Below are 57671 nucleotides of genomic sequence, written 5' to 3' on the forward strand. Positions count from 1 at the left end.
CCTAATTTCATTTTTATGTATATTGTTGTGAATCATAAAATTAATGAAATTTCTATTTATCAAAAGAAGCGTAACTAATGTTTTGAAATAAAATGTATTGAGTATATTATAAAAATAAATCAGAGCTTAAATAACGATCACCGCGATCACAGATGATTGCAACAAGAACTCCGCTATCTATAGTTTCTGCTAATTTTAAAGCCGCGGTAACAGATCCACCGCTGCTCATACCAGAAAACACGCCTTCTTCTTTTGCTAATCTCTTAGCCATTTCTGTAGCTTCTTCTTGACTAACTTCTATAACTTGATCCACTTTCGAAGGATTAAATATTTTTGGTAAATATTCTTTAGGCCATTTTCTTATTCCAGGAATTCTTGATTCATCTGTGGGTTGTACACCTACAATCTTAACTTCTTGAGATTGTTCTTTTAAATAGGTAGATGTTCCCATAATGGTTCCTGTAGTTCCCATAGAAGAAACAAAATGTGTAATCTTTCCATCAGTATCTTTCCAAATTTCGGGACCAGTAGTTTTGTAATGTGCTTTCCAGTTGTCATCATTAGCAAATTGATTTAGCATAACGTATCCGTCGTTGTTTACTTTTGATTCTGCGTAATCACGTGCTCCTTCAATACCAACATCCGCAGAAGTCAATGTCACTTTTGCACCATAAGCTCGCATGGTTTGAACACGTTCTTTGGTTGAATTTTCTGGCATCACAAGTTCAATATCTAAATCAAAAATACCTGCAATCATTGCCAGAGCAATACCAGTGTTTCCGCTTGTAGCTTCTATTAATTTTGTGTTTTTACCAATATCTTCACGATCTAACGCAGACTTTATCATATTATAAGCTGCACGATCTTTTACACTTCCTCCAGGATTATGTCCTTCTAGTTTTAAGTATAATGTTATGTTTGGATTATTAATTAGGGAAGTAGCTTTTACTAAAGGCGTATTTCCAATGAGATCTAAAATGCTATGAGACATTAAATTACTTTTTTTATCTTGATTTCTGATGTGTTTGATATAATCGAATTCTCTGGGACCGAAGAAGTTATCCAAGCATTACCTCCGATAGTGCTGTTTGCACCAATAACAGTAGTACCACCAAGTATTGTTGCATTTGCATAAATAGTAACATTATCTTCTACCGTAGGATGTCTTTTTACATTACGAAGCTTTCTATCTACATATAAACCACCAAGAGTTACCCCTTGGTATATTTTTACATTATTCTTAATAATTGCAGTTTCTCCAATGACAATTCCTGTAGCGTGATCAATAAAAAATGATTCTCCAATTTCTGCTCCAGGATTAATGTCTGTGCCAGTTAATCTATGAGAATACTCTGTCATAAGTCTAGGAATAAGAGGCAATCCAAATTTTAATAGCTCATGGCTTAATCTATAGATCGCAATAGCATAAAATCCAGGGTACGCGAGATAAACTTCTTCTATCGAATTAGCTGCAGGATCACTTTTTATAAAAGAATCTGCATCCTTATTAAGTTTTTGCAATATCTCAGGGAGCTTTTCTAAATAAGATTGCCATATTTTAGAACAAGGTCTTTCAGTTTCCCAACAGGCAAGATCTACCAACTCTTCAAAGGTTTGTTCCAGTATAGCGATGTTTTTTTCTACTTCTGTATCAGAATCGAATAAAGTATAAAAAAGAAGATTAGTGAAATACTCTGTTCTCTCCTTAAGTTTTAGCTTTAGATTAGGATTCTTTTTCTGTTTTTCAATCTTAGCTATAATTTGTTCTCTTTCTTTAGTCATAGTGCCTATTTTGAAAAGTCTAGTAAATATATAGAATAAAGAAATAGAGAAGTCTTATTTAAATACAAATACTTACATTTTTACAATAATAATAACAAAGAATGGTCAGAATTGATAGTAATACATAAAATTTGGTTAAAAAGATAAGACGGTTTGGTATTCTTTTAAGATGAATTACCTTTATAAGGTTTACAAAGAACTCGATCTATACTTATTGTTTTTTATAGATATAGTTAGTGATAAGATTAGCACAGGAAAAAAAACTTAATTTATCAAATAATAATAGCATAAATTATGAAAAAACTCAAAAAGGAAGATATTAAACAAGAGGTGTTTAACTTATATGATGAGTATGCACATAGTAAGATTCAGAGAAGAGAGTTTATTGAGAAGTTGGGGATCTATGCTGTAGGAGGAATTACAGTTCCTTCTTTGATGAGTTTTTTAATGCCTAATTACGCGGATAACTTGATAGTTGATAAAAATGACACTCAATTAGATTCTAATTACATTACATATAATTCGGAAAAAGGGGGAGGAGAAATAAAAGCATTGTTTTCTAAGCCTAAAGATATAAAACAAAAATTAGGTGGAATTGTAGTTGTGCACGAAAATAGAGGGTTAAACCCTTATATAGAAGATACAGCAAGGAGAGCGGCGTTGGGAGGTTTTATTACTATTGCGCCTGATGCGCTATCCCCATTAGGAGGATATCCAGGTAATGATGACGAGGGAAGAAAATTGCAAAGAAAACGAGATCGAAATGAAATGCTAGAAGATTTTATAGCAGCATATAAATATCTAAAACAGCATGAAGAATGTAACGGTAAAATTGGTGTGGTAGGGTTTTGTTTCGGAGGATGGGTTTCTAATATGATGGCAGTAAAAATAGCAGATCTAGCTGCTGCTGTTCCTTTTTATGGAAGTCAACCTAAAGAGGATATTGATAAAATAGAAGCTCCATTGATGCTTCAATTTGCTGGTCTCGACAAGCGTGTTAATGAAGGTTGGCCTGAATATGAAAAAGCTCTTAAAAAAGAAAATAAAGAATATGAGGCTTTTACATATCCGGAAGTAAATCATGGTTTTCACAATACAAGTACGCCAAGATATGACAAAGAAGCTGCAGAGTTGGCTTGGAGTCGCACGATACAATTTTTTAAGGAAAAGTTAGTATAGCGTATCTCAATACAATAAAAATATAATCATTAAATCAAAATATATGGAGATTAGAATTCCTGAATTGGCATTCGAGTTTTTAAAAGATCTAAAAAAGAACAATCATAGGGATTGGATGCAAGAACATAAAAAACGTTATCAATCTAATGAGAAGGATTTGAAAGCATTTTATGCCTCAGTGACGGAAAGGTTAAATGAAGAAGATGAGATAGAGAAAACTAAGGTGTTTAGAATTAATAGGGATGTGCGTTTTAGTAAAGATAAAACTCCATATAATGTGCATAGAAGCGTTAGCTTTAGTCGGGCAGGAGCACATCGAAGAGGAGGATATTATTTAAGATTAGAACCTGGTAATTCTCGCATGGCTGGTGGTTTTTTTAGTCCAGAACCTAAAGATTTATTGCGTATTCGAAAAGAGTTTGAAATGGATGATCAAGAAATTAGAGATATTTTAGATCATTCAGATTTTAAAAAAGCATTTGGAGGTTTTAATACGGCTTATCAAGTAAAAACTGCGCCCAAAGGATTTAGTAAAGATCACCCATCAATTGATTTGATTAAAAACAAATCATTTTTTGTAGAACACAAATTTACCGACAAAGAGGTATTTGCCGAAGATTTCTTGGAAAAACTGATATATCATTATAGGTTATTAAGACCATATTTTGATTACATGAGCGATGTGTTAACAACGGATTTAAATGGAGTTTCTTTAATAGATGGATAATGTAATTTTAGTTGGGTTTATGCGACTACTATCCTATAATTTTAACCACATTTTAATACCAACAAAAAATAAGATATGAAAAGAATAGCAATAAATGGATTCGGAAGAATCGGGAGAGCTGCACTTAAAGTAATTATGGAGGAGCCAGGCTTAGAAGTTGTAGCAGTTAATGATTTAATGTCAATTGATAATGCTCAGTATTTACTAAAATATGATAGTGTATATGGAATTTTTGATAAAGAAGTGAGTATACAGGATGATCATTTACTTGTAGATGGTCAGAAGATATTATACTTCAATCATAGAGACCCTGAACAACTTCCTTGGAAAGAAAATAATATTGATGTCGTAATAGAAAGTACGGGTTTCTTTACAAATAGAGAAGATGCAGAAAAACATATTAATGCTGGTGCTACTAATGTTGTGATTTCTGGACCAACAAAAAGTAAGGATACACCAACAGTAGTCCATGGAGTTAATACAGAAGATGGAAAAACAGCTATATTTTCTTGTGCTAGCTGTACTACGAATAATATTAGTCCTGTTGTAGAAATCTTAGGGAGAACTATTGGAATTAAAAAAGCAATATTAAATACTATCCACGCGTATACAGCTTCGCAAACTTTGGTTGATGCACCATCAAAGAAAAATCCTAGAATGGGTAGAGCAGGAGCAGTTAATCTTACACCAACTTCGACAGGAGCAGCAATTGCAACAACAAAAGCGTTGCCACAATTCGAAGGTAAATTCGATGGTATAGCTGTTAGAACTCCTGTACCTGTTGGTTCCGTAAGCGATGTGACGTTTATAGCCGAAAGAAACACTACTGCTGAAGAAATTAATGAAATACTTTTAAAAGAAGCTAAAACCGATAGATATCTTAAAGTTTTGGATGTTACCTATGAACCTATCGTTTCTTCTGATATACAAATGAATCCTTTTGCTTCTACTGTGGATGCATCTATGACAAGAGTAGTAGATGGTGATTTGGTTAAAATTATGATCTGGTATGATAATGAGTGGGGTTTTACGAATCAAATGATTAGACAAATTTTAGAACTATAATACGTTATGGAACAAAGTATATCCAAAATCTTATGGTTTTGTTTGTAATAATTTTAACATAAACTAAGCTTTCGTATTATATTTTTGAGAATTCAATATCAAAAACTACTGATTATTAAGAATAAACACGAAGCTTTAGCATGAGATTTTGGATTACTGTACTTTTATTTAGTTTAGGACATCAAGTTCTTTCCCAAAAAAATACTGCCGAAAAAAGGTCTTTTATTGTTGGTACCACTTCAGAAAGCATAACAATTGATGGTCAGTTAGATGAAGCTATCTGGACAAAGTTAGAACCTGCTAAAAATTTCACACAGTATTTCCCAAATGATTCTTTACCAGCTGCTGCGCAAACAGAAATATACATGTGTACAGACAAGAAAAATTTGTACATAGGAATTAAATGTTATGCTGCAGGAAATGATTGGGTAATAGAATCCTTGCGTAGGGACTATCGTGCAGGAGGAAATGATAATATCACTTTACTATTCGATACTTTTGATGATCAAACCAATGCATTCTATTTTGGAATTAATCCAGAAGGTGTTCTAAGAGAAGGAACTATAAGTAATGGAGGAAATGTTTTTCAGGATTTTTCTACTTCTTGGGACAATAAGTGGAGAGGTAATGCTAAAAAATACGATGGTTATTATACCGCAGAACTAGAAATTCCTTTTAGCACTTTTAGATATCCAACACCTTCTAAGAAATGGGGGTTTACTTCGTATCGATTTGATACACAGTCTAATGAGATAAGTACATACCCAGGAACACCGCGAAATCAAGTTGTTTTCACGTTAGCATATCCCGCAGAGATGATCTGGGAAGAAGATTTGACCACTAAGAGTAGTGCGGTTTCTTTGATTCCATTTGTTTCTACAGGGATCAATAAGGACTATGAGGATAATCTACCAACGGATCAAATTTTTGAAGTAGGAGGTGATGCTAAAATTGCATTAACACCTGGTTTAAATTTAGATTTAACCGTAAATCCCGATTTTTCTCAGGTCGAAGTCGATGAACAAATAACCAACCTAGATCGTTTTGAGATCTTTTTTCCAGAGCGAAGACAATTCTTTTTAGAAAATGCAGATCTTTTTGGACAGTTCGGTTTTTCTAATATTAACCCATTTTTTTCTAGACGTATTGGGGTGGGAGAAGATGTAGTAACTGAGGAATTGGTACAAAATAGGATTTATGGAGGTTTACGAATAAGTGGAAAGTTAAATCCGAAGACCAGAGTTGGTATATTAAACATGCAAACAGCTTCTAGTAAATCGCAAGGAATTCCCGCAACTAATTTTGGTGTTGGAGTTATACAAAGAAAGATAGGTGTACGTTCTAATATTGGAATTATTGGTGTAAATAAACAAGCCGTAAATTTTGATGAAAATCTAGATACTTTAGATATAAATCGGTATAATAGAATGATAGGACTAGACTATAACTATTCTACTAAGAGTAATACTTGGTTTGGAAAAAGTTTTATTCACTCAACTTTCTCTCCTGATACCGATATGGCGATAGCACAAGGTACAACTGTGAATTATAATACTAGGAAATTTGGAGCATTATGGAAGCATGAATATGTTCATGAAGATTATAATGCAGAAGTTGGATTTACGCCCAGAACTAATTATGTAAGAATTAGTCCCACTGCAGAACTTAGGTATTATCCTCAAAATGATTTTCTTAACAATTATAGTTATGGCGCGGAGGCGGATGTTTTTTGGAGACCCGAATTTGGGAAAACGGATCATTTTTTCTCAGTTGGATTAGGAGGGGAGTTGTCCCAAAGATCAAATTTTGGTTTTAATCTAAATCATAGTTATGTATATCTTTTTGATCCTTTTGATCCTACAGGTACTGATTCAATAGAGTTGGCTGCAGATCAAGATTTTTCTTGGATAAGTTTTACTGGAAACTATCGTAGTGATCGACGAAAAGTATTTAGTTGGAATCTAAGTCCATACGTCGGAGAATATTTTAATGGTTGGAGATACGGTACTAGAGGAGGCTTTAACCTACGTTTTCAGCCCAAAGGTTTTTTCTCTCTAAATTACGCAGTTAATGTTTTTGATTTACCTCACTTAGATGGCACAAGAGAGACTTATTTAATTAGCCCCAGGATAGATTATACGTTTTCTAAAAGTTTGTTTACGTCTGTTTTTGTACAGTATAATTCACAAAATGATAATACCAACATTAATGCACGAATCCAATGGAGGTTTGCTCCAGTATCAGATTTAATACTCGTATATACAGATAATTATCTAACAGGAAATGTAGATGATCCAATGAATCGATTTGCTTTTGATGTAAGAACTCGTTCCATAGTCTTAAAAATCACGTATTGGTTAAACTTGTGAAATAGTTGATCAGATATCGTTTAGTTTTTAGTATTCTATAGGTATTCTCATAATAGTTTCTACACCATTGTTATTTTTTAGATTTCTGAATGTGAAGTCAAAATTCTTATTATAAAGAGTAAATAACCTGTCTTTTATATTTTTAATGCCCATTCCCGAAGATTCTACATCTTTTATGATCTCTCCATTATTGGTAATGTTAATTAATAATTTATTATTCTTTTTTGAGATACTTAGCTTGACATTAAGGTTTTCTACAGTATAAGAATATCCATGTTTAAAGGAATTTTCAATAATAGGTTGAATAATCATACTTGGAATTAAAGTATCTTCTATATCTTCTTCTATTTGAATATCCATGGTTAAATGATCAGAAAATCGTATTCTCATAATATCGATATATTTATTTAATAATGATATCTCTTGATGTAAAGGAATTAAATTCTCATTTTTAATGATTAAAACTTCTCTTAATAAATCTCCTAAAAAAACAATCATATCCTGAGCTTTTTTTTGATCTTCTATGATTAAAGCAGAAATACTGTTAAGGGTGTTAAAAAGAAAATGAGGGTTTAGTTGAGATTTTAACGCTTCCATTTTAACATTAATAAGCTGTTCTGATAATTGTGCTTTTTGTACCTCCATTTTACTGGTTCTATTAATGTAATAATAAGAATAGATGATGCTTACAAAACCTACATACCCCAGAAAATCACGACCCGAAGAATGCACTAACTCAGATATGATTTCGCTTTTAGATAAGGAAATAGTACTATCTTCGGTAATTATTAAATAAATGACTCCTGATAAAGTAACAAGTAATCCATAAATCCATGATAATACGAAGTGGATGGGAATGATATATACCCATTTATAGTTTCGATTGATCATAATTTTTGTTACTATAAGAATAATGAAAACTATAGGAGTAATGATAATTGTTGTAGGGATTATTTGTTGAATGATTATGCGAAACCATTCGGTGTTTTCAATAGCTCTATCTTCAAGATAATTTAAAAAAAATTCTTGCAGTATCGTCACTGTTTTGTATCCACTGACGTACCCCATAAGGATTAAGAATAGTTTTTTATCTATTAATTTTCTCAATTACACTCCCATTTTGGTTAAAAACGTTTTTTTGTAACTCTTACTAATCCTAAATTGATTACTGTCTTTCATTTTTACATGAATCGCTCCATAGCCTGAGTTTATAAGTTCCTTTATGAAATCAATATTAATAATTGTGGATCGATGGATTCTTATAAAATGATCTGGATTTAACATATCAAGTAGGTTTTGTAGAGATTCCCTAAGGAGGTACTTTTTGTTTTCTGTATATATTTCTGCATAGTAGTTAGAAGCAGTTATATATGTAATTTCATTTAGAGGGATAAATATAGTTCTGTTTCTTAATGGGATAGGAAGTTTTTTGATGGGATTTTTATCCGCAACACGAACATGATTCATTAGGTTGTTTACCTTTTTTTGAAGCAGAGAAGTGTCTTTTTTATGAAAAGCCTCAATTGCTTTATTAACAGATATATAAAACCGACTTTCATTAAAGGGTTTTAATAAATAATCAAAAGCAAAAAAATTAAATGCTTTTAATGCATAAGCGTCAAAAGCCGTTACAAATATTATCATAGGAGCTTTTACTGAAATTTTCTCTAGAATATCAAAACCGGTCATGTCTTTTAGTTTTATATCTAAAAAAATAAGATTGGGTTTTAATGTGTCGATCATTAAAATAGCTTCCTTTCCAGTTTTGCATATACCAATGACATTAATCATGGGCTCCGTTCTAAGTAAGTTATTAATTAAGTTCCTTGCTAAAGGTTCATCATCAATAATTAATGCTGAAATTTTCATGTCCCCTATATATCTACATTTTTATTATGCGTTTATGGAACAATTTAGACAAAAAATGTATGTCAATCATTTATTAATTGCATTCACATCAAAATATGATGTATTCACTTCAAAAAAAAGGTGATCTACTTCAAAGTGGTGTAGAGATATTACAAAAACAAATAATTTTAAATTGAAATAACGAAAACACATCATCTATTTATTATTTAATTTAAAAGAACAAAAAAATGAGAAAACTTTATGTTTTAATACTAGTTATAGTATCATCGGTAGCTTATTGTCAAGAGGTAACTACAGTTTTAGATTCTCCTGATGCGATTGTAGATGATGCTTTGGCTATAGATTTCAGAGGTAATTTATATGGATCTAATTTTTTTGGAGATTCAGTCTATAAAATTGCACGATCAGGAGAGGTAAGTGTATTTGTATCCGGATTGGCTAATCCTAATGGATTAGCTTTTGATCGTCAGGGTAATCTTTTTATAGCAGAATTTAGTGCCTCCGTTATCCACAAATATGATAAGGAGGGGAATTTGTTAAAAAGTTTTCCTGTAGATGGAATACCTTCTGGAGTGATTCAGTCAAGGCATAGAAATTCGATTATTTTTACTGATGTACGTAATAATGGAATCAAAGAATTATTATCGGATGGAACAGTTAGGGTGTTGTATACTGGAGAACCGCTTAATGCCCCAGTGGGTTTAGCTTTTGATAGAAGAGGCATGCTATACATTGGAAACTTTAATGATCGAAAAATATATAAATTAAATACCAGAAGTGAAGAATTAGAATATATTGCTACAGTTCCTGATTCCGGTACAGATTTTCCTTTCTTAGGATTTATCACTTATGCAAATGGTTCACTTTTTGGTACCAATTATGGAGAACATAAAATTTATGAAATCAATCCTGAAAGAATTGATGACGTTTCCATTTTCGCAGGAAGTGTTAACGGGGCTATGGATGGAGATATTACCGAAGCTACCTTTTCTTATCCTGCAGGAATTACAGCTAATAGAACAGGAACTGCATTATATGTTTCTGAACTTAGTGGATTAGGGAATATAAGAAAGATATCAAGCAGACCCTATTTTCCTCGAGGTAATTTTAGTGTAGAAATATTACAAAATCCTGTAAAAGATATACTTGACCTTAAATTTAATTCAAAAAACGAAGGAATTATAAATATTCGAATTTATAGTCTGTTAAAAGGTGATTTGATTTTGGAAAGCCAGCAATTTATGGAAAAAGAAGTGTTTAAAACTCAGATTAATATAGAAGATTTTAGAAGAGGGGGATATATTTTAAGGGCAGAAAAGAACGGGAATATTAGAAGTAAAATTTTCATAAAAAATTAAAAATAAGACGAGTAGTTTATAAAATTGAAATAGGAATATGTCATAAAATAAAACATATTCCTATTTTTAATTTCAATATTCTAAATCTGACTTAACCCTCCATCAACTTCTAATTCTACACCGTTAATGTAAGAAGCATCGTCAGAAGCTAAAAATAGTGCAGACTTGGCAATTTCATCAGAGCTTCCGAAACGTCCTAAAGGAACTTGTTCAGCGAATCCTTTTCCCATTTCTTCTACAACATCTTCTGGTAATCCCATCTTGCCATAAAGAGGTGTTTCAATAGGTCCAGGAGCTATTGCATTTACTCTAATACCTCTTGATTTCACTTCGGATGTTAAAACTCTCTGATATGCACGTAATGCACCTTTTGATGCTGAATATATGCCTAATCCATCAAACCCTTTTTGATGAACAACAGAATTTGTAAATAGAATTGTCCCTCCATCATTGATATGAGGTAAAGCTTCTTTAGTAGCGATGATCGGACCTTTTACGTTTATATCAAAAATGTTGTTATAATGTTCTTCTGTAACATCAGTGGTTGGAGTAGGAGTTGCAATTCCAGCATTTAAAAATAATATATCAATTTTTCCATATTTGTTGGTTGCTTCTTCTATAAGCCTTTTATTATCTGCAGCGATACTAACATCCGCTTTGACCGTTATAAAGTCTCCTTTTAGTTCTTTCGCTACTTCGTCAAGAGCTTCTTGTCTTCTTCCAGAGACTACTACCTTGGCACCTTCTTGAAGATATAATTTAGCAGTAGCTAAACCAATTCCGCTATTAGCTCCTGTAATTACTGCTACTTTGTTGTTTAATTTACTCATGTTGTATGTGTTTTATTTGAAACAATCGTTTCAAATTAAGTTAAAAAAAATATTAATATAGTATTGTAAGTACCATTTTGATTAAATTTCTAAGCTCATTTTCATTCGAATTTAGGATTCCAGTCATTCTTAAGCCTTGGATGGATGAATATAAATATAAAGCATATTGTCCAGCAGTTTGTTTTTCGTTAAAAACTTTTTCCATTTGACCATTATGTACAACATCTTCTAAAAGTGCAATCATTTGTTCCTGATTTTGCTCCATAAAAGATTGTATTAAGGGTTCTTGATTGGACATTTCGGATTTACAATTCACGATTAAACAACCTTTGTGATCTTCGTCTTCCAATATATCTTTTAAATACCATTCGAAAATTGAGAGTATTGTATCAGAAGCGTTATGTGTATTTACTATTTCTTTACTCATATTCTTGTTACCTGCATTTTGGTAAAAAGAAAGTACTTGCATAAACATTCCTAATTTACTTCCAAAAGAATTATAGATACTTGATCGATTAAGATTGGTAGCATCCACCAAATCTTGCATAGAAGTTCCATTGTATCCCTTTTTATGGAATATTTCAGTTGCTTTTTGCAATACATTGGTTCTATCGAAAGTTTCTACTTTTGGCATACTTTAATGAAATGATCGTTTCAAAATTAATTATAACTTCATTATAATACTGTTATAAAAATACTAAATTTTAAAATTATTTATAAAACGAGTTTCATCATTATGTCCGTTTGCTTGTCGGTACCTAGCATAAAACTATGTTTGTCAAAGGTTTTGAACCCATTTCGCTCATAAAACCTTATAGCATCTGTGTTTTCGTCCCAAACTCCCAACCATATAAAATCTTTCTTCTGATGTTTTGCAATTAGGATAATAGTATCAAGCAATTGTTGTCCAATACCTTTACCTTGATACTCCTTTATAACATAAATACGTTCTATTTCTATTGATTCCCGTTTTATAAGTTCTGTTTGAGCTTTTCCTGTGTTCAATTTAAAATAACCAATAATTTCATCTTTGTATAATGTAAAGAAGAATTGAGATTCTGGATTAAGAACCTCACTTGTGATTTTTTCTAAAGTAAAACTTTGATTTAAGTAATAATCTATGTTTTCGGGAGTATTATGCGGAGGGCCAAAGGCATCATAAAAGGTTTGGCGACCAATTTCTAGAAGTTTACGACTATCCTTAGGGAGAACATTAATTATTTTTAGTTCTATAGGTGTCATTATTATAGATTTTAAACTATTCTTTTAATAACTCTTAATTTATGAGTGTATAATCTTTTTTCTCCATTAAAAATCCCAGTGTGATCTATACGATCCACGCGCACTTTACCGTGTGCGTGGATAATATAGTTATCTTTCATAATAATACCTACATGAGTAATTGCTCCTTCTTCATTATCAAAAAAGGCCAAATCACCAGGCTCACTTTCTTCTATAAAGCTTAAAGGATCTCCTTGTGTTGCTTGCAAAGAAGCATCACGTAATAATTTGTATCCATTTAATTTATAGACCATTTGTGTAAAACCACTACAGTCAATACCAAAATTGGTCTTACCACCCCATAGATAAGGAGCGTTTAGAAATAGGTAAGCAGTTTCTATCAGTTTTTCTTTAGATTGTATTTCTGTAATCCTATTACCATCATATTGATGTTTAAAAAAATCTAGTGCTCCTAAAGAGGATCCCAAAGCAATTGGCATTAATTGATTGTCTTCACAACTAACAAAGTCAATTAAGTCTGCACTGACATCTAACGATTTGGTGTTAAACTGTTTGTATTGATTCTCAGTGACTTCTATATATTGTTTATTATCGACCCACCCTTCATATGTATCAAATGCTAAACGGATTCGACTCCATTTTTTTCGTTTTTCTAAAACTTTAAAGTGTTCACCATACAGAACTTGTGATACCATTTCACTTGGATCATTAGGTTCAAAACGTAATGGCACAATACTAAGATTGCAAATACCGTAGAGCATGAATATTTATAGCTACTATATATTAAACATTTAATAAATTCGGATTGCTAATCCTTTTAATTTGTGTTATACACGTTCGATTACCATTGCAGAAGCTCCACCGCCTCCGTTGCAGATAGCTGCAGCTCCAGTTTTTGCATTATTTTGCTCTAGCACATTCATCAAAGTAATCAAGATACGAACACCTGAGCATCCTAGGGGATGTCCTAAGGACACAGCACCACCGTTGACATTTGTATTAGAATCATTTAATCCAAGAATTTTCATATTTGCTAGCCCAACTACAGAAAATGCTTCATTGAACTCAAAAAAGTCTACATCATCTAAAGAAATACCTGCTTTATCAATTGCTTTTGGTAAAGCTTTTGCTGGTGCTGTGGTAAACCATTTTGGTTCCTGCGCAGCATCTGCATAACTTTTAATTTTCACCAATGGTTTTAATCCTAGTTCAGCTGCTTTTTCTGCGCTCATTACTACGACAGCACCAGCACCATCATTTATAGTAGAAGCATTCGCTGCTGTCACTGTTCCTTCTTTTGTAAAAGCAGGACGCAATGCAGGAATTTTTTCCATTTTTACATTCTTGTATTCTTCATCTTCAGTAATCATAATAGGCTCACCTCGACGCTGAGGAACAGGTACTGGAACTATTTCATTCTCAAATTTACCTTCTGACCAAGCTTTAGCAGAACGTTCATAAGATTGAATGGCAAAGGCATCTTGATCTTCTCTACTAAAGTTATGTTCAGTAGCACATAAATCTGCACAAACCCCCATAGCATTTTGATCATATACATCAACTAAACCATCTCTTTGCATTCCATCTTCTAATGTTTGTGAACCAAATTTATGACCAGATCTAAGTCTTACATAGTGCGGAATTAAACTCATATTTTCCATTCCACCAGCAACTACAATATCTGCATCTCCCAATGCAATAGTTTGTGCGGCGTGCATTACAGCTTTCATTCCACTAGCACATACTTTATTAACAGTTGTACAAGGAACAGTATCATTAAGTCCAGCACCTAAAGCAGCTTGTCTTGCCGGAGCTTGTCCATTTCCTGCTTGTACTACATTTCCCATAAATACTTCTTGAACCAATGAAGGATCTAAGTTAATTTTATCTAATGCACCTTTAATTGCGATTGATCCCAATTGAGTAGCAGGAACAGTAGATAAACTACCTAAAAAACTACCTATTGGTGTACGTGCTGCTGATACTATTACAACGTCTTTGCTCATTATACTATATTTAATATGTGTGTTTGTTATTCTGCGAATTTAAGGATTTTTAGAGGATATACATAGCTAAGTTTTTGATTGAATTATTGATTATTAAATAGTATTGAAGTAGTATTTTTTAGACTTCTTCATACTGACTTATTTTTTAGTACTTTTGAGTTATATATACGAATATCCTTGTGAAGAATTTTTTAAATAATTTTTATAAAAATCAATCCTTTTTATATAAGGTTTTTCTTTTTGTAATTACATTAATACTTATCGTTTACTTATTTCCTAAAGGAGGTGTTTTTAAGTATGAATTTACTAAAGGTAAACCTTGGCAATATGAAAATTTATATGCTCCTTTTGATTTTGCTATAGCAAAGACGGAAGACGAAATTATTGCGGAGAAAAAAAGAATTGAGGATAATATCATTCCTTATTTTGAGTATGATACTATCGTATCAAACTTGGCTAAAGATAGATATGAAGCAGCTTTTAAAAGTAATCTAGAAGTATTAGATCAAAGTAGTTCTGGAAAGCAAGCAAAACTTTTTGGTAGAATTATTCTTAATGATATTTATCGATATGGTGTATTACAAGAGGCATATAGTTATGAAAATAAACGACAAATATTTCTTAATAAAGGTAACAAAGCAGAAGCTATTACTTTTGGACAAATATTAACTCCAAATCAAGTAACAACGCTTATTAACTCAAGAATAGATAAGAGTGAGTATACTAAGTTTAAAAGTGGTTTTGTTGCATTGTTTTATGATCTAATTAAGCCAAACGTTACCCTTAATCAAAAATTAACTGAGAGTACCCTCGAAAATGAATTGTCGCAAGTTCTCACAACAAGAGGTAGTGTTTCTAAAGGTAGTAGAATTATAGCAAAAGGAGAAGTTGTAGAAGGCAATCGATTACAAATATTAACATCGCTAAAAGCTGAATATGAATCTCAGGTTTGGAGTGACAAGAATTTTTATTGGATTGTTTTTGGATATGGTATTTTAGTGGCTTTGGCGCTCTTAATGTTATTACTTTTTATTAGAAAATATCGAAGAGATATCTATGATAATAATACCCAGGTAACATTTATAGCGTTCAATGTTTTATTAATGGTATTGATAACTACATTGGTAGTAAAATATAAATCGGATTATATTTATATAGTACCATTATGTATTTTGCCATTAATTCTAAAAGCATTTTTTGACTCGAGACTTGGGTTATTTACACATGTTGTAACTGTATTGATTTTAGGTTTTGTTGTACCCAATAGTTATGAGTATACTTTTTTGCAGATTATTGCTGGAATCGTTACTATACTAACTATTTCGGAGTCTTATAAAAGGGCAAATTTGTTTATTACCGTTGGACAAATTACCGCTATTTATATTGTAGCATATATCGCCTTTCATATTATTCATGAAGGGAGTATTAGTGATATTGATTGGACAACTATAGGATTGTTTGTTATAAGTGGTTTTGCAACGTTAATTGTACATCCATTAATTTACGCTTATGAGAAAATGTTTGGTTTGATCTCTGATGTTTCTCTTTTAGAACTGAGTGATACCAATTCATCTCTATTAAAAGAATTATCGGATAAAGCTCCTGGAACATTTCATCATTCGCTTAATGTTGCAAATATTGCCGAGGCTGCTGCTAATGAGATAGGAGCAAATGTAATGCTTGTTAGGGTAGGAGCTCTTTATCACGATATAGGTAAAATGGCCAATCCTACTTTTTTTACGGAAAACCAAACAGCATCAGGAAATGCACACGACGTTTTATCTCCTAAAGAAAGTGCTAAGATTATTATAAATCATGTAATTCGTGGTATCGAAATAGCAAAGAAAAACAAGCTTCCTGATCGAGTGATTGATTTTATAAGAACACATCACGGAACAAGTACTGTTTACTATTTTTATATGAAAGCTAAGGAGATTAATGAAAATGTTAATATAGAAGATTTTCAATATCCTGGTCCAAAACCATTTTCTAAAGAAACGGCTATTTTAATGATGAGCGATAGTGTTGAAGCAGCTTCTAAAAGTTTAAAAAACCCTACCAGTAGTTTAATAGATTCTTTTGTAGAAAAAATCGTTAATAAGCAAATGGAAGATGGGCAATTTCTTAATGCAAATATTACTTTTAAAGAAATTCAACAGGTAAAAAAAGTATTCAAACGTAAGCTTACTAATATTTATCATCTCCGAATCGAATATCCCGAATAATATTTTAAGATTGGTATGTTATTTGATAAGATAGCTAGTAACATAAACCATCTTAAAAATTTACTATGAAATCTTTCAGAAACTTTGTCATTCTAGTATGTTTACTACTAGGTCTTAAATCACATGGTCAAGTTAGGATAGGAGGAGATGTTTCTATTGACATAAGTATAAATATTCCAGTTCCTGATATTGTAATAGAACAAAGAAAAAATACAAGAGTTGATACAAAACCCTCTGCTCCTGTTATACATAATTGTGATCACTTATGTACGCATAATGAAAATGTAAGTTATGGAGAAATTCAAAATCAAAATGGTCCTTTTGGTCGTCAAATATATCAAGTAACTCGTGCAAGATTAGAATCTAATCCTGTTGGTTCAGAAAGTGTTATTTATTTTTTAGATTCTGGAGATGTATTAGAATTAATAATTGTAGCTGCTAATCTTCAAGATTTCAATTACCATACCTATGAAGATAATTGTGATTGTTCACAGCAAAATAGAATATTGGAAGTACTATTAAATAATCAACAAATACAGTTAAGAGATGGAAGTTTATCATTACAACCAAAAAGAAATGGTTTTCACTCTGTTATAAATTTGCATACTGAATTTGAAGGAGATTTTAACGGAACAGTTAATTTTTAGACTAGTATTTTTCATCCATCCAGAAAGTTATAAGGAGTAGTGCTAAAAGAAATATTGGCTTTTATTATTTTTAACAAAATATATAGTAACATACTTTAAAGTTTTGATATTAATTATAGAGGAGCGCAAAATTTTGCACTTATACAAGGGTAGAAGTTATTGTGCTATTAATATTTTTAAAACCTAAAATTTTATTATTATGTTACACAAATTTTTGAAATTAGATTTTGCTGAAAAGATTTCTAAGAACGAACAAAAAGCTATTAATGGAGGAATGCGTACATTAACCAGTATATGTTTTGGTACAGGAACTGGAGGAGGCTCTAGTGTAGGGTTTTCTCAAGCCTGTGTTGGTAGAACAGAAGATACTGATTGTATTATTAACGGATATCAGGCTTCTTGTGCAGGCAATGGAAGTGGAGATTTTTGGTATTTGTAAACAATATCAAATGTAAGTGTAAGAGTTTTTCAGTGATGAAAAGCTCTTTTTTTATTAAAAGCGTTTTACTTCTTTGATAAATATTTACCATCCATCCAGAAAGTACCAAAAGGAATTATAGAACATAAGAGTACAATTGCCAAAGTCTTAATATTCCATTTTCTTTCTGCTTTAATTAAAAAAGCAAAAACGATATAAATCAAAAACAGAAAACCATGAGCCATACCGATTACCTTATTTGGTTCTGGAGACGCAAATAAATATTTTAAAGGCATTGTAATAAATAAGATGAGTAGATATGAAATTCCTTCTAAGTAACTGATTATTCTGAAAGCACCAACCATATGTATTATTTAAAATTGAATGCAAATTTAACGCTCAAAAGGCATTAAATCTTACTTATTATCTATTTTTTATGATTAAAATCTAATTCGAATATTTCTAAATCAAAATAGGAGATAGTAGATAGTAAGTGATCAAAAATATCTGCCACTATTTTTTCATAGTTTTTCCAGATTTTATCATTACTAAATGCATAGATTTCTAAAGGAATACCTTGCGAAGTAGGAGCTAGTTGTCTACTCATTATGGTCATATTACTATTTACATAAGGGTGATTTTCTAGATATGATTCTACATAACGTCTAAAAACCCCCATATTAGATAGATTTCTACCGTTTACTAGAACTTCTTTATTTATTTGATTATCTGTGTTATAAAATTCTATCTTGTTTTGTGAATCTTCTAAGTAATCTGTAATAAGTTCTATTTTTTTTAAGCGATCTATGTCATTTTTAGATAGAAACTTAATACTCGAAGCTTTTATAAGAAGTGCTCTTTTAATTCTTCTTCCTCCCGAATCCATCATTCCTCTCCAATTTCTAAATGATTCAGAAGTTAGGTGGTATGTTGGTATTGTAGTGATCGTTTTATCAAAATTTTGAACCTTAACAGAAGATAAATTAATTTCTACTACATCTCCATCGGCACCGTATTTATCCATAGTAATCCAGTCTCCAATTCTTACGGTATCATTAACTGCGACCTGTATACTAGCTACAAAACCTAAAATTGTGTCTTTAAAAATTAATAGAATTACTGCTGACATCGCACCAAGAGCAGTAAGAAAAGTCCAGATAGATTTTCCTGTGACTGACGAAAAGATAAAAATTCCACCGATAGCCCAAACTATGATCATAAATACTTGAACATAACTATCTATGGGTTTATCCTTAAAGGATTCTAAAGATTTTAAAAAATCTCTAAAGGTTCTAAGTACACTTCTTACAATCCATATAGTTAGAGCAATGACTAAAATATCAAAAAGAATCTCTAAGTAACCTTCTGTAGTAGGAAAAGCGATAAATAATTGTGGAAATATCCAAATACTTATGGATAACGGTACTATATGAGATAAATAATCAAAAGTCTTATTCTTTACTAAATAATCATCAAAAGTGTTTCGTGATTTAGAAGCATAACTTTTAAAAAGATTAAGTATTACTTTTCTTATAATTCGATCGATAAGAAAAAGTACGATGAGTAAAATAAATGTTCCTATAAGAACATTTAAATATTCTGCTATGTTTTCTGAAATACCATATGAAACTAATAGTTTATAAAAGTATCGGATTAATTCTTCCATAAAAGAGAATTACAAAATGGTTTTTGATGATTGTTTTAATCGATAATAATATTTACTCGATAAAGTGTTATACCAGATTAAAAATTGCAGCTGCATATAAATAAAATCTAACAAACCTTAACAACCCAAATAGTAAATAGCTAGTAAAGGAATATCTAATCATTCCTGCAGCAATACTTGTTATAGAAAAGGGTATTGGTAATAATGCACCTACTACAATTAAAAAACCTCCCCATTTTCGAGTATTTTTTATGTGTTTTGCCATTTTTACTTCTAGATATTCGTGAACCGAAGGGATCTTAGTTATTGATTTTCCTATAAAATATGAAATAACACCTCCTAGATATGACAATAGAGCTAATATGGATAAATACAATATGGGACTACTCGCTTTATCACTCCAAGCGATAAAAATTTCTGGAGGTATAAGACCTAAAAGAGATTCTGAAGCGAAAAACACACTAAAAACTATATAGTCAGAGTAGTTTTTCGTTACATATAATAAAAGATCGTTAATGTTTATAACAAAGTAATTAACGATTAATAATCCAGCAATAAACAATAGAATGGGAGGTAGTGCCTTTTTAAGACTGGTACCTAAAAACTTATAAAAACCAGTATAACTGTAATACTGATGCAATAACTGCAATCTTGTTTTCTTAACAGATCGGGGATTCATTTTCATAACAATTTTTCCTCAAGGGGACAAAAGTAATATTTAATTGATTTTTTGACGTTTATAAAATCATAAAATTTGTCGATAAAATGTTATTATCATTACAACTTTTTATTTTTTGTCTAAATGATTGGTTGTTAACGAAAAAAGTATTTAGTTTAGTATATGTTTTTGAATAAAAAAGACCTTGATTTTTCAAGGTCTTTTTTTATTTATATATAAGATACTTTAATGGATATCTATTTTAGGCATTTAAGGCATCTCTATAATCAGCCAAATCCATTACATTCATTTTGTTTTTCAGATCTTTCAATAATGAAATAAGATACATAAGACTTTCTACTGGATTTACGTCTTTATCTGTTTCTACTGGAGTTTCATTTTCTTCAATAGGCTCATCATCAGGAATTGGGATTAAGAAACTATCATTTTCTTCTATATGTTCGTAGGTAAGTCTTAAAACCTTAACCACTAAAGGTACTTGTTGTTCTAAAGCAAAAGTTCTTAGGGTTTTAAGATCTTCAATTAGTGTGTCTGTGTTGATACCAGATTGTCCTAGATCAGTCAGAATTTTGTCTATTAATTTGAGTGCCTTTTTATTTTCCAAGGATGATAAAATTAGTATGGTTTAAAAAAATGATTCTGGCAAATTTAACCCTTTATATAAATCTTTAAAATCTTTTAAAACAAATAAATTTATTTTTTAGTGTTAAAAAATAAATCTCTAATTATTATAATAAAAAAAAGAGAGGAATATTCCCCTTAATGTATTGATAGGTAACTGTTTATTCTTTAGAAAACCTTTGTATGCTTGTATTCCGGCTAAAGTTTGAGGTTTAACCGTAACCAAAATTCCTTAATCCTCTTTATCTTTGAAAAGTATTCCAATTACAATTTTTCCCTTACTTTTTTTGTTTTCCCCAACACTTACCTCCTTGAATACAGGAGGTAAGTTCTTCTTGGGGTATTTCGTAATTAAAACAGTGTTACAATTTTATTTTTATCTTCTTTTTTTATCGTTATTAATAATTTTCTTTTTCCAAGCTTATTCACCTTATATACTTTAGTTCCAGTTGTCCAATTTTCTTTTCTTATTGCTTGCGGCATCATGGGAAATCCATAACTAAATTTAGATCCATCAGGTTTCGGTCCTATTACTAAAAAATGATTTCTGCTTAGAGAGTTGTTTTTTATTTTGAATTTAATGTATTCGGTAAGATTGTTTTTTGTTTTATTATTTCTATTTCTATTTTTTTTGGCGTCACCTTTGATTTTTTTTGGCGTATTTAAGATATCTAGTTTTGCATTTTTAGATAGTTTGGCATCAATTTCATTGAGTACCCGAACATTTGCTGATCCCCAACTCCATATATCTATTCTAGCATTTTCTGCAGTTAAATTTGACGCATCTATCGAAGCAACTTCTGCTGCAATACGTAATTCCTTTGTTTTTCCTTCTAAAACTATTTTACCTATAGGTGCGACAACCTGAATATAATCATTATCTAGGTTAATAATTTTTGTAGAATCGTGAGTTCCACTTTCTACTTTTTTTATGTTAGGTGCTCCAATGATAATCTTTACATTTTTAGAGGGTTGTATCCATTCTTTTTGATCTAAGTATAAGGTTCCACCTACTACTTCTTTATCAATGTATTCGAAAAGGTTCGTATCGGTGGTGATAATAAGGGTCTCTTTTTTAGAATTGTCTATGATTACTTGTGCGTAAAAATTAATTTTTACAGACTCTATATTTTTTACATTAAAGGTTTTGGTTTCTATTTTTTTGCTTCCTTTTATTTGTCCAATCGTTGTTAAACTGAATAATAATAGTATAGTATTTATAAATGCTTTCATGGTTTTGTGTTTTAAATTGATTTTGGAATTACATTTTCGTTTGATATTAAATGTTTCGTTTTTGATAATAAATAATCAATTCCGAACCTTCCTGAACCTAGTAGTAGATTATAGATGGAAATCCATAAGAAACCCATCGCTGGTAACATACCCCAAATCCCATTATCCCATTTTTGAAAAAATATTGCGACCAACATTGTGCACATTATAAATAAAGAAGCAATTCTAGTTTTTAAACCCAATGTAAGAAATACTCCACCAATGGCTTCGCTAGCTGCTCCCATCCAAGCAAAGAAAACTGGAAACAAAGCAAAAACGCCTCCGTATTCTGCAATATCTTGGGGGAACCAATCTACTACTTCTAGAAAACCTAAATCTGGTGAACCTTTAGGACTCCAGGGTACTCCAAATTTACTCCCACCAAAATTTACTGCAAGAAAGTATCCACATAATATTCTCGGAAGAGCAAATACTAAATCAAAAAACCAATACGCCATTGTTATTGGAGTTATTATCATTTTAATTACATTTTTCATGATTGAATTTGTTTTAGATGTTTGATAATCCAAATGTCTAATTTCAATACGATTCTGGCGCCCCAAAACGAAATAGGACGGCTCAAATCATAATTTGAGCCGTCCTATTTAACGTGAGTCGATATGTAATTTCGATTATTTTTTCGCCTCTAGTAATACAATTTCATAATCAGATTTTATGGTAACATTTCCATCTTTTACAGTAGCTTCTATTCCTGAATACGTATCCGTTAAAGCTGTACCATCTTTAAAAATTGAATTAACTTTTATTGTTTTTGTTCCTTTTCGTTGATTTAATCCTATTACAACTCCATCAACGTTGCCATCTTTAGTATATTTTCTCGAAAAAACATAAGGCGTTTCTTGTATCATTTTATGTTTTCCTGCACCAATAGACGGATGATCTTTTCTGAACTTACCAAGTTTTTGCCAGTGTAGTAATAATGATTTTGTTTCTTCTTTTTCCAAATCTTCCCAATTCATATTTGATCTTAAAGTAGCATCACCCTCGGTTCCTTCTATGATTAAAGATCTACCAGTTTCATCACCGTAGTAAACTTGAGAGATTCCTGGAGTTAATAATAACTTAGTAGCAGATTCAAAAGTTTTCTTTCTTTCTTTATCAAATGGGTCTCCGTCATCGTGAGAACTGATATAGTTCATAACACTTTTTCCTATAAGACCTGTTTGTAGTGCAGTACTATATTTACTATACAGTTTCTCATAATTTAGTCGTTTAGCATCGTATTTAAATTGAAAATTGATAAGATTATCAAACCCATTTGCAAAATAATCTACTTTACGATCTCCGAAATCATAAAATCGTTTTCCATCGATACCATACCCATATAATTCTCCTAAAACATAAAATTCATTATTGTCAAGTACTTTACCAGGATGATTTTTCTTCCATTCTGCAAATGCTATTTTGGCTTGTTCTGCTAGTACTCCCCAAACACCTTCTTCTACATGTTTAACTGTATCTACGCGATATCCGTCAATTCCAAGTTCCCTAACATAATCAGTTAACCATTTAATGATATAGTTTTTGGGAGATTTTTTTAAACCAGTTTTTGCAAAAAAGATTTCTAATTCATCCATTTCTGCTTCTAATCTTCCTTCTTCTTTCCATTTGTTAATTAACGCTTCGGGTAGTTTTACCTCATCATTATTTTCGGTTTTTACATCAGGAAGATTTTTTACCAATGTACATTTTACTGCTGTTTCATAATCTTTATAGGAACATTGCGGTCCTGTACGAACCCAATCATCTGACCATTTAGGGTCTTTATCTGTTACAGGACCTGTATGGTTTATAACCACATCCATCAAGATTCTAATTCCATTTTGATGTGCTACATCTACTAATTTCTTAAGATCATCATAAGTCCCAAAATTTGGATCTATAGAGGTCCAATCTTTTGCCCAGTATCCATGAAAAGCATAAGTGTTACCTGTTCCTTCATCTACACTGTCATGAATTTGCTCTACTAAAGGGTTTACCCAAAGAGCATTAATTCCAAGTTTTTCGAAGTAGCCGTCTTCAATTTTCTGAATTATTCCTTTTATATCACCACCTTCAAAACCACGAAGAACACCTGTTTCTTTTGATCGATCTAAAACCTTGTCATTAGAAACATCTCCATTTTTAAACCTGTCCGCTAATAAAAAATATACATTGGCGCCTTCCCAAACAAAGGGTATATTATCCGCTGTAACTGTTGTTGCTGTTTTCGATTCTAAATTTGCTTTTTCTTCTGAATTTGGTTTAGTTTCATTTTTGCAAGAGATAAGAATGCTAAATAAAAGTAAAATGCTAGTTGTTAATAAATGTTTCATGCGTTTGTTTTTGTGCTTCAAAACAATAATTTTCTCAATAAAGAGTACTAATTAAGTATCGAAACGGTAATAAATACTGGTTGAAGTTGCTAATCTATAAAATTGTGTATAAAAAATACAGTTTGATTAATTGTGAAATTCATAAAAATGATATAGTTACGCTTTATTTTGGGAAGCAGAATATTGTGAAGGAGATGTATTTGTCAATTTCTTGAATACTCTATTAAAGGTTGCTTTGCTATTAAACCCGCACTCATAAGCGATTCCTAACAACGATAATTGTTGTTGCTTACCTTCTTTAAGCATTTTTTGTACTTCTTTTACTCGGTATGAATTTACAAAATCATTAAAGTTTTTATCAAAACCAGAATTAATAGTCTCAGAAATAACAGATGCTGGTATTTTGAGCATCTGTGATAGTTGAGTAAGGTTAAGATCTGGGTTAAGAAACGGTTTTTCCTCTGCCATAAATTCCTTTATTTTTTTCTTATTTCTAATAACATCACTACTTAATTCAGTTGATAACGTAGAAGTTGTTTCTTTTACCGATACAGAAAAATTTAAATTATTCAACTTACTAGTATCTGTAAAATATCCTTTTATACCAATATATATAATTGCTACAGCTGTAAAAAAATGATACCACCAACGTTGCGTCCAATGAAGTTCAGTAATAACGGATCCGATAACTCCCTGAAATAAACTATATAAAAAAAGAAAGGAGTAAATAAAAAGAAAGTTCCTAATCCAGTTCAATTCTAGACTATACGTGTTAGAAAAAAAATGTTGAATTTTTTTTCGGTATACATAATATAACTGAATAGTAAATGCTAGATACAGAAGCATCTGAAGGTTTTCTACAACCCCAATAAGGGGTCCAACATATTTTTCGTCCAAAAAAACTTTGAGATAACCATTCTGTGTATCCTCAAAACCTGGTTGCGCAGCATCATAAATGAAAATAGATATTTTGTATACTATATATAAACAAACAGGAATGAAATGTAAGAAGTCTTTTTTTCTAAATTTGAAATTAGAAGTGGTAATTGATTTTATGTAAAAGTATAGTAAAGGACCAATTGCCAATGATAATGCTATGAGCCAATAATTAATCTTGGTATTTCGAAATGTGTCATACCAGTCCATAAAACCAATAGTATAAGAAGTTCTATGATAGCCAGTAATAAAAATTAATAAAGAAAGTATTAAAGCGGATATATGTTTTTTTTTGAAATATCTTACCAATAAAAGAAAAGCAAAAATAAATGCTTGCAGAACCAATAGTAGCAAAGGTGTACTATATAGATTAAATGAAGGGAATTCTAACGGCAACGGAATTGACATAATGCTAATTTAAATAATTCACAGAATTATTTTTTATTTTTTATTTAATTAAAATACTGTTCCTTTGACTATCAATTAAGATTATAATGACCAAATTTAAAGCTTGGATCTCTGCCGCAAGGCTTCGTACATTACCATTGTCAGTATCAGGAATTATAGTTGGATCAGCATTAGCTGGTGGTTTTGGGGTTTCTATTATTTTTTGGTTAGCGATTGCGACCACCTTAGGATTACAAGTCCTTTCTAATTTTGCAAATGATTATGGTGATGGTGTAAAAGGTACTGATAACGAGGATAGAGTAGGACCTCAGCGAGCGCTACAAAGTGGAGCTATATCAGATAAAGAAATGTTTGTAGGTATCGTTCTTACTTCGATTATAACCTTATTTCTAGCTATATTTCTTATTTACGTGTCCTTTGGAAAGGAATATTTCTTTTATTCGATATTCTTTTTTCTTTTAGGCATTGCAGCTATAGCGGCAGCAATAAAATATACCATGGGTAATTCTGCATATGGATATCGCGGATTGGGGGATGTTTTTGTATTTATTTTTTTTGGATTGGTTAGTGTTGTAGGGTGTTATTTCTTATTTACAAAAGACTTAAATGGATTAATTTTTCTTCCAGCTACCGCAATCGGATTATTAAGTTCAGCAGTGCTAAATCTCAATAATATGAGAGATCATGATAGTGATAAAAAATCTAAAAAGAATACTCTAGTGGTTAAATTAGGTATTGCCAAAGCTAAAATGTATCATTACTTTTTAATTCTGGGAGCGATTTTCAGTATGTTAGTTTATCTTATTTATACCTATAAGAATTATTTTAACTTACTGTTTCTAATAGTTTTGATACCCTTATTAATTCATTTGAATAAAGTTATAAAAACAAAGGATACCAAAAACTTAGATCCAGAATTAAAAAAAGTGGCACTATCCACATTTTTTCTGGCTATATTATTTAGTTTAGGGCAGATTTTATAACTTTCCATTACCATTTTAAAACCTTACACAATGAAAATTACTTTTTTTGGGCAGAATACGTTATTGCTGGAAATCAATGAAGTTAAAGTTTTAGTTGACCCCTTTATTTCTGGTAATCCTATGGCTAAAGACAAAATAAAAATTACAGATTTTAAAGTTGATTATATATTACTAACACATGCACATCAAGATCATACATTAGATGCAGAAGCCATTGCAAAGCATAGTAATGCGATTATAGTATCTAATTATGAAATTGCAATGTATTATCAGGATAAAGGTATAGAAGTACATCCGATGAATCACGGAGGTAACTGGGAATTTAGTTTTGGAAAAGTAAAATATGTAAATGCAATACATACGAGTAGTTTTCCTGATGGAACTTATGGTGGTCAACCTGGAGGTTTTGTAATACAAGCAGAGTCTGCGAATGTTTACATCGCTGGAGATACTGCTTTAACCATGGATATGAAGTTAATTCCGCTAACAACAAAATTAGATTTAGCTATTTTACCTATAGGTGATAATTTTACTATGGGAATTGATGATGCTATTATTGCTAGTGATTTTGTGGAATGTGATAAGGTTCTTGGAGTTCATTATGATACTTTTGGATATATAGAAATTGATCATGAGGATGCTAAAAGAAAGTTTAGAGCCAAAGACAAGGATCTTATTTTATTAGATGTAGGGCAGCGTATAGAATTATAATGAAAGCAATCTATCATAAGCATATTTTAGAATTTAAAAGACCAAGTGGAACTTCCAGAGGAGTTCTTAAGACTAAAGAAACTTGGTATATCGTAATTACTTCTAATGGTAAACAAGGTATTGGTGAGTGTGGTATTCTAAGAACGTTAAGTATTGATGATCGACCTGATTATGAAGAAAAACTTAAATGGACTTGTAATAATATTCATTTAGGTGTTGAGCAACTTTGGGAAGAACTCAAAGAATTTCCTAGTATTCAATTTGGTGTAGAAATGGCTTTTAAATCTTTACATAGTGAGTCACCATTTTTGTTATTTCCATCAGAATTTACGGAAGGAATAGATTCGATCCCAATTAATGGATTGATATGGATGGGAGAGAAGGAGTTTATGAAAAATCAGATAATAGATAAGCTAAATCAAGGTTTTGATTGTATTAAAATGAAGATAGGTGCTATTGATTTTGAAGCAGAATTAGAATTGTTATCATATATAAGATCCCAGTTTTCTGAAGAAATAATTGAGTTAAGAGTTGATGCTAATGGAGCGTTTAGCCCAAATGAAGCTTTAGATAAGTTAATAAAGTTGCATAGTTTTGGATTGCACAGTATAGAGCAACCGATAAGGCAAGGGCAATTCGATTATATGATGAATTTGTGCAAAAGATCACCTTTGCCCATAGCTCTAGATGAAGAATTAATTGGTGTTTTTAGTGTAACGGAAAAGAGAAAATTACTACTAACAATAAGACCTCAATACATTATTTTAAAACCAAGTTTAATAGGAGGTTTTAAAGGAACCCAGGAGTGGATCGATATTGCCGAAGAATTAGGAATAAGATGGTGGATTACGAGTGCTTTGGAAAGTAATATAGGATTAAGTGCTATAGCACAATATACCTATACATTACAAAGTAAGATGCCGCAGGGATTAGGAACAGGAAGTTTGTATACCAATAATATAGAAGCTCCCTTGTTAGTAGATACAGGTAGTTTAAAATATCAACAAAATAAGAAATGGGTAGTTTCTTATTTAAATTAAATAATTTATAGATGTATATAGAGCAAGGAAGAAAAGGGAAATTAGGAATGTGGAAATATTTGCCTGTTCCAATCGGTTTTCTCGGTTTAATTCTTTTTAATTTGATGTTTACTCAGGGAGTTGATATTGATCCACTTATGGCTGAGCAGATAGAAACTTTAGGGAAACCACTATTTTTTCTTATTTCTGTAGGACCTTTTGTTATTTTTTTAGCGGGATTACTTTTTTGGGTAAAGGTAGTGCATCAACAAAGTATAACGTCTTTAACTACATCTAGAAAAAAGATAGATTGGAAACGAGTTCTTTTTATGTTTACACTCATAACACTCTATATTTTAATTACTACTGGAGTTTTATATTATTTATATCCAGAAGATTTTCAGCTTAATTTTGAATTAGATGCTTTTATTACTTTGGCTATAATGGCAATTATTATTATTCCGATGCAAACGAGTTTCGAAGAATATTTGTTTAGAGGTCATATGATGCAGGGATTAGGTTTAGCTACAAAAACTAGATGGATTCCACTGATTGTTACCTCTGTAATATTTGGTGCAATGCATTTTGGTAATCCAGAAGTAGCTAAGATTGGTCCTCATATTATGGTTTACTATATAGGGACAGGTCTATTTTTAGGTATTATTACTTTAATGGATGAAGGTTTAGAGCTAGCATTAGGTTTTCATGCAGCGAATAATTTAATAACGGCACTTTTAGTAACATCTTCTTGGACAGCTTTTCAAACAGATTCTATTTTATTGTATACAGGAGAACCCGAGACAGGATTGGAAATATTGATTCCGGTTTTCGTAGTGTTTCCAATTTATATTTTAATTCTTTGGAAAAAATATAAATGGTCAGGATGGAGAGATAAACTATTTGGAAAAGTTAAACCAGAAATTCAAATGGAAAAATAACAAATTATTAATATATAATTTACGTAATCATAACCAACGAATATGTAATAAAATTGAAATTTGGGTATGCAAACAGAAGATACATTTTCTACACCTAAAATACATGACAATTTTAGTATTAATAAGCGATCTTTAGATAATTCTGGTCTGCAACGTATCGCCTATAGTTTTAAAAAAGACGGAGAGTTTTATGAACAAGAAGTGGGTAACTTTCTTCTGGATTGGTTAAATGATAAAGATTATATTGTAGTCAAAACTTCAGGTTCTACCGGAAAACCAAAGAAAATTAAAATTTACAAGCAGCATATGATAAATAGTGCCTTAGCTACGGGTGCTTTTTTTAAGGTAAAAGAAGATACAACTGCCTTGTTATGTTTACCGGCTACCTATATTGCTGGAAAAATGATGTTGGTTCGCGCTATGGTTTTGGGATGGAAAATTGATTTGGTTCCACCTAAAACAAATCCCTTGGATACTGTATATAAACAATATGATTTTTGTGCTATGGTTCCATTGCAATTAGATAATTCTATTAATAGATTACATCTGATAAAAAAATTAATTGTTGGTGGAGGAACCGTACCGGAAAATCTTAAAGAATTAGTGCAAGGGGTCAAAACTAAAATTTTCGAAACTTATGGAATGACCGAAACCATCACTCATGTTGCTGCAAGAAGAATTAACCCAAAAAAGAAAGATAAAAAAGATGCTAAATACTTTAAAGCATTACCAAATATAACACTTAGTACAGACGAAAGAAATTGTTTGATAATCAAAGCACCCCAGTTAAATGATAAAACAATCATCACAAATGATGTTGTAGAGCTTAAAACATACAAGAAGTTTAATTGGAAGGGACGTTATGATAATGTAATAAATAGTGGAGGAGTTAAATTATATCCAGAAGAGATAGAAACTAAACTTCAGTTATTAATTGGGCATCGATTTTTTATAGCAGCTGTTCCAGATGATGCTTTGGGTGATAAAGCAATTTTGATAGTGGAAAGGGATTATGATATTGTGGTAAAAGAAAATTTAGAAGATGCGATATCTAATTTAAAAGTTTTAAGTAAATATGAAGTCCCTAAAGAGATTCATTTCTTAGCTCAATTTATAGAAACGGATAATGGTAAAGTACAACGAACTAAGACGTTGGAACTTGTTCATAATAATCTATCCTAAATATATTACCAATTTCCCTAAGCTAAATCACCTTTTTACTCAATGTAGATTTTAATTAAGAATCTGTAGGAGTAGTTTTATTTCATAATTAAAACAATAATTATTATGAAACAACTACACTATTTTATGCTTTTGTTATTTACCGTTGGAATAACAATCGGCCAAGAACTAACAATTACAGGAACTGTTACGGATGCCAGCAATAATGATCCAATTCCTGGAGTAAATATAACTATTAAAGGAACGAATAAAGGAGCTCAAACTGATTTTGACGGGAGGTATTCAATTCAAACAAATATTGGAAATATTTTAACTTTTTCTTTTATCGGCTATGAAACTGAAGAAGTAAAAATAAAACAAGATAGTTCTATTGTCAATGTAGCTATGAGTATATCTCCCGCACAGCTAGAAGAAGTTGTAGTAACTGCACAAGGAATACAAAGAAAACGAAGTGTTTTAGGGTATGCAGTCTCTGCTGTTAGTAGTGAATCTATTAGTATGTCTAGAGCAGATAGAAGGAAAGCTAGAAGAGCAAGAAAACAATCAAAAGCTAATAAGTTAAATGGGAGAGTTTCTGGATTATCAATAACTAATAATGCGGGAAATACGAACTCTAATAATTCTATAAGAATAAGAGGAGCTAACAGTATTTCTAATACAAATCAACCTTTATATATTGTAGATGGTATACCTATAGATAAAAAAAATATAGGAAAGATTCAGAGTATAGATCCTAAAAACATTTCTAATGTAGAAGTTTTGAAAGATAAAACTGCAGCTTCATTATACGGTATAAGAGCAACTCATGGATGTGTTATAATTACTACGCACAAAGGGAATTATAAAATAGATAATAATGAATCATATGAAGAAATAGTAGAAAATAGTTTTGAAAAGGTAAATATGTCTCCGTTATCTACATTTTCTATAGATGTTGACAAAGCATCATACAGTAACGTTCGAAGAATGATTAATAGTGGTCAACAAATACCTGTAGATGCTGTTAAGATCGAAGAGATGATTAATTATTTTGAATATGACTATAAACAACCAACCAATGATCATCCATTCGCAATTCATACAGAATATGATAAAACTCCTTGGAATACCAAAACTCAATTGGTAAAAATAGGATTAAAAGGAAAAGAAATTCCGCAAGATGAAATTCCAGCCTCGAACTTGGTTTTTCTGCTTGATGTATCTGGTTCTATGAATCAAGCTAATAAATTACCATTACTAAAGAGAGCTTTTAAATTATTAGTAAATCAATTAAGAGAGAAAGATAAAGTGTCGATAGTGGTTTATGCTGGAGCCGCTGGAATGGTATTGAAACCGACATCTGGAGCTCATAAAAACGAAATCAATCGAGCATTAGATAATTTGAGTGCGGGAGGTTCTACAGCTGGAGGAGCAGGTATAGAACTTGCGTATAAAATTGCACAAGAAAATTTCATGAAGAATGGAAACAATCGCGTGATTCTTGCAACCGATGGAGATTTTAATGTAGGAATGAGTAGCGATGCGGATATGAAATCATTGATTGAAGAAAAGCGTAAATCTGGTGTATTCTTAACCTGTTTAGGTTTTGGGATGCACAATTATAAAGATAGTAAGTTAGAAACTCTGGCGGATAAAGGTAACGGGAACCATGCATATATTGATACTATGCAAGAAGCTCAAAGAGTATTAGGTAAAGAATTTGGAGGAACATTATATACCATTGCCAAAGATGTAAAGATACAAGTAGAGTTTAACCCTGGAAAAGTACAAGCATACCGCTTAATAGGTTACGAAAATAGATTATTAGCTGATGAAGATTTTGTGGATGATACAAAAGATGCAGGAGAATTAGGCAGTGGTCATACAGTTACTGCGCTATATGAAATCATACCAACAGGAGTTAAGAGTAACTATATTAAACATACACCAGATTTAAAGTATACAGATACTAAAATCACTAAAAATTATGGAGATGAGTTGTTAACCGTAAAATTTAGATATAAAAAACCACAAGGAAACAAAAGTATTGAAATGGTTCACGTGTTAAAAACAAATAAAAAGCAAGTTTCTAAAGATTTCAATTTTGCAGCATCTGTTGCTTGGTTTGGTATGAAAATTAGAAAGTCAAGATATATAACTAATAAAAATATCAATGATATTATAACAATTGCAGAAGAAAACAGATCTTTAGATCGTCAAGGTTACAGAGCAGAGTTTATTAGATTAATGAATAGTTATCAGACGCTTTAAAATTAGTTTTATTGTAATAGAAAAAGAGACATCCACAAAGCATTGCAGGTGTCTCTTTTTTGTAATACTTTTATTCGATATTAATGAACCCACACAAATGAAAAGATTTTTTATACTCCTATTACTAATTTTTACTACGATTTCTCAAGCACAAATTCTTCCAGAAAGAGATAGAGCAGAGGTAATTGATCAAATATTAGCAGATCGTTTTAATAAACTATTACCACAGTTAATGGATCAAACTGATTTTGATATGTGGATATTGATTTCGCGTGAGTATAATGAGGATCCAGTATTAAAGACCATGTTACCAGCAAAATGGCTTAATGCAAGAAGAAGAACTATATTGGTTTTTTATAGGGATAAAGAAAAAAACACAATTGAACACCTTGCTGTAGCTAGATATAATGTTGGTAAGTATATTGATTCTGCTTGGGATAAGGAAAAACAACCGGATCAGTGGAAGGCCCTTACAGATATTATTGCAAAAAGGGATCCCAAAAAGATTGGAATTAATTATTCTGAACATTTTGGAATTGTAGATGGTATAGTTAAAACAGATTATGAAGAATTTATAAAAGAGTTACCAGATACTTACAAGTCTAGAGTAACATCTGCAGAGAAATTAGCTATAGCATGGATAGAAACTAGGACTGAACAAGAAATGGAAATCTATAAAGAGTTAGTACAAATCACACATGATATTATCGGTGAAGCATTTAGTACTAAGGTTGTGAAACCAGGTAGCACAACAACCGATGACGTGGTTTGGTGGTTAAGACAAAAAGTAACAGATATGGGACTTAAAACGTGGTTTCATCCAACTGTAGATATCCAACGGGATAATGAAAAGTTAGAAGATCACATAGTTTCGTTCTCCAATAGACCAAATGATAAAATTATCAAACAAGGGGATCTGATTCATTGTGATTTTGGAATTACATATTTAAGGTTAAATACAGATTGTCAGCAACATGCATATATATTAAAAAATGGAGAAATGGCTCCACCTGAATTCTTGATTAAAGCATTTGCGGATGGTAATAGAGTTCAGGATATTTTTACTTCAAATTTTGAGACAGGGAAAACCGGAAATGAGATACTATTAAAATCTTTAGAAGAAGGTAGAGCAGAAGGATTAAAACCTGCCATTTATACACATCCTTTAGGATTGTATGGACATTCATCGGGTACAACTATTGGAATGTGGGATTCACAAGGCGGTGTTCCTTTTACTGGAGATTATCAGTTACACGAAAATACGGTATATGCTATAGAACTTAATACTACAGTAACATTATCGGAATGGAATAAAGATATTAGAATTATGTTAGAAGAAGCTGGCTTTTGGGGTAAAAATGGATTTAGGTATGTCAATAAAAGACAAGAAGAATTGATTACTATTCCGAAAAGGAAATAAAAAAAGGGAGTTCCATTATGAACTCCCTTTTCTTTTTATTTTGATTTATATTCTATAATTCAATCTCTTCAGTAGTTCCATCAGGATAGGTTACAAATGCTTTGTCGTCGCAAGTTCCATCTCCATAATTAATAGAAGCGATCAACGAATTTTTAGTCATTATTAGAGTACCTGTGGTAATATATCCACAACTAAAAGTACCTTCTAATGTAGGATCCGTTACTAGTGAATAGCTGTCAGGACCTAAGGTTACTATCCAACTACCACCAATAGAATAACTAGCATTTGCTGTCCCAAGACCACTGATTGTATACGTTTTTGTTCCTTGTTCAGAAGCTGTAGTTCCATCAGCCAATGTAATAGATAGGTCAGAGGTAACACTATATACAAAGTTACCACCATTAGTATCTAAGGAATAGGTAGTACTTTTGCTGCCATTAACAGAGTTTCCTGCAAAGGTTAAATTATCAAAAGTAATCGTTGTAGTAACGGTATTGTTTTCTATTACTACCATTACATTAATTGCTCCACTAATTGTTTCTCCATCCTCTGTAGTACAGTCGGCAAATGTCAGCGTGTATCCAGTATCAGTAATACTGAAATCTGCACATCCAGGTCTACTGAATTTTGAAGATAACTGCGCATTGGATCTATTCGTTGAGATATTATCCAAAGTCATGTTATCAATAAAGTTGGATATTTTTTCAACTTCTAAACTCTTCGTTACATCTTCTTGGGTAATATCAATAGATGCGGTGCTACTGTTGTCATCATCACTACAACTTATGATAAATAAACTGGCAAGTATAGCGATACTTAATACTTTAATTTTTAAAAATGATTTGTTCATTATTTTTGCTTTTGTTTATAAATATTCAACTTAATAATATAGGTTTTAGTATATCCTAAACAATATTTTAAGTATGATATAAACCTTATGTTAGCAAAATCAGATCTTAATTAAGGTGTCAAAATTTAGTTTATCGGATATTTAAAAGGCGATACCATTTGGTATCGCCTTAAGAATTTCTAAACAGAAAAAATTATGCTATTTGACACATACCCCAAAAACAAAAGAATTCTTCATGTTCAAATCCAGGAATAGAATTTAAAACATTACAATCAGCGCTGCTATAACAGCGCATTCCTGTATTTCCTCCGTTTACAGATTTTTGTTCTTGTTTGTTTAAAATTTGGGCGCCTTTTAGTTGCATTATTTTTTTCATCTTTTTATAATTTATTGATTTGTGTTTCAGTAAACGTTTTAAGACAGTTACTGTTTCTGTCCGTTACTTTTTATAAGCTTATAAATCTTTCCTGCTTAAGTATTATAAGTTCAAAAATGAATGTTATTATCTAAGAAAATGAACAGATAGCAAGCGTTATGGTATTTCCATTGATTATTTTTTCTACTCCACATTTTCCGGAACAACAATCACTATCATCGATGCATCTTCTAGCTACATTTTGACATTCATGAGTACCTCCTTTAATTGATATTTGATCTTCCTTTTTAATTGGAATGACTCCGTTTAGGTTTAAAATTTTATGAATCATGATGTAGTATTTAAAATTTGAATACGTTTAGAAAACATTTCCTTAATAAGAAACCTCTTAGTAATTGTAATTAGTCTAATTGCCCAAAATAACGTTCGAAAGAACAACTTACCCTTCATTTTATTTACCTATTCTTTCGATGGCTTTTTGGTTTTCGCTTCGATAAATCGATTATATAAATTGTATTAATTACAATTTATGGGCAATTTGGATTGCAAGGTGGATCTATTGGGTTTCCGTCTCCACTAGTATATGGTCTACGAACAGTTCTGCCATCAGCCCATTTTCCAGGATCTGGATTTACTACCCAAATACGTAATCCGTTACTGGCAAATTGACTTCGTTCATAAGCGGATGATAAACGCAGTGTAATGACTTGTTGTCCTTGAGCATTTGTTGTTAGTGTGCGGTTAGAACCTCTATAAGTTCCTATAATAGTAGAGCCTGTAGTAGTTCTAATATCTACATAAGAATTGTTATCAAAATTGGAACCCTTAATCCAAATACAATAATTATCATTACAACCAGCTCCTGCACTAATTATATTTGGAGTACCATTTCGTTTTACGATAGCACCATTATAACCTCCTGGGAATAAATTGGTAAAAGGGCAATTATTATTGTAGATGTATTCCTCTACAAAGTATCCGTTCGGGATACCATCTACAGAACATATAAAAAGATATTCTGGATTACTTTTATCACTAATTTCATTCTCTAAAAGCTCCTGTTCTTCTATAAAAGAATTATCTTCTTTCTCACAACTTTGAATTCCTATTAATAGAAATAGCACTGTTATTATTCTTAAATATTTTTTCATGTTTTTAATCTGTTTTTTTAAAATGATTTATGATTTGCCGGCCAGCTTATATTTGTAAAACTAGAGGTAAATCATTGATTATGAAAAAGAAGAAAAGTCAGTTTTATAAAATTGATGTTGTTTGTAAATAGTATAGCGATCAGGGTTTCTCTATTAATAAAAAAGCGACTTCTAATATTTAAGAAATCGCTTTTTAAATTTGGATGTTTTATTAAAACTATTCTTTTTTTATTATAGTCCCATAATATCTAATATCTCCAGTACTTTTATGTATAAATAAAGAATAATGGTAATTGCCAGAAGGTATTTTATTCTCATCCAAATAAGAAACTTCAAGATGATTTGCTTGCGCTGGAAATATATACCCCTTTTGATAAACTATATTACCTTTATTATCATAAATTTGAATGGAAACAGTACTAGTATAAGTTGAGTTTAAATAAAACCCAAAAGTAACTTTATCTCTAAATGGGTTTGGGTATACCTTTAGATTATTAGAGTTTAATTCGATAGATGGAATTTCATACGTGATTCTATTATTACTATCACCATCACTATATTCTAGAATATCTTTATCCTCATCTACAACTATGTTGATTTTACGTCCCACAATATCTTCATATGTGTAGGAATTGATAAATAATAGTGAATTTGTACTTTCATTGCCTTCAAGTGGCCTAATATTTGTTTTGCCTAGTAAAATTGACTTTTCATTTTCTGTATAATAATATCTAACTTCTGTAGATTCGTTGATATCATAATTTCTTGAATTTAATATTTGACTTTTTATATAGTATCCATCTATTATATATTGATTGAAAGGATTAATAACTTCTGCATGGGTAATTATGTAATCACCAAGCTCATCATATTTATAGATAGAAAATGGAATATTGACCTTATCAATTAAATCAATATAGTTCTCTGTTAGTTTTACATGAAATAGATAATCACCAGAATTCAGATAATATTTATCAAGATATATCGATCGACTATCTAATAAAACCCTTTCTTTTCCAATTTGATTAGATATTGCTCTAGTATCAGGATCTGGTCTTGTAGGCGGAATAATTATTGGATTAAGAGTTGTATTTATAAAATTAGGAGATACAGAAAGATGTATTTCTTTTTGCCCAGGTGGTCTGTAAAAACTGGAAGGGTAAATGCCAAATATGTTAATAATTATTTCTCCACCATATCTATGAAGTTTTAGTTCTTCTAGATCATCTTGATTAATGTGTATTTTTCCTGAACTAATATCAATGTTTATATCTAAAATTATTTCTCTGAAATCAAAATGACTTTGCGCAAAAGAATATGTAGAACAAATGATCAAAGAAAATACAACAGGTAGTAGAGTTTTATAGTTCATTTTTATCTCTTTAATTGGTTCATTGTAAAAATAAAGGTTGGGTATGTAGAACTAACTATAATATACTTTTATAAACGTCAATTTTATAAAATTGATCGAATTTCATCTTCAATTTAAGACTTTGTTCCCTTCTTTTCGTTGGTGTTAGTAATCTCAGCATTTACTTTTTTGATATAATAAGAATGACTAAGTCCTGTTTGTTTTTTAAAGGCAGATGCAAATGTATTTACGCTTCCATATCCTAGTTCGCCAGCAATAGCTTTAATGGTATATGACCTAAATTTAGGATCATTATTTAATCGATTTCTAAAATATTTAATCCTTAGCTCATTTATATATTCATTGAATGATTGTTTCCTATATTCATTAATTATTTTAGACAAATAGGTCGTATTGGTATCAATTTTCTTTGCTGTGTTATATAAATTACAATCAATCGTTAAGTAAAACTCTGTTTTTTCTAAAGCAGATAATTTTTGTAATAAATTTTCTATTTTTTTATCAGTGATAAATTCGTTTTTAGTAACTACTGGAATATCTTTTTCTGGAATAGATTCTTGTATTCTTTCTTTTTGTAATTCTTCGTAGAGGAGTTTGTTTTTTCGTTTGGTTTTGATATTGTATATCAACGCTGCGATAGCCAAGGTAAGTGCAAGAAGAAAACTGATTATATAAATAGTATTTTGTGATATTAGATCTTGGTTTTGTTCTTCTAAATTTTTTATATCGTAGTCATATAGTTTCTCTTGCGCACTATTTTCATTCTCATACAAAGATTCAATGATTTTATTGTATTCATTACTATACTTATATTGAAGATCTGTATCATTGAGTTTTTCTCCACATTTTTTTGCTAAATCTGAGGCTTCTCTTATTTTTTCAATTTCTAGATTCTCTTTAAGGTGTTCAAAATTTTCAAGCAGTAATTCTCTCGTTTTTTTATATTTTTCTTGTCCAAAAAAACAGGTTGCTATATGTAGATTCGCTGTAAAAAGATTGGGATCATTTTTTTTGTTTTCTTTTAATATATCAGATTTAGCAATAGTTAAATAAGAAAGTGCTTTATCATATTTTTTCTTTCCTATATTTGCTTCCCCAATATTAAGGTTAAAGCCAATAATATATGCTTTTAGATTATGTTCTTCGGCATATTGTAATCCTTTGTAATCATAATTTAGCGCTTCATTATAATTACCCTTTTTATAATAACATACTCCAATACCCTGGATAGTAGACAAGTACCTGGCGTCATGATTAGTGTCAGGTTTGTATGCTGGTTTTTGAAGTAATTCTAGGCCTTTTTGTAAAGACGTTAAGGCTTTTTCATTTTGATCTAATCGTATTCGTATTTGACCAATGCTTACTAAATTGTCAATTTCATATTGAGTAAGGTTATATTTTTTTATTACCTCTTTCATCAATAAGTATTTCTTAAGCGCATTTTCGCGATCTCTTTTATCTTGATACGCGGCTCCAGAAATAAATAATCCACGAACTATATAATCTCCATTATCTAATTTTTCACCAAGTTTTGTGGTATTAGCACTATATTCTATTGCTGAATCATATTTTTTATTTAGATATTTCGCATATGCTAAATAATAATTGCCCCAAAACTGAATTGTATCATTTTTTTCTTTGAGTCCTCTATCTAAGTAAATTTTATACCCTAATTCTGCTAGATCTAAATCTTTATTTAAAAGTTGAAATAGATATGACTCTATGGTATCCCTATTTTTTTCATTTAGAATAAATTCGGAATCATTGTTGGATATACTCTTTTCCTGAAAAGCAAATCCATCATAGAATATTAATAAGAGTATGGTGAATACTATAGGCGTGGTAAGAACTCTCATAGACTAAAAGATAATATACCTAAAAAGGAATTAAGATGTATTAAATTATTACTTTACAGTAATTGAGTTTTATTCAATTACTGTAAAGTAATTAGGACGTAATCAATATTGCAGTACAAATAAATTGTAGGTTTATTATACTTGTATCACTCCAAGATTAAAAGGTTTTTCGATAGGAGCGTGGTCAGCTGCTTCAATACCCATAGAAATCCATTTTCTAGTATCTAATGGATTAATAATTCCGTCTGTCCAGATTCTTGCTGCGGCATAATACGGAGAAATCTGCTTATCATAACGAGCTTTAATTTTATCAAATAAAGCCTTTTCATCTTCTTTAGAGAGTTCTTCTCCTTTTTTCTTTAAGGAGGCAGTCTCAATTTGCAATAATACTTTTGCCGCTTGAGCACCACCCATTACAGCAAGTTCGGCACTTGGCCAAGAACAGATTAAACGAGGATCATATGCTTTACCGCACATTGCATAATTACCAGCACCGTAAGAGTTACCAATAACTACCGTAAATTTTGGGACTACACTATTACTAACAGCATTTACCATTTTAGCGCCATCCTTTATAATACCACCGTGTTCACTTTTACTTCCTACCATAAATCCAGTAACGTCTTGTAAAAAAACTAAAGGAATTTTCTTTTGATTACAATTGGCAATAAACCGGGTAGCTTTATCTGCAGAGTCAGAGTAAATAACTCCTCCAAACTGCATTTCTCCTTTTTTATTTTTGACAATTTTACGTTGATTAGCAACAATACCTACAGCCCAACCATCAATACGCGCATAACCTGTAATTATTGTTTGACCATAACCAGATTTATATTCTTCAAAATCAGAATCATCCACTAATCTATGAATGATTTCCATCATGTCATACTGTTCATTTCTAGCTTTAGGTAATATACCATAAATATCATTCGGGTCCTTTTTTGGTTTTATAGATTTAACTCTATTGTATCCAGCTTTGTCAAAATCACCGATCTTAGAAACAATATTTTTTATAGTGTCAAGAGCATCTTTATCATCTTTAGATTTATAATCTGTAACTCCCGAAATTTCACAATGTGTAGTAGCTCCCCCTAATGTTTCATTATCGATACTTTCTCCAATAGCCGCTTTTACAAGGTAGCTACCAGCTAAGAAAATACTTCCTGTTTTATCCACAATTAAAGCTTCATCACTCATAATAGGCAAATATGCACCTCCTGCAACACAGCTTCCCATTACAGCCGAGATTTGAGTAATTCCCATACTACTCATTACTGCATTATTTCTGAAAATTCTACCAAAATGTTCTTTGTCAGGAAAAATTTCATCCTGCATAGGAAGATAAACTCCAGCACTATCTACTAAATAGATAATAGGTAATTTATTTTCAATAGCTATTTCTTGTGCTCTTAGATTCTTTTTACCAGTTATAGGAAACCAAGCACCGGCTTTTACTGTAGCATCATTAGCAACAACGATACATTGCTTACCACTTATATGGCCTATTTTAATTACAACTCCTCCACTTGGGCATCCACCGTGTTCTTCATACATTTCATCTCCTGCAAAAGCACCAATTTCTATGGCTTTGTCATCATCGTCTAGTAAATATTCGATTCTTTCTCTTGCAGTCATTTTACCCTTGGCGTGTAACTTTTCTATTCTCTTTTCTCCACCGCCTAATTTTACTTTTGCTAGTTTTTGACGTAACGCGGAGACCAGTAGTTTATTATGATCTTCGTTTTTATTGAAGTTTATATCCATTTGTGTGTATTGTATCTATTGTTTGCACGAAAATACAAAAAACAAGTAGTTTTTAAATCATTAAAATTTTCACCCAATTCATCAATTTTTTTTTTAGTGAAATGTTTAACAAATGTTAACAGATTTATGTAAAAGATTAAATTCTATAACATTTCTATAACAGTTTGCTAACTTTTGATTATCAGATATTTAACACTGTAAAGCTAGTTTTATGGATACATTAAATCCAACTATAAAAAATTACTAATCTATAATCAAATGCTACTATGAAATTATTGAAATTAAATTCGATTTTATACCTACTGTCTTTTGCTGTTTTTATAACAAGTTGTAATGTAGATGATGATAATCTTCATTCGGAAATAGAAACTAATCCTGTTTCTATAAGTGGAGAACTAAAAACTGAAACCTTTTTATATGATAATGAAGGACCACATGATTATAATCCAAATGGGAAAAGGCAAGATGGTTTTATAGAAACTTATGAGTCAGGTTCTAAATCAAGTTATGCAGGAGCAAGTGTTACTTTATCGTCAGGAGATTGGTATTTAAGTGATGCTTTATTAGGTGGTTTGTCAAATGACCGGAAATATGGATCTAAATCTGTGAGAATTCGAAATACAGGCTATGCAATCATGTCTTTTAATATGGATAATGGTGCCGAAACGATTAGAATTCGTCATGCAAAATATGGCAACGATGGTACATCTACATGGAGATTAATAGCTTCTTATGATAATGGTGCTTCTTGGTATTATATAGGTTCTACGGTAACAACAAATTCTACAACGCTAAACACTGTGGCCTTTGATGTGAATGAAACCGTAAGTGTTCGGTATGGAATTCAAAAAATTTCTGGAGGATCTAATAGAATAAATATTGATAATGTTGAAGTAGTGACTAGCTCTACTGGCGGTAATGCTGGAATAGATAGTAATATTACCTTCGGCAACCCTTCTAATGCTGGTACAAGTTCTACTAATTATTACCTTTCTAAACCCGATTTTTCTTTATCTTATAATAATAATACTGGAACTGCTAATTGGGTAAGTTGGCATCTAAGCAGTGCTTGGACCGGGAATACTCCAAGATGTAATTGTTTTAAAAGAGATAATGATTTACCAAGTAATTTTTTCAGAGCTACATCTAGTGATTATACAAACTCAGGTTTTGATAGAGGACATTTATGTCCATCTGCAGATCGCAATGGGTCAGAAGATTCTAATGAAAACACATATTACATGACTAATATTGCTCCTCAAGCTCCGGATAATAACCAGAGAAGTTGGGCCAATTTTGAAAATTATCTCCGGTCATTAACCTTAGAAGGTAATGAGGTTCATATTATTGCTGGTGTAGCAGGAAGCGGAGGAACGGGAAGAAATGGTTTTGCCTCTTCTATCGATGGGGGAAATATTACTGTTCCTGATTCTTTTTGGAAAGTTGCTTTGATTTTACCAAATGGTTCTAATGATATTAATAGAGTAACAACTTCTACTCGAGTTATTGCTATCAATGTGCCTAATGATCAAGGTATAAGTACTGATTGGACTCAGTTTAGAACATCGGTTAATTCTATCGAAAGTTTAACGGGATATGATCTCTTTGAGAATATTGACAATGCTATTGAGTCAGTAATTGAGTCGGTTGTAGATAATGGCCCTTCAAGTTAAGTAATAAATAGATTTATATTTAAAACAGGGACTTAATATTTTAGGTCCCTGTTTTTATAAAATCATTTCATAACTTATTGTTTAACAAATAGTAAAGTGTTTTTATCATCTAAGATCACTCCAAAATGTTATTTTTTGACGATAAAATACCGATATTTGTATGCTGTTTTTGATTTTTCATTAAGAACAGTTAACTAAATAACTTGCTATGGGAATGAATAAAAATACAGTATTAGCGTGGGCCACATTTATAATGATTTTGGTAGGACTTGGTTTAATAGCACTTGGAGCATTTAGATATAGAGATGTCTCTGGTTGGGGTTTTGCTGCTGTTGGAGTTGGTTTTTTAGCTAATGCTTGGGTATTTAATGCTTTAAAAGGTAGAGTATAATTATCCAAAATTCATTTGGATTACTAACAATATTATTAAAATAATTTATAGGGGCTTATGTCAGATGATAAAAAGATTATCTTTTCTATGTCTGGAGTTACAAAAACGTTTAAAAGCGCTAACACTCCAGTTTTAAAGAATATATATTTAAGTTTTTTCTACGGTGCAAAGATTGGGATTCTTGGTCTTAATGGATCTGGTAAATCAACATTATTAAAAATTATTGCGGGAGTTGATAAAAATTATCAAGGGGATGTAGTATTTTCTTCAGATTATTCTGTGGGATATTTAGAACAAGAACCACAGTTAGATCCCGAAAAAACGGTTTTGGAAGTTGTTAAAGAAGGTGCTGCAGAAATGGTAGCTGTTCTTGATGAGTATAACAAAATCAATGATATGTTTGGTTTAGAAGAAGTCTATAGTGACGCAGATAAAATGCAGAAACTAATGGATAAGCAAGCATTATTACAGGATCAAATTGATGCAGGTAATGGTTGGGAGCTGGATACCAAACTAGAAATTGCAATGGATGCGTTAAGAACTCCTGATTCTGATAAAAAAATTGGAGTTCTATCTGGAGGAGAGCGTAGAAGAGTTGCGCTATGTCGTTTATTGCTTAAAGAGCCTGATGTTTTATTATTAGATGAACCTACAAACCACTTGGATGCAGAATCAGTTCATTGGTTAGAGCACCATTTGGCGCAATATAAAGGAACCGTAATAGCAGTAACTCACGATAGATATTTCTTAGATAATGTTGCTGGTTGGATTTTAGAATTAGATAGAGGAGAAGGTATCCCTTGGAAAGGGAATTATTCTTCTTGGTTAGATCAAAAATCTAAACGATTAGCACAAGAAAGTAAATCAGCTTCTAAACGTCAAAAAACTTTAGAGCGAGAATTAGAATGGGTTCGTCAAGGTGCGAAGGGAAGACAAACTAAGCAAAAAGCTCGTCTTAAGAATTATGATAAATTAATGAGTCAAGATCAAAAACAACTTGACGAAAAATTAGAAATATATATACCGAATGGGCCACGATTAGGAACCAATGTGATCGAAGCTACAGGTATAAGTAAAGCATATGGAGATAAGCTTTTATATGAAGACTTAAATTTTAAACTCCCTCAAGCTGGTATTGTTGGGATTATTGGGCCTAATGGAGCTGGAAAAACTACAATTTTTAGAATGATCATGGGAGAAGAAACTCCGGATAAAGGAAGTTTCTCAGTAGGTGAGACTGCAAAATTAGCGTATGTTGATCAATCTCATTCTAATATAGATCCTGATAAATCTATTTGGCAGAATTTTAGTGATGAACAAGATTTGGTCATGATGGGTGGTAAAGAAGTTAATTCTAGAGCATATTTGAGCAGGTTTAATTTTGGTGGAAGTGAGCAAAATAAGAAAGTTTCCACACTTTCTGGAGGTGAGCGTAATAGGTTACATTTAGCGATGACGTTAAAAGAAGAAGGTAATGTATTGCTTTTAGATGAGCCGACTAACGATCTTGATGTCAATACATTGAGGGCTTTGGAAGAAGGTTTGGAAAATTTTGCAGGATGTGCCGTTGTAATATCTCACGACCGTTGGTTCTTAGATAGAATTTGTACGCATATATTAGCTTTTGAAGGGGATTCTCAAGTATACTTTTTCGAAGGTAGTTTTTCTGATTATGAGGAAAATAAGAAGAAACGTCTTGGAGGTGATTTAATGCCTAAACGAATTAAGTACAAAAAATTAGTACGTTAATATAGTTGCTCAATCAAAATTAAATATGAATCTAACCTTTAAGATATGTGTTTTTCTATTGTTTTCAATAGGGGTATACGCACAATCTGAATTTCCACATGTATTAGTTTTTAAAGACGGTACAGAAATAAGAGGGAAAGTAGTTATATGGGATCGTAATAAATTGGTTTTTAGGAAAGCCGATACTAATGAAAAAGAAGATTATAAGTATAAAACGCTTAAATCGATAGTTGCATTTGATACGGGTAAAGAATACGAAGGACTATTTGTGTTACGACAATTAAAAGGTACTGATAAAACTTTGCGATTAAAAAAAGCTATTTCTGGAAAAGTAGAATGCTTTTATATTCCAAGAGAAATTTCCTCTGCAGCGTTTGGGTCTGATGCAGTGACGGTTACATCAATGTATTATTTGTCTAAAGAAGAAGATGGTAATGAAGTCATAAAAATTAGATCCGGGCTACAATTTAAGAAAACCAAAAAACTGTTGATAGAATATTTTAAAGATTGTCCTGATTTAATTTCTAAAATTAACGAAGGTTATTTTGATGGTAATATAGAGTCTTTAGAACCAATAGTTAAATATTACAATACCAAATGTTAGGTAAAATAAAAGTAATAGCATTCGATGCAGATGATACCTTGTGGGTAAACGAAACTTTTTTTAGAAAAGCTGAAGAAGATTTTTGTGAACTTGTCTCTAGTTATCTCTCTAAAGAAGAAGCAAATAAATTACTTTTTGAAGTTGAGATGCAAAACCTCGATTTATATGGGTATGGAATAAAACCGTTTACGCTTTCTTTAATCGAAGCAGCGTTACGAATAACGAACGGAAATTTGGATGCTAAGCTTATAGAAACTTTAATAGCTAATGGGAAACAGATGCTGCAGGAGCCTGTTGAGTTAATCGATGGGATTGAAGAAACGTTGCAATACTTATCTAAAAAATATCGTTTGGTCATGGCTACTAAAGGAGATTTGTTAGATCAAGAACGAAAATTGATTAAATCTGGATTAGAGAAATACTTCCATCATATCGAAATTGTTTCTAATAAAACTGAGAAACAGTACAAGAAATTAGTGGATCATTTAGATATTGATGAATCCGAATTCTTGATGATCGGAAATTCTCTAAAATCAGATATCATACCAGTGTTAAATATTGGAGCTCACGCGTATCATATTCCTTTTCATACTACTTGGGCTCATGAAGTGCATAATGGAACTATTGATAACCCTAATTTTAAAAGCTTAGATAGTTCTAAAGAATTGTTAGAATTTTTATAATGAAATCAGCGTTAGATCTCACAAATTGGAATAGAAAAGAACATTATGATTTCTTTGGTTCTTTTGATGAACCTTTTTTTGGGATCGTGTCTAACATTAATTTTACAAAGGGATATCAAAAGATTCAAGAAAACGGATATTCCTATTTCCTCTATTATTTGCATAAAGCGGTAAAAGCAGCAAATACTATAGAACCATTTCGATATAGAATCGAGGAAAACAAGGTTTATGTGTATGATCAAGTACACGTTTCTGCCACTATAGGAAGAGATGATCATACTTTTGGTTTTTCATTTATAGAGTATGATGAAAACTTTAAAGTGTTCGAACAAAATGCTCAAAAGGAAATAGAGGGGGTTAAAAGCTCTACAGGATTACGACATAATGATAATACTAAACGAATGGATAGCTTACATGTTTCATCAATTCCTTGGTATAATTTTACTAGTATTTCACATGCTAGACATTTTAAATATAAGGATAGTGTACCAAAAATATCCTTCGGTAAGTATGCTAAAATAGAAGATGAAATCCTTCTCCCAGTCTCTGTGCACGTTCATCATGGCTTAATGGATGGATATCATGTTGGTGAATATCTAGAAGAATTTCAACGATTGTTAAATGAGGATGAATAATTAATGTGTATTTTAATTATTTTTCAAAGTATTAAATATTCTTTATGAAAAAATGGGTTTTATTTTCCTTCTTTATTATATGTTGTTTTTTTACAAATGGACAGGATTATACAGATATTGTTCGATTAAATGTTTCTAGAGCCAATTTTGAAGATAAAGGAAAGACCTTTGATACTGATGTAACAAATGTCAATTTTGAAGTTATATACCCTAAAATTATAAGTGATGATTTAATTTTGTTAGCAGGGTTAACCGTAGAGCATACGAGTTTAGATTTTTCAAGTGTATTATCCAATCAAAATCTCATAATGACTCGACTAAATGCTGGAGTAAAAATTAACCATTCAGAAAAATGGTCTGGTACCTATGTAGTGCTTCCTAAATTGGCTTCTAATTTCGAAAATATAGGTTCTAGGGATTTTCAAATTGGTGGAATTGCACTTTTGGATTTTCAGTATAATGATAACGTAAGAGGAAAATTTGGACTATACTCTTCCTCAGAGAATTTTGGAACAATTATAACACCTCTTTTAGGTTTCTTTTATAGGTCAGCAAATAAAAAGTTTCATATGGATGCTGTTCTTCCAATTCGTTTAGAAGTAAACTATAAATTATACAATCATTTTAGTTTAGGTTTGGATCTAAGAACCTCTGTTAAATCATATAATTTAGTAGATCAAGATGTTGAGTTTTATGCGCAAGAAGAATCTGTAAGAGTTGGTTTTTACGGTTCCTATGAATTATTTGACGATTCTTTATTAATAAGAGCCAAGTTTGGTTTAGATACTACAGATTATGGTGTTTATGCATCAGATGATACATCAGGTGTTCAGTTGTTAACATTTACACTTAATAACGATGAAAGAATAAGACTAAATAGTGAATTCGATAGTGCTTTATTTTTGGGATTGGATTTTATATATAGATTCGATATATCATCAAAAAAATAAAATAATTTCGTAAAATTATTTGGTGTTATAAAGGGGTATCTATAATTAGATACCCCTTTTGTATATATGATCAAAGTGGTTTATTTAGCGATGTACATATCCTATTACACCTTCATATGAATATCCAGCACTAACACCTTCATTGTAGTTTGTAGTATATAAATGATCTGTATTTGAAGATCCATAAAATCTATAAAGTTTTACTCTTCCGCTTCCTGCGCTGCTATGAATGTATGAAGCTTTCTTAATGTTTCCGTATAGGTTTCTAACACTATAATCTTTCCACCCTTTCCTTAATAAACTAAATTGTTCTGATCCACTCGTGGTCATAACGAAATCTTTATTTCCAGGAGCTAATAGAAAAAAGACCTGTTTAGTTCCGGATGGTGCCGATTGATTATAATCATAGGTACCTAGTTTAAATGGTCTGCCTTCATAAGTTCCAATTCCAACACCAAGGTTTAAAACTCTATACGTGTGTACCGTATTTGATCCTCCAGAATAATAACGGCTAACAGGAGATATCGCAGTTGCTTTGCCATTGATTTCAGAAGTAGTTTCAAGGTCTTCTAATACTATGCTTTCTGATTGAATTTCTTCTTTTTCACAAGAGATAAAGGTCAGTACAGTAAAAATCGCTGTAGATAAGATTGATAATTTTAATTTGCTTTTCATAATTTAAGAATGATTTATTGTTATATACCTCAAAGATGTAGTTTACTAGGTTTTCTTAAATTATTTTGTGGGTTTTTAATGGGGAAATTGTGGACTAATGTAGATGTTTAGGTGATACGTGTTTTAAAGATAGTTTTTTAATGACAAATCTATTAAAACGTAACCGTAAACTACTTACTGTATTACTGTTTGCAGCTCTATTACTTCTCCTGGCTCCATGTTTTTTAGTAGAATATTTCCAATTCTCACTCGTATTAATCGTAAAGTAGGAAAGCCTACAGCCGAAGTCATTTTTCGTACCTGTCTAAATTTACCTTCTGTTAATGTGATAGAAACCCAAGTAGTTGGTCCATGTCTATCATCTCTTATTTTTTTTGATCTTTCCGGAAAATCAGGAACTCCTTTAATCTTAAAAGCTTTACAGGGATTGGTCATATATTTTTTGCCATCAAAACCAATTTCTACTCCATTCATTAATTTATATATTGCATCATCCGTAATATCACCATCCACTTGAGCGTAATATTCTTTTTCTATTTTTCTACTACATATATAGTTACTTGTTTTACCATCTGTGGTTAATAGTAATAAACCTTCTGATTTTTCATCTAATCTCCCAATTGCCATCGTACCTTTTGGGAAATCAAAGAGATCTCCTAACAATTTTTTGGAGTTTTGTTTTTGTCCATTGTTTATAAACTGACTTAAATACCCATAAGGTTTATAGATCATAAAATGTCTTTGATCTTTGTTATTGTCTGTTAGCATTATTGAATGGATATTTATTTTTTAATTAAAGCATCAAATGTAATGATTGAATAATTGCTTTGGAAAACTTTTATCTTTTTCAGGTTAACTTTTACGTTTTGTTTTTCACTAAATACTAATCAATTTAACTAATTAAAATAATTATTACTATGGCAATTCATATGATTGGACAGTCGTACCATCAAGATATTATTATCGGTGGTTATGGCTCAGGAAGAAGAAGGAACAGTGAGCCTAATTATTTTGCACCAAATCCTTTAGATTCATGGCAACATGATCGTATAAGAGGTTTTTATCAAGAGGTAGAGAATGAGAATTTAATTGATATACATTATTATAGATCTAATGAGAATGTTTCAATTAATATATATCAGGTAATACGTTCGGAAGTATTATTGTTAGAAAGAACATTAGATTTAATACCTTCCGGACATTTAAGATGGTTAAAAGATCGTAAACCAGCAGGGATTATATTTGCTGATTCTGCGGGTAGAGGTAGATCAGAGCGATATACAGGTGGTCTAAATCCTGGATATGATGATGCAAATACTTCGTTTTTTGATGAAAGTGAAGGCATAATAATTACATACGGAGCGTTATGGCGATATCAAAATATTGGAATTATTCCAACATTGATTCATGAAATTGGTCATGTAATGACACATGCTGGTAAGATTAATTATCGATTTTTTTCTGAATCCGATAGAGAAACACTTTCTAACACTAGAGTTTCTAGAAACCCCGGAAGTCTAGAAGCTTTATGTAATGCGTATATGTATTTTATCTGTTATGCCAGTGCTATACCAGCAATAAGATTGTTTGGAAGTAGACCAATAATATTAGAAAGAAGTCCACAGACTCGGACTGCATTAAGAAGATGTAGGGCGTTTACTTCGCGAATGTTATCCCCTTATGAGATGTTACGTTTTAGTGAAAGATAGTATTCCTCACGTATTTATATGATAACTTGTGGATTAAATTAGTACTTAATTACTAAGAAATTAAAAAGTATAATTTATCTTTGCAGTAAATAATTACATATTCAATGTAATTAGTCGTTGTAACCGCTGGGTCAATTATTCGGTAAGTCAATAAAGTGATATTGTGATTTTCCAATTGTTTGTTTAGTATTTCGATGACTATTCATTACTTAACAAATAAATTCATATTTATAATACATGGCAAAATCGCAGCAGACTTTTAGCAAAATTGAAAAGGAAAAAAAGAAACAGAAAAAACGCGAGGAGAAGCAAAAAAAGAAAGAAGAGCGTAGAGCTAATTCTAAAAAAGGAAGTGGTTTTGATAGCATGATTGCATATGTTGATGAAAATGGACATCTTACGGATACCCCTCCAGATCCATCAAAAAAGAAAAAGATAAAAGCCGAAAATATTGAAATCGGTATTCCTAAAAAAGAACATGTTGAAGAAGATCCTATTAAAAAAGGTAGAGTAGCATTTTTTAATGACTCTAAGGGATACGGTTTTATTACAGAACAAGAATCACAAGAAAAGTTTTTTGTTCATGTAAATGGCTTAATGCAAGAAGTTAAAGAAGGAGATAAAGTACAATTCGAATTGGAGATGGGAATGAAAGGATTGAATGCAGTTCGTGTAAAAAAGATTTGATAAGTATCTAGCTAAATAAAAAACAAAAAGCATTTACAGTTAATTTCTGTAAATGCTTTTTGTTTTTTCAGCACTTTTTTTATTTAGAATACCAGTTTAATTGTACTACTGCTATTTCTGAATTACCCTTAGTTACAATTTCTTTAAACTTAACTACATCACTAAATCCATCTGTACCTCTATAGTGATAAGGGTATATTTCTTTTGGTTTGAATTCTAATACAGCATCAGCAGCACTCTCTACGGTCATAGTGTAGGGTAGGTTCATGCAAACAAATGCTTTATCTATATCTTTTAGTGCTCTCATTTCAGGAATATCTTCTGTATCTCCTGAGAAATATAATCGCTCTTCACCCAATGTAATAACATATCCGTTCCCACGACCTTTATTATGAAATTTTAGCGCTTCTTCTCTTAAATTATACATAGGTATTGCTTCAATGGAGATTCCATTTACTTCCTTTACTTCTCCATTGTTTATGATTACTAATTGTTTGGTATAATTAGCAGGTAGTTTTTCAGCAACCGCTTGTGGAACAACAATTTTTGATTTTGAGATGTCCAAACTATTAAGTGTTTCGATATTCATATGATCTCCATGAATATCCGTAATCAGAATTATACTGGGTGTTTTTTGATTTTCAAACGCTTTTATCCCTCCAGTGGGATCTATATATATAATATTGTCTTTATATTCTAATACTGCTGTTGCATGTGAGATTGGGATAATTTTTAAGTCAGAAATTGGTTTTTTTATAGATTCTTCTTTTGCATTAGCTTCATCGGTATTTGCAGTTTTTTCTTCTTTTACATTTGATTTACAACTGATTAAAAATATGCTAAGAGCAAAAATGCCAAGGGTATATGTTTTCATTATATGTGATTTTAGTTTCCTTAACAAGGTATAAAATGGTGATAAAACAGGAAATATTTTAATGTAAGATTAACTATCTATCCATAGCTTAATAGCCATAGCTATTACCATTATTACCAAAAATATTTTAACAATTCCATCTCCTTTTTTTACAGACCATCTACTGGCGATCCAACCACCACTGGCATTACCAAAAGCTAACACAAATCCATATAAATAGTTGATTTGATTATTGTATGCAAAAATAATCAATGCACCAATGGTGTATATAAAAACCACTAAAGCTTTTACAGCATTTGAAGAAACTAGGCTCATTTTATTAATGGTACTTAATGCCAAAAGAATAAAAATGCCAACTCCTGCCTGTATGAAACCACCGTATATTCCAATTATAAAAAAGGTAATGATAGAAAACACACGATACTTTCCTTGTATTCGTTCTGTAAAATCTTTCAAATTAATTTTAGGTTTAAAAACCATAAAAAGAACCACAATTAACATTACAATTGCGAGTATCTTATTAAAGGTTTCACCTTTTATGTTGATTGCTATTTTTGCTCCGATTAGCGACCCTATCAATGCAGATAGGCCTAAGTATACACTAAAAATTGATGGTTTTATACCTTTGCTTTTAAATCCAGCAACCGATGTAATACTCTGAATAAAAATCCCGATTCGGTTTGTGCCATTTGCTATTGCTGGTGGCAATCCCATAAAGATAAGCATCGGTAATGTTAACAAAGATCCTCCTCCAGCTATAGTATTTATGACTCCTGCTATAAAACCAACTATTGCTAAAAGAATAAGAAGTAGTGTTTCGTTCATTTAAGTATGTTTCATCCCAAAAATAGGTAAAACCAAAAAATACAAGCGCTTTTTCAAAATCAATTGGTATAAATTATTAAACTGTCGTAGATTTACCAGTACTAATAAAAAATCAACTAGCAATAATTCTTTGAATAAAATAATTCCCATTTTAGAGGCTTTAAAGGGCTATGGCAAAATAACTTTTGCTTCTGACGCTATTGCCGGTATAACTGTAGGAGTGGTGCTTATTCCTCAAGCAATAGCTTATGCCTTACTTATGGGTACACCACCGATATATGGGCTGTACGCTTGTTTAATTCCTTTGGTTATATATGCTTTTTTTGGAACATCAAGACAATTAAGTATTGGTCCTGTAGCAGTAACGGCAATTTTAGTAATGAGTGGAGTAAGTCAGCTTGCAACTCCTTTTACTGAAGAGTTTACTAATTTGGTGATTTTTTCTGGTTTATTAATAGGGATATTGCAGATTGTACTTAGTCTGCTAAGGATGGGATTTTTGGTTAATTTGATCTCACAACCTGTAATTTCGGGCTTTATTTCTGCTGCAGCTATTATTATTATCGTTTCTCAACTTAGTGAATCATTAGGAATTGAAATTCCGAATTTTGATTACCCACATGAATCAATATGGTATGCTATAAAAAACATTTCTTCGATTCATGTAATCACATTAAGTATGTGTTTGGGATCAATAGTAGTTATGCTTATTCTTAAAAAAATTAAAAAATCATTTCCGGGGGCACTTTTTGTTTTAATAATAACAACGGTAATTACAATTATTTTTGATTTAAAAAAATTAGGTCTTTCAGTAATAGAAGATGTTCCAAAAGGTTTACCATCTTTTAGTATTCCTGATATGAGTTATGATTCTATGATTGCATTAATTCCTTCCGTGTTAACAGTTACTTTTATTGGTTATGTTGGTAGTATAGGTATAGCTAAATCCTTAGAGATTAAAAATAGAGATCATATAGTTCGGCCTAATCAAGAATTATTGGCTTTAGGTCTAGCAAAAGTTGTTGGTGCATTTTTTCAGGCAATCCCTTCTTCAGGAAGCTATAGTAGATCGGCTATTAATGATGAGGCGGGAGGAAAGACTACAATTTCATCTATCATCACTGTTATTATGGTGATTATATCTTTATTGTTCTTGACTTCGTTCTTTTATTATATTCCAAATGCTGTTTTAGCGGCTATTATATTAGTTTCAGTTTTTGGATTGATCAATATCAGTGAGGCAAGATATCTTCTCGCATTAAGACGAAGGGAGTTTATCGTAATGTTCATAACATTTATTGGGACATTAGTTTTTGGTGTAGAAAAAGGGATTTTTATTGGAGTCATATTATCGTACATTTTTTTACAATATTATAGCTCGAGACCACATGTTGCAGAATTGGTAAATATTCCGAACACGAACTATTATCGTAATATCAAAAGATTTCCGGATGCTACGAGGTCATCTAGATATCTGATTATTCGATTTGATGATCAATTATATTTTGCTAATACTAGTTACTTTAAGGACGCTATATTAAATCAGATAGATAAAAGAGAGGTGTTACCAGAGTTTTTGATTTTAGATAGTACCAATATCAATGATATTGATAGTACGGGTTTACATATTTTAGAGGATGTTCATAGGTATTTAGAAGATTTAGGAGTGCAATTATTAATCACTGGTACAATTGGTCCTGTTCGGGATTTTCTTAAAAGATCTGGGTTTACAGATAATTTAGGTAGTCAACATAATTTTTTAAACATAGAAGATGCTGTTAATTATACAGATAATAAAACTGTCCAGCAAAATTCTCTAGAGGTAGCAGTTCAGTATAATAAGAAACGTTCTTTTCTTGATTAGAAGATATTATTTTTCATAAACATGCATTTTTATTCCCATACCATAATTCATAAAACCTTTTTGGATTAATGTATTATTTTCGCTGTATTCTTTGTCGAAGCGTTGCCAGGTTCTGTTTTTGAAAAAGATTCTTCTTGTAAACGTAATATTGTTGTCTATTTTGTCGGTAAAAGGAAGCAGTGGTCTAAATGTAGTAGAGACTTTTACGATTCCTTTACGTGTTTCTACTTCGTGGTATTTTTTGGTATGCTGTAGTTTTCCTTGCTTATCTGTATAACCTAATACTTGAACAGAAATAAATATACCATTTTTAGGAACAAATATTTTGTGTTCAGAAATATCAAGTTCGAAATTTGTTTTGTCTTTATTTGTTATTCTAAAAATGATGTCATCACCAGCCAATCTCTTTCCTGGAATACCATTTGTGCTTTCATAGAATTGCATTTTAAACAAAGTAGAAAAAGATTGTTTTCTACTAGAAGATCTTTTGGAGCTTTCCATCATCACAGGTAAAAAAACAGAAGCAATTTTAGTTGATTTTATATAATGCCTAGGGAAAAAGACAGCTATTTCTGATTCTACAGTAGGTAGCCAACATCTAAAGTAATCATCATGTATTTTAGAACCTTTTTTCTTTGTCTTGTATTTACCTAAATTTTCTGCTTTTAAAACTACTTCTTGAAGTTCGGCAATATCAGGTGTTAATAAAATACTCTTTGGGATATTATTTGTGCTAAGACCTTTTTCTTTATATCCAAGTGCCGATATATATAATGAATCGATGTCGCTATATCTTTTTTTTGAAAATTTAAAGATTCCACCTTCGTCAGCAAACAATCCATTACCATTGCCAAATGAAATTGTAGCATACGATATAGGGAATTTTTGTACAGAATCTTTGATGGTGTACACTTGACTATATATACCATTGGATATCAGTAATAGAAGTATATAGAGGACTTTTTTCATAGTAGGTTAGGGGACTAAATAGGCTGTTAAAATAGTGAAAATATTTTAAAACATTCTTTATGTTTCATTAGTTACAGAAGTAATAGCTCTTTAATTTCTTTACTTTTTATATTTTGATATAAGCAAAAAAGAAGCCAAAAAATAAGTGAATTATTATTTTAACCATTGTTTTTTAATAATAACATACTCGTTAATGATTAAATAATATTGGTACATACTCTATCTTTGTAAGATTAATAATGTTCCATATTTGGTTTAAAACAAAGAGTATTTGAAAAAAGCAATTTATTTTATGTTACTGAGCACCGTTTCTTTTACGGTGATGAATTTACTGGTTAAATATTTAGTTGGTTTTAGTGCATATCAGTTAGTTTTTTTTAGATCAATCGGAACTTTGTTTTTCACTATGCCATTTTTAATTCACCATAAAATATCAATTCTAGGAAATCAAAAGAAGTTACTAGTACTTCGTGGTTTAGCAGGTGTAACCTCTATGGGGTTGTTTTTTATGTCGGTAGAATATCTTAAAATAGGTTCTGCAGTATCTCTACGGTATCTTTCTCCTATTTTTGCCACTATATTAGCAGTTATATTTCTAAGAGAAAAAGTTAAAAATATCCAGTGGTTATTTTTTTTGTTAGCGTTTACAGGTGTTTTAATTATTAAAGGATTTGATGCAGAGATTAATTCTTTAGGATTATTATTAATTGTTTTTTCTGCATTATTTAGTGGGTTTGTATATGTTTTAATTAATAAAATAGGGTTAGGAGACCATCCCGTAGTTATTGTGAACTATTTTATGTGGATTGCTACTGTTTTAGGTGGAATTTTATCTATTTTTAATTGGGAGAAAACTCCGCAAGGTATGGAGTGGGTACTATTATTAAGCTTAGGGGTCTTCGGCTATTTTGGCCAACTATTTATGACAAAAGCCTTTCAATCACAAGTTACTAATAAGGTAGTTTCTTTAAAATACATGGAGGTAATATTTACCATGATAGCTGGTATTTTCTTATTCGGAGACCAATATCCTTTGCTTAGCGTTTTAGGTACTATAATGGTAATTACTGGATTGATTCTTAATATGTTTTATAAATCTAAATAGGCAGAGTGATTATCGTATTTATGATTAAACAATTATCCCAGATTTTTTATTCAATCCACATTGTTCCAAAAACTTATTGGTAAATACTTCTCGCGTATTATTATCAAGAAGCTCGTTACGTGAATCTATCCAATGCTGGACAATAGCAGCGCCATACATTTTTTGTATCCTATTATAGTTAAGATTGAAATTTATTTTACCCCAATGTAGTGTATATGCAATGTTTTTTGCTTCTAATCTATTCCATATTTTGTCATAAAACTCTCTGGTTACTTTAGAGTCAACACCATCTAATTCTAAAACACATGTTTTAGCGAATTTTGTAAAACCTAATAATGCTTTTGTGCCTTTTACATATCGCAAAGAAATTCCTCCAGGAAAAGGATTGCCATTATCAATAATATCCATTATTTCTTGTACTACTTGTACGCTATCTTTAATATCGATTCCGAGGGCCGCACTTGCTACTTTTCCTCTAAATTTAGTATTGTTATATGTTTATCCAATAGCGCCTTCTAAAGCAGGAGTTTCTTTATAAGCTAAAGGAAATAATAGATTAACTAAGCTTGGTACTAATTTTACAGATAAAGTACCTAGACTGTCCATCATAGTTTGTATTAAACCTAATAAATCATCTCCATATGTTAATCCATTTTGATCTCTTTCTCTTCGTATGTAATCGTCACGGTATTTTCTCTTGTATGCAACCTAAATAAAAACACCTTTGTCGATATTATTAGGTTTAAAATCATATGGATTTATAAGTATTTC

58 protein-coding genes (2 of these 58 only partly in view) are annotated in these 57671 nt (G+C 31.2%); 26 read left to right on the top strand and 32 right to left on the bottom strand.

Annotation, left to right across the window (positions count from 1 at the left end; all coding sequences use genetic code 11):
* From H526_RS0101385 to epsC, 3 genes are all read right to left on the bottom strand, one after another.
* A protein-coding gene (locus tag H526_RS0101385) for a VOC family protein (RefSeq protein ID WP_027391327.1) crosses the window boundary here: on the bottom strand, nt 1-11 show its 5' end (the start). Its footprint begins 361 nt before the window's first position; the window shows 11 of its 372 coding nt (coding positions 1-11); the start codon lies at nt 9-11; its stop codon lies off the left edge, out of view.
* A 95-nt stretch (nt 12-106) separates the two neighbouring features.
* Nucleotides 107-991 carry a cysteine synthase CysM gene (gene cysM, locus H526_RS0101390; RefSeq protein WP_027391328.1) on the bottom strand — a complete coding sequence of 295 codons (885 nt, stop codon included), beginning with the start codon at nt 989-991 and terminating at the stop codon, nt 107-109.
* Nucleotides 991-1782 (bottom strand): serine O-acetyltransferase EpsC, encoded by a 792-nt coding sequence (epsC, locus tag H526_RS0101395; RefSeq protein ID WP_027391329.1) that lies wholly within the window; start codon nt 1780-1782, stop codon nt 991-993. Before epsC ends, cysM begins: the two co-directional genes overlap by 1 nt.
* Nucleotides 1783-2076: 294 nt before the next feature.
* Between epsC and H526_RS0101400 the strand changes: the two genes are divergently transcribed.
* The 4 genes from H526_RS0101400 (at nt 2077) to H526_RS0101415 (ending at nt 7122) form a co-directional block, all read left to right on the top strand.
* Nucleotides 2077-2961 (top strand): dienelactone hydrolase family protein, encoded by an 885-nt coding sequence (locus H526_RS0101400; RefSeq protein WP_027391330.1) that lies wholly within the window; start codon nt 2077-2079, stop codon nt 2959-2961.
* 43 nt (nt 2962-3004) lie between these two features.
* Nucleotides 3005-3688: a DUF2461 domain-containing protein gene (locus H526_RS0101405; RefSeq protein ID WP_027391331.1), complete on the top strand. Its 684-nt coding sequence runs from the start codon at nt 3005-3007 to the stop codon at nt 3686-3688.
* A gap of 75 nt (nt 3689-3763) precedes the next feature.
* Entirely contained in the window at nt 3764-4753 is a 990-nt protein-coding gene (gene gap / locus H526_RS0101410) for a type I glyceraldehyde-3-phosphate dehydrogenase (protein WP_027391332.1), read from the top strand.
* Between the two features lie 140 nt (nt 4754-4893).
* Nucleotides 4894-7122 carry a DUF5916 domain-containing protein gene (locus H526_RS0101415; RefSeq protein ID WP_027391333.1) on the top strand — a complete coding sequence of 743 codons (2229 nt, stop codon included), beginning with the start codon at nt 4894-4896 and terminating at the stop codon, nt 7120-7122.
* A gap of 27 nt (nt 7123-7149) precedes the next feature.
* On the opposite strand, the gene H526_RS0101420 is transcribed toward H526_RS0101415, so the two are convergent.
* Nucleotides 7150-8229: a sensor histidine kinase gene (locus H526_RS0101420; protein ID WP_027391334.1), complete on the bottom strand. Its 1080-nt coding sequence runs from the start codon at nt 8227-8229 to the stop codon at nt 7150-7152.
* Complete coding sequence (locus H526_RS0101425; RefSeq protein WP_051335921.1) at nt 8230-8991, bottom strand: LytR/AlgR family response regulator transcription factor; 762 nt, start codon at nt 8989-8991, stop codon at nt 8230-8232. It lies immediately after the preceding gene.
* Nucleotides 8992-9218: 227 nt separating this feature from the next.
* On the opposite strand from H526_RS0101425, the gene H526_RS0101430 reads away from it, so the two are divergent.
* On the top strand, nt 9219-10349 hold the full coding sequence (locus H526_RS0101430; RefSeq protein WP_027391336.1) for a T9SS type A sorting domain-containing protein: 1131 nt from the start codon (nt 9219-9221) through the stop codon (nt 10347-10349).
* Nucleotides 10350-10429: 80 nt separating this feature from the next.
* Here H526_RS0101430 and H526_RS0101435 read toward each other — a convergent pair whose 3' ends face one another.
* The 5 genes from H526_RS0101435 to H526_RS0101455 form a co-directional block, all read right to left on the bottom strand.
* Nucleotides 10430-11179 carry an SDR family NAD(P)-dependent oxidoreductase gene (locus H526_RS0101435; protein WP_027391337.1) on the bottom strand — a complete coding sequence of 250 codons (750 nt, stop codon included), beginning with the start codon at nt 11177-11179 and terminating at the stop codon, nt 10430-10432.
* Nucleotides 11180-11231: 52 nt separating this feature from the next.
* Nucleotides 11232-11813, bottom strand: a complete 582-nt coding sequence (locus H526_RS0101440; protein WP_027391338.1) for a TetR/AcrR family transcriptional regulator — start codon at nt 11811-11813, stop codon at nt 11232-11234.
* Between the two features lie 80 nt (nt 11814-11893).
* Entirely contained in the window at nt 11894-12421 is a 528-nt protein-coding gene (locus tag H526_RS0101445; RefSeq protein ID WP_081415523.1) for a GNAT family N-acetyltransferase, read from the bottom strand.
* An 11-nt stretch (nt 12422-12432) separates the two neighbouring features.
* Nucleotides 12433-13182, bottom strand: a complete 750-nt coding sequence (locus H526_RS0101450) for a C40 family peptidase (RefSeq protein WP_027391340.1) — start codon at nt 13180-13182, stop codon at nt 12433-12435.
* Between the two features lie 66 nt (nt 13183-13248).
* Nucleotides 13249-14427: an acetyl-CoA C-acyltransferase gene (locus H526_RS0101455; protein ID WP_027391341.1), complete on the bottom strand. Its 1179-nt coding sequence runs from the start codon at nt 14425-14427 to the stop codon at nt 13249-13251.
* A 179-nt stretch (nt 14428-14606) separates the two neighbouring features.
* On the opposite strand from H526_RS0101455, the gene H526_RS0101460 reads away from it, so the two are divergent.
* The 3 genes from H526_RS0101460 to H526_RS0101470 all read left to right on the top strand — a co-directional run bounded on the left by H526_RS0101460 (nt 14607) and on the right by H526_RS0101470 (nt 17738).
* Nucleotides 14607-16652 (top strand): HD family phosphohydrolase, encoded by a 2046-nt coding sequence (locus H526_RS0101460; protein WP_027391342.1) that lies wholly within the window; start codon nt 14607-14609, stop codon nt 16650-16652.
* A 65-nt stretch (nt 16653-16717) separates the two neighbouring features.
* Nucleotides 16718-17299, top strand: coding sequence for a hypothetical protein (locus tag H526_RS0101465; protein WP_027391343.1), 582 nt, complete (start codon nt 16718-16720; stop codon nt 17297-17299).
* 199 nt (nt 17300-17498) lie between these two features.
* Nucleotides 17499-17738: a hypothetical protein gene (locus H526_RS0101470; RefSeq protein ID WP_027391344.1), complete on the top strand. Its 240-nt coding sequence runs from the start codon at nt 17499-17501 to the stop codon at nt 17736-17738.
* Between the two features lie 65 nt (nt 17739-17803).
* Here the strand turns inward: H526_RS0101470 and H526_RS0101475 are convergent, their stop codons facing one another.
* From H526_RS0101475 to H526_RS0101510, 8 genes are all read right to left on the bottom strand, one after another.
* Nucleotides 17804-18082, bottom strand: coding sequence for a DUF3817 domain-containing protein (locus tag H526_RS0101475; RefSeq protein ID WP_027391345.1), 279 nt, complete (start codon nt 18080-18082; stop codon nt 17804-17806).
* Nucleotides 18083-18144: 62 nt separating this feature from the next.
* The gene (locus H526_RS0101480; RefSeq protein ID WP_027391346.1) at nt 18145-19383 is read right to left on the bottom strand and encodes a mechanosensitive ion channel family protein; all 1239 of its coding nucleotides are present in this window, start codon (nt 19381-19383) and stop codon (nt 18145-18147) included.
* 67 nt (nt 19384-19450) lie between these two features.
* Nucleotides 19451-20068: a YqaA family protein gene (locus H526_RS0101485; protein WP_027391347.1), complete on the bottom strand. Its 618-nt coding sequence runs from the start codon at nt 20066-20068 to the stop codon at nt 19451-19453.
* 235 nt (nt 20069-20303) lie between these two features.
* Nucleotides 20304-20666, bottom strand: a complete 363-nt coding sequence (locus tag H526_RS0101490; protein ID WP_027391348.1) for a hypothetical protein — start codon at nt 20664-20666, stop codon at nt 20304-20306.
* 368 nt (nt 20667-21034) lie between these two features.
* Nucleotides 21035-21916, bottom strand: a complete 882-nt coding sequence (locus tag H526_RS0101495) for a GIN domain-containing protein (protein ID WP_027391349.1) — start codon at nt 21914-21916, stop codon at nt 21035-21037.
* 11 nt (nt 21917-21927) lie between these two features.
* Nucleotides 21928-22452, bottom strand: a complete 525-nt coding sequence (locus H526_RS30530) for a DoxX family protein (RefSeq protein WP_051335922.1) — start codon at nt 22450-22452, stop codon at nt 21928-21930.
* A gap of 135 nt (nt 22453-22587) precedes the next feature.
* Entirely contained in the window at nt 22588-24291 is a 1704-nt protein-coding gene (locus tag H526_RS0101505) for an alpha-amylase family glycosyl hydrolase (RefSeq protein ID WP_027391350.1), read from the bottom strand.
* Nucleotides 24292-24447: 156 nt separating this feature from the next.
* On the bottom strand, nt 24448-25635 hold the full coding sequence (locus H526_RS0101510) for a helix-turn-helix domain-containing protein (RefSeq protein WP_155839595.1): 1188 nt from the start codon (nt 25633-25635) through the stop codon (nt 24448-24450).
* Between the two features lie 86 nt (nt 25636-25721).
* Between H526_RS0101510 and menA the strand changes: the two genes are divergently transcribed.
* From menA to H526_RS0101545, 7 genes are all read left to right on the top strand, one after another.
* Nucleotides 25722-26618, top strand: a complete 897-nt coding sequence (gene menA, locus H526_RS0101515) for a 1,4-dihydroxy-2-naphthoate octaprenyltransferase (RefSeq protein WP_027391352.1) — start codon at nt 25722-25724, stop codon at nt 26616-26618.
* 30 nt (nt 26619-26648) lie between these two features.
* On the top strand, nt 26649-27329 hold the full coding sequence (locus H526_RS0101520) for a metal-dependent hydrolase (protein WP_027391353.1): 681 nt from the start codon (nt 26649-26651) through the stop codon (nt 27327-27329).
* Nucleotides 27329-28369: an o-succinylbenzoate synthase gene (locus H526_RS0101525; RefSeq protein WP_027391354.1), complete on the top strand. Its 1041-nt coding sequence runs from the start codon at nt 27329-27331 to the stop codon at nt 28367-28369. Before H526_RS0101520 ends, H526_RS0101525 begins: the two co-directional genes overlap by 1 nt.
* Before the next feature lie 11 nt (nt 28370-28380).
* Nucleotides 28381-29286, top strand: coding sequence for a CPBP family intramembrane glutamic endopeptidase (locus tag H526_RS0101530; RefSeq protein ID WP_027391355.1), 906 nt, complete (start codon nt 28381-28383; stop codon nt 29284-29286).
* Nucleotides 29287-29352: 66 nt separating this feature from the next.
* Complete coding sequence (locus H526_RS0101535; protein WP_027391356.1) at nt 29353-30468, top strand: AMP-binding protein; 1116 nt, start codon at nt 29353-29355, stop codon at nt 30466-30468.
* 105 nt (nt 30469-30573) lie between these two features.
* Nucleotides 30574-32718, top strand: coding sequence for a VWA domain-containing protein (locus H526_RS0101540; protein WP_027391357.1), 2145 nt, complete (start codon nt 30574-30576; stop codon nt 32716-32718).
* A 97-nt stretch (nt 32719-32815) separates the two neighbouring features.
* Entirely contained in the window at nt 32816-34138 is a 1323-nt protein-coding gene (locus H526_RS0101545) for a M24 family metallopeptidase (protein WP_027391358.1), read from the top strand.
* A 52-nt stretch (nt 34139-34190) separates the two neighbouring features.
* On the opposite strand, the gene H526_RS0101550 is transcribed toward H526_RS0101545, so the two are convergent.
* From H526_RS0101550 to H526_RS0101580, 7 genes are all read right to left on the bottom strand, one after another.
* Complete coding sequence (locus H526_RS0101550; RefSeq protein ID WP_027391359.1) at nt 34191-34988, bottom strand: hypothetical protein; 798 nt, start codon at nt 34986-34988, stop codon at nt 34191-34193.
* 193 nt (nt 34989-35181) lie between these two features.
* Nucleotides 35182-35364, bottom strand: a complete 183-nt coding sequence (locus tag H526_RS0101555; protein WP_027391360.1) for a hypothetical protein — start codon at nt 35362-35364, stop codon at nt 35182-35184.
* 130 nt (nt 35365-35494) lie between these two features.
* Entirely contained in the window at nt 35495-35695 is a 201-nt protein-coding gene (locus tag H526_RS0101560; protein WP_027391361.1) for a hypothetical protein, read from the bottom strand.
* Between the two features lie 196 nt (nt 35696-35891).
* Nucleotides 35892-36515 (bottom strand): hypothetical protein, encoded by a 624-nt coding sequence (locus H526_RS0101565; RefSeq protein ID WP_027391362.1) that lies wholly within the window; start codon nt 36513-36515, stop codon nt 35892-35894.
* Between the two features lie 217 nt (nt 36516-36732).
* Nucleotides 36733-37887, bottom strand: a complete 1155-nt coding sequence (locus H526_RS0101570) for a hypothetical protein (protein WP_027391363.1) — start codon at nt 37885-37887, stop codon at nt 36733-36735.
* Nucleotides 37888-38000: 113 nt separating this feature from the next.
* On the bottom strand, nt 38001-39743 hold the full coding sequence (locus H526_RS0101575; RefSeq protein WP_027391364.1) for a helix-turn-helix domain-containing protein: 1743 nt from the start codon (nt 39741-39743) through the stop codon (nt 38001-38003).
* A 135-nt stretch (nt 39744-39878) separates the two neighbouring features.
* Complete coding sequence (locus tag H526_RS0101580) at nt 39879-41507, bottom strand: acyl-CoA carboxylase subunit beta (protein ID WP_027391365.1); 1629 nt, start codon at nt 41505-41507, stop codon at nt 39879-39881.
* A 266-nt stretch (nt 41508-41773) separates the two neighbouring features.
* Here H526_RS0101580 and H526_RS0101585 point away from each other — a divergent pair, with 266 nt between their 5' ends.
* The 7 genes from H526_RS0101585 to H526_RS0101615 all read left to right on the top strand — a co-directional run bounded on the left by H526_RS0101585 (nt 41774) and on the right by H526_RS0101615 (nt 48192).
* Nucleotides 41774-43180 carry a DNA/RNA non-specific endonuclease gene (locus H526_RS0101585; protein ID WP_027391366.1) on the top strand — a complete coding sequence of 469 codons (1407 nt, stop codon included), beginning with the start codon at nt 41774-41776 and terminating at the stop codon, nt 43178-43180.
* Nucleotides 43181-43388: 208 nt separating this feature from the next.
* Complete coding sequence (locus H526_RS0101590) at nt 43389-43571, top strand: CAL67264 family membrane protein (RefSeq protein WP_027391367.1); 183 nt, start codon at nt 43389-43391, stop codon at nt 43569-43571.
* Between the two features lie 57 nt (nt 43572-43628).
* Complete coding sequence (ettA, locus tag H526_RS0101595; RefSeq protein WP_027391368.1) at nt 43629-45320, top strand: energy-dependent translational throttle protein EttA; 1692 nt, start codon at nt 43629-43631, stop codon at nt 45318-45320.
* A 25-nt stretch (nt 45321-45345) separates the two neighbouring features.
* Complete coding sequence (locus H526_RS0101600) at nt 45346-45924, top strand: hypothetical protein (protein ID WP_027391369.1); 579 nt, start codon at nt 45346-45348, stop codon at nt 45922-45924.
* Entirely contained in the window at nt 45918-46607 is a 690-nt protein-coding gene (locus H526_RS0101605) for an HAD family hydrolase (RefSeq protein WP_027391370.1), read from the top strand. Before H526_RS0101600 ends, H526_RS0101605 begins: the two co-directional genes overlap by 7 nt.
* Nucleotides 46607-47242 (top strand): chloramphenicol acetyltransferase, encoded by a 636-nt coding sequence (locus tag H526_RS0101610; protein ID WP_027391371.1) that lies wholly within the window; start codon nt 46607-46609, stop codon nt 47240-47242. Before H526_RS0101605 ends, H526_RS0101610 begins: the two co-directional genes overlap by 1 nt.
* A gap of 44 nt (nt 47243-47286) precedes the next feature.
* Entirely contained in the window at nt 47287-48192 is a 906-nt protein-coding gene (locus tag H526_RS0101615; protein WP_027391372.1) for a DUF6268 family outer membrane beta-barrel protein, read from the top strand.
* A gap of 84 nt (nt 48193-48276) precedes the next feature.
* Here H526_RS0101615 and H526_RS0101620 read toward each other — a convergent pair whose 3' ends face one another.
* Together H526_RS0101620 and H526_RS0101625 are read right to left on the bottom strand one after the other, a co-directional pair.
* Nucleotides 48277-48867: a hypothetical protein gene (locus tag H526_RS0101620; protein WP_027391373.1), complete on the bottom strand. Its 591-nt coding sequence runs from the start codon at nt 48865-48867 to the stop codon at nt 48277-48279.
* A 174-nt stretch (nt 48868-49041) separates the two neighbouring features.
* A complete protein-coding gene (locus tag H526_RS0101625) occupies nt 49042-49635 on the bottom strand; it encodes a pseudouridine synthase (RefSeq protein WP_027391374.1) in 594 nt (197 codons plus the stop codon).
* Nucleotides 49636-49784: 149 nt separating this feature from the next.
* Between H526_RS0101625 and H526_RS0101630 the strand changes: the two genes are divergently transcribed.
* Both H526_RS0101630 and H526_RS0101635 read left to right on the top strand, forming a co-directional pair.
* Nucleotides 49785-50576, top strand: a complete 792-nt coding sequence (locus H526_RS0101630) for a hypothetical protein (RefSeq protein ID WP_027391375.1) — start codon at nt 49785-49787, stop codon at nt 50574-50576.
* A gap of 237 nt (nt 50577-50813) precedes the next feature.
* The gene (locus tag H526_RS0101635; protein ID WP_027391376.1) at nt 50814-51263 is read left to right on the top strand and encodes a cold-shock protein; all 450 of its coding nucleotides are present in this window, start codon (nt 50814-50816) and stop codon (nt 51261-51263) included.
* 79 nt (nt 51264-51342) lie between these two features.
* Here the strand turns inward: H526_RS0101635 and H526_RS0101640 are convergent, their stop codons facing one another.
* Complete coding sequence (locus tag H526_RS0101640; protein WP_027391377.1) at nt 51343-52137, bottom strand: MBL fold metallo-hydrolase; 795 nt, start codon at nt 52135-52137, stop codon at nt 51343-51345.
* Nucleotides 52138-52206: 69 nt separating this feature from the next.
* On the bottom strand, nt 52207-52962 hold the full coding sequence (locus H526_RS0101645) for a sulfite exporter TauE/SafE family protein (protein WP_027391378.1): 756 nt from the start codon (nt 52960-52962) through the stop codon (nt 52207-52209).
* A 130-nt stretch (nt 52963-53092) separates the two neighbouring features.
* On the opposite strand from H526_RS0101645, the gene H526_RS28040 reads away from it, so the two are divergent.
* A complete protein-coding gene (locus H526_RS28040) occupies nt 53093-54826 on the top strand; it encodes a SulP family inorganic anion transporter (RefSeq protein WP_035084077.1) in 1734 nt (577 codons plus the stop codon).
* 6 nt (nt 54827-54832) lie between these two features.
* On the opposite strand, the gene H526_RS0101655 is transcribed toward H526_RS28040, so the two are convergent.
* Nucleotides 54833-55795, bottom strand: coding sequence for a hypothetical protein (locus H526_RS0101655; protein WP_027391379.1), 963 nt, complete (start codon nt 55793-55795; stop codon nt 54833-54835).
* A gap of 271 nt (nt 55796-56066) precedes the next feature.
* Here H526_RS0101655 and H526_RS0101660 point away from each other — a divergent pair, with 271 nt between their 5' ends.
* Nucleotides 56067-56900 (top strand): DMT family transporter, encoded by an 834-nt coding sequence (locus H526_RS0101660; protein ID WP_281171927.1) that lies wholly within the window; start codon nt 56067-56069, stop codon nt 56898-56900.
* Nucleotides 56901-56924: 24 nt separating this feature from the next.
* On the opposite strand, the gene H526_RS32190 is transcribed toward H526_RS0101660, so the two are convergent.
* Both H526_RS32190 and H526_RS32195 read right to left on the bottom strand, forming a co-directional pair.
* A complete protein-coding gene (locus H526_RS32190; RefSeq protein WP_211237816.1) occupies nt 56925-57308 on the bottom strand; it encodes a hypothetical protein in 384 nt (127 codons plus the stop codon).
* Nucleotides 57309-57608: 300 nt separating this feature from the next.
* Nucleotides 57609-57671, bottom strand: the end of a protein-coding gene (locus H526_RS32195) for an FAD-binding oxidoreductase (RefSeq protein WP_211237817.1). 867 nt of this gene lie beyond the right edge of the window; 63 of the gene's 930 nt are visible here — the last part of the coding sequence; the start codon falls outside the window, past its right edge; the stop codon is at nt 57609-57611.

It is taken from the genome of Aquimarina latercula DSM 2041 (genome assembly GCF_000430645.1).
Classification (GTDB): Bacteria; Bacteroidota; Bacteroidia; order Flavobacteriales; family Flavobacteriaceae; genus Aquimarina; species Aquimarina latercula.

Excerpts from the sequence above, each read along its gene's own strand:
- cysM (WP_027391328.1), bottom strand. The coding sequence starts at position 991 with ATGTCTCATAGCATTTTAGATCTCATTGGAAATACGCCTTTAGTAAAA.
- epsC (WP_027391329.1), bottom strand. The coding sequence starts at position 1,782 with ATGACTAAAGAAAGAGAACAAATTATAGCTAAGATTGAAAAACAGAAA.
- H526_RS0101400 (WP_027391330.1), top strand. The coding sequence starts at position 2,077 with ATGAAAAAACTCAAAAAGGAAGATATTAAACAAGAGGTGTTTAACTTA.
- H526_RS0101405 (WP_027391331.1), top strand. The coding sequence starts at position 3,005 with ATGGAGATTAGAATTCCTGAATTGGCATTCGAGTTTTTAAAAGATCTA.
- gap (WP_027391332.1), top strand. The coding sequence starts at position 3,764 with ATGAAAAGAATAGCAATAAATGGATTCGGAAGAATCGGGAGAGCTGCA.
- H526_RS0101415 (WP_027391333.1), top strand. The coding sequence starts at position 4,894 with ATGAGATTTTGGATTACTGTACTTTTATTTAGTTTAGGACATCAAGTT.
- H526_RS0101425 (WP_051335921.1), bottom strand. The coding sequence starts at position 8,991 with ATGAAAATTTCAGCATTAATTATTGATGATGAACCTTTAGCAAGGAAC.
- H526_RS0101430 (WP_027391336.1), top strand. The coding sequence starts at position 9,219 with ATGAGAAAACTTTATGTTTTAATACTAGTTATAGTATCATCGGTAGCT.
- H526_RS0101435 (WP_027391337.1), bottom strand. The coding sequence starts at position 11,179 with ATGAGTAAATTAAACAACAAAGTAGCAGTAATTACAGGAGCTAATAGC.
- H526_RS0101440 (WP_027391338.1), bottom strand. The coding sequence starts at position 11,813 with ATGCCAAAAGTAGAAACTTTCGATAGAACCAATGTATTGCAAAAAGCA.
- H526_RS0101445 (WP_081415523.1), bottom strand. The coding sequence starts at position 12,421 with ATGACACCTATAGAACTAAAAATAATTAATGTTCTCCCTAAGGATAGT.
- H526_RS0101450 (WP_027391340.1), bottom strand. The coding sequence starts at position 13,182 with ATGCTCTACGGTATTTGCAATCTTAGTATTGTGCCATTACGTTTTGAA.
- H526_RS0101455 (WP_027391341.1), bottom strand. The coding sequence starts at position 14,427 with ATGAGCAAAGACGTTGTAATAGTATCAGCAGCACGTACACCAATAGGT.
- H526_RS0101465 (WP_027391343.1), top strand. The coding sequence starts at position 16,718 with ATGAAATCTTTCAGAAACTTTGTCATTCTAGTATGTTTACTACTAGGT.
- H526_RS0101470 (WP_027391344.1), top strand. The coding sequence starts at position 17,499 with ATGTTACACAAATTTTTGAAATTAGATTTTGCTGAAAAGATTTCTAAG.
- H526_RS0101475 (WP_027391345.1), bottom strand. The coding sequence starts at position 18,082 with ATGGTTGGTGCTTTCAGAATAATCAGTTACTTAGAAGGAATTTCATAT.
- H526_RS0101480 (WP_027391346.1), bottom strand. The coding sequence starts at position 19,383 with ATGGAAGAATTAATCCGATACTTTTATAAACTATTAGTTTCATATGGT.
- H526_RS0101485 (WP_027391347.1), bottom strand. The coding sequence starts at position 20,068 with ATGAAAATGAATCCCCGATCTGTTAAGAAAACAAGATTGCAGTTATTG.
- H526_RS0101495 (WP_027391349.1), bottom strand. The coding sequence starts at position 21,916 with ATGAAAGCATTTATAAATACTATACTATTATTATTCAGTTTAACAACG.
- H526_RS30530 (WP_051335922.1), bottom strand. The coding sequence starts at position 22,452 with ATGAAAAATGTAATTAAAATGATAATAACTCCAATAACAATGGCGTAT.
- H526_RS0101505 (WP_027391350.1), bottom strand. The coding sequence starts at position 24,291 with ATGAAACATTTATTAACAACTAGCATTTTACTTTTATTTAGCATTCTT.
- H526_RS0101510 (WP_155839595.1), bottom strand. The coding sequence starts at position 25,635 with ATGTCAATTCCGTTGCCGTTAGAATTCCCTTCATTTAATCTATATAGT.
- menA (WP_027391352.1), top strand. The coding sequence starts at position 25,722 with ATGACCAAATTTAAAGCTTGGATCTCTGCCGCAAGGCTTCGTACATTA.
- H526_RS0101520 (WP_027391353.1), top strand. The coding sequence starts at position 26,649 with ATGAAAATTACTTTTTTTGGGCAGAATACGTTATTGCTGGAAATCAAT.
- H526_RS0101525 (WP_027391354.1), top strand. The coding sequence starts at position 27,329 with ATGAAAGCAATCTATCATAAGCATATTTTAGAATTTAAAAGACCAAGT.
- H526_RS0101530 (WP_027391355.1), top strand. The coding sequence starts at position 28,381 with ATGTATATAGAGCAAGGAAGAAAAGGGAAATTAGGAATGTGGAAATAT.
- H526_RS0101535 (WP_027391356.1), top strand. The coding sequence starts at position 29,353 with ATGCAAACAGAAGATACATTTTCTACACCTAAAATACATGACAATTTT.
- H526_RS0101540 (WP_027391357.1), top strand. The coding sequence starts at position 30,574 with ATGAAACAACTACACTATTTTATGCTTTTGTTATTTACCGTTGGAATA.
- H526_RS0101545 (WP_027391358.1), top strand. The coding sequence starts at position 32,816 with ATGAAAAGATTTTTTATACTCCTATTACTAATTTTTACTACGATTTCT.
- H526_RS0101550 (WP_027391359.1), bottom strand. The coding sequence starts at position 34,988 with ATGAACAAATCATTTTTAAAAATTAAAGTATTAAGTATCGCTATACTT.
- H526_RS0101555 (WP_027391360.1), bottom strand. The coding sequence starts at position 35,364 with ATGAAAAAAATAATGCAACTAAAAGGCGCCCAAATTTTAAACAAACAA.
- H526_RS0101560 (WP_027391361.1), bottom strand. The coding sequence starts at position 35,695 with ATGATTCATAAAATTTTAAACCTAAACGGAGTCATTCCAATTAAAAAG.
- H526_RS0101565 (WP_027391362.1), bottom strand. The coding sequence starts at position 36,515 with ATGAAAAAATATTTAAGAATAATAACAGTGCTATTTCTATTAATAGGA.
- H526_RS0101570 (WP_027391363.1), bottom strand. The coding sequence starts at position 37,887 with ATGAACTATAAAACTCTACTACCTGTTGTATTTTCTTTGATCATTTGT.
- H526_RS0101575 (WP_027391364.1), bottom strand. The coding sequence starts at position 39,743 with ATGAGAGTTCTTACCACGCCTATAGTATTCACCATACTCTTATTAATA.
- H526_RS0101580 (WP_027391365.1), bottom strand. The coding sequence starts at position 41,507 with ATGGATATAAACTTCAATAAAAACGAAGATCATAATAAACTACTGGTC.
- H526_RS0101585 (WP_027391366.1), top strand. The coding sequence starts at position 41,774 with ATGAAATTATTGAAATTAAATTCGATTTTATACCTACTGTCTTTTGCT.
- H526_RS0101590 (WP_027391367.1), top strand. The coding sequence starts at position 43,389 with ATGGGAATGAATAAAAATACAGTATTAGCGTGGGCCACATTTATAATG.
- ettA (WP_027391368.1), top strand. The coding sequence starts at position 43,629 with ATGTCAGATGATAAAAAGATTATCTTTTCTATGTCTGGAGTTACAAAA.
- H526_RS0101600 (WP_027391369.1), top strand. The coding sequence starts at position 45,346 with ATGAATCTAACCTTTAAGATATGTGTTTTTCTATTGTTTTCAATAGGG.
- H526_RS0101605 (WP_027391370.1), top strand. The coding sequence starts at position 45,918 with ATGTTAGGTAAAATAAAAGTAATAGCATTCGATGCAGATGATACCTTG.
- H526_RS0101610 (WP_027391371.1), top strand. The coding sequence starts at position 46,607 with ATGAAATCAGCGTTAGATCTCACAAATTGGAATAGAAAAGAACATTAT.
- H526_RS0101615 (WP_027391372.1), top strand. The coding sequence starts at position 47,287 with ATGAAAAAATGGGTTTTATTTTCCTTCTTTATTATATGTTGTTTTTTT.
- H526_RS0101620 (WP_027391373.1), bottom strand. The coding sequence starts at position 48,867 with ATGAAAAGCAAATTAAAATTATCAATCTTATCTACAGCGATTTTTACT.
- H526_RS0101625 (WP_027391374.1), bottom strand. The coding sequence starts at position 49,635 with ATGCTAACAGACAATAACAAAGATCAAAGACATTTTATGATCTATAAA.
- H526_RS0101630 (WP_027391375.1), top strand. The coding sequence starts at position 49,785 with ATGGCAATTCATATGATTGGACAGTCGTACCATCAAGATATTATTATC.
- H526_RS0101635 (WP_027391376.1), top strand. The coding sequence starts at position 50,814 with ATGGCAAAATCGCAGCAGACTTTTAGCAAAATTGAAAAGGAAAAAAAG.
- H526_RS0101640 (WP_027391377.1), bottom strand. The coding sequence starts at position 52,137 with ATGAAAACATATACCCTTGGCATTTTTGCTCTTAGCATATTTTTAATC.
- H526_RS0101645 (WP_027391378.1), bottom strand. The coding sequence starts at position 52,962 with ATGAACGAAACACTACTTCTTATTCTTTTAGCAATAGTTGGTTTTATA.
- H526_RS0101655 (WP_027391379.1), bottom strand. The coding sequence starts at position 55,795 with ATGAAAAAAGTCCTCTATATACTTCTATTACTGATATCCAATGGTATA.
- H526_RS32190 (WP_211237816.1), bottom strand. The coding sequence starts at position 57,308 with ATGGATATTATTGATAATGGCAATCCTTTTCCTGGAGGAATTTCTTTG.